Annotated in this window: 55 protein-coding genes (2 of these 55 cut by a window edge); 23 read left to right on the top strand and 32 right to left on the bottom strand. The window is 54.3% G+C overall.

Features of this window, described 5'->3' with window-relative positions; translation table 11 throughout:
- Nucleotides 1-29: the end of a cysteine synthase A gene (cysK, locus tag Q8W32_RS12075; protein ID WP_303433309.1), read on the top strand. The gene continues 919 nt to the left of window position 1, outside the view; 29 of the gene's 948 nt are visible here — the last part of the coding sequence; its start codon lies beyond the left edge, outside the window; its stop codon occupies nucleotides 27-29.
- A gap of 157 nt (nucleotides 30-186) precedes the next feature.
- On the top strand, nucleotides 187-714 hold the full coding sequence (locus Q8W32_RS12070; RefSeq protein ID WP_305415113.1) for a hypothetical protein: 528 nt from the start codon (nucleotides 187-189) through the stop codon (nucleotides 712-714).
- 12 nt (nucleotides 715-726) lie between these two features.
- Here Q8W32_RS12070 and Q8W32_RS12065 read toward each other — a convergent pair whose 3' ends face one another.
- The 12 genes from Q8W32_RS12065 to Q8W32_RS12010 form a co-directional block, all read right to left on the bottom strand.
- A complete protein-coding gene (locus Q8W32_RS12065; RefSeq protein WP_305415112.1) occupies nucleotides 727-1,752 on the bottom strand; it encodes a hypothetical protein in 1,026 nt (341 codons plus the stop codon).
- Nucleotides 1,739-2,605 (bottom strand): cation diffusion facilitator family transporter, encoded by an 867-nt coding sequence (locus Q8W32_RS12060; protein ID WP_303433306.1) that lies wholly within the window; start codon nucleotides 2,603-2,605, stop codon nucleotides 1,739-1,741. Before Q8W32_RS12060 ends, Q8W32_RS12065 begins: the two co-directional genes overlap by 14 nt.
- Before the next feature lie 94 nt (nucleotides 2,606-2,699).
- Nucleotides 2,700-4,040, bottom strand: a complete 1,341-nt coding sequence (locus Q8W32_RS12055; protein WP_305415110.1) for a HAMP domain-containing sensor histidine kinase — start codon at nucleotides 4,038-4,040, stop codon at nucleotides 2,700-2,702.
- Nucleotides 4,040-4,732 carry a response regulator transcription factor gene (locus Q8W32_RS12050; protein WP_303433304.1) on the bottom strand — a complete coding sequence of 231 codons (693 nt, stop codon included), beginning with the start codon at nucleotides 4,730-4,732 and terminating at the stop codon, nucleotides 4,040-4,042. Before Q8W32_RS12050 ends, Q8W32_RS12055 begins: the two co-directional genes overlap by 1 nt.
- Nucleotides 4,726-7,896: an efflux RND transporter permease subunit gene (locus tag Q8W32_RS12045; RefSeq protein ID WP_305415109.1), complete on the bottom strand. Its 3,171-nt coding sequence runs from the start codon at nucleotides 7,894-7,896 to the stop codon at nucleotides 4,726-4,728. The genes Q8W32_RS12050 and Q8W32_RS12045 overlap by 7 nt, the downstream gene beginning before the upstream one ends.
- Nucleotides 7,889-9,190 carry an efflux RND transporter periplasmic adaptor subunit gene (locus Q8W32_RS12040; RefSeq protein ID WP_305415108.1) on the bottom strand — a complete coding sequence of 434 codons (1,302 nt, stop codon included), beginning with the start codon at nucleotides 9,188-9,190 and terminating at the stop codon, nucleotides 7,889-7,891. Before Q8W32_RS12040 ends, Q8W32_RS12045 begins: the two co-directional genes overlap by 8 nt.
- A gap of 1 nt (nucleotide 9,191) precedes the next feature.
- Entirely contained in the window at nucleotides 9,192-10,694 is a 1,503-nt protein-coding gene (locus tag Q8W32_RS12035; protein ID WP_305415106.1) for a TolC family protein, read from the bottom strand.
- A 216-nt stretch (nucleotides 10,695-10,910) separates the two neighbouring features.
- Entirely contained in the window at nucleotides 10,911-11,075 is a 165-nt protein-coding gene (locus Q8W32_RS12030) for a type II toxin-antitoxin system RelE/ParE family toxin (protein WP_305415105.1), read from the bottom strand.
- The gene (locus Q8W32_RS12025; protein ID WP_305415140.1) at nucleotides 11,030-11,203 is read right to left on the bottom strand and encodes a type II toxin-antitoxin system RelE/ParE family toxin; all 174 of its coding nucleotides are present in this window, start codon (nucleotides 11,201-11,203) and stop codon (nucleotides 11,030-11,032) included. The genes Q8W32_RS12030 and Q8W32_RS12025 overlap by 46 nt, the downstream gene beginning before the upstream one ends.
- Nucleotides 11,204-11,473 carry a type II toxin-antitoxin system Phd/YefM family antitoxin gene (locus Q8W32_RS12020; RefSeq protein WP_305415104.1) on the bottom strand — a complete coding sequence of 90 codons (270 nt, stop codon included), beginning with the start codon at nucleotides 11,471-11,473 and terminating at the stop codon, nucleotides 11,204-11,206.
- 137 nt (nucleotides 11,474-11,610) lie between these two features.
- Complete coding sequence (locus Q8W32_RS12015) at nucleotides 11,611-11,913, bottom strand: type II toxin-antitoxin system RelE/ParE family toxin (RefSeq protein ID WP_305415103.1); 303 nt, start codon at nucleotides 11,911-11,913, stop codon at nucleotides 11,611-11,613.
- Nucleotides 11,901-12,158, bottom strand: a complete 258-nt coding sequence (locus tag Q8W32_RS12010) for a type II toxin-antitoxin system Phd/YefM family antitoxin (protein WP_022990189.1) — start codon at nucleotides 12,156-12,158, stop codon at nucleotides 11,901-11,903. The genes Q8W32_RS12015 and Q8W32_RS12010 overlap by 13 nt, the downstream gene beginning before the upstream one ends.
- Nucleotides 12,159-12,375: 217 nt before the next feature.
- Here Q8W32_RS12010 and Q8W32_RS12005 point away from each other — a divergent pair, with 217 nt between their 5' ends.
- Nucleotides 12,376-12,618 carry a hypothetical protein gene (locus Q8W32_RS12005; RefSeq protein WP_305415100.1) on the top strand — a complete coding sequence of 81 codons (243 nt, stop codon included), beginning with the start codon at nucleotides 12,376-12,378 and terminating at the stop codon, nucleotides 12,616-12,618.
- Nucleotides 12,619-12,744: 126 nt separating this feature from the next.
- On the opposite strand, the gene Q8W32_RS12000 is transcribed toward Q8W32_RS12005, so the two are convergent.
- The 6 genes from Q8W32_RS12000 to Q8W32_RS11975 form a co-directional block, all read right to left on the bottom strand.
- Nucleotides 12,745-13,683: a reverse transcriptase family protein gene (locus Q8W32_RS12000; protein WP_305415099.1), complete on the bottom strand. Its 939-nt coding sequence runs from the start codon at nucleotides 13,681-13,683 to the stop codon at nucleotides 12,745-12,747.
- Nucleotides 13,664-13,969, bottom strand: a complete 306-nt coding sequence (locus Q8W32_RS11995) for a helix-turn-helix domain-containing protein (protein WP_305415098.1) — start codon at nucleotides 13,967-13,969, stop codon at nucleotides 13,664-13,666. The genes Q8W32_RS12000 and Q8W32_RS11995 overlap by 20 nt, the downstream gene beginning before the upstream one ends.
- Before the next feature lie 31 nt (nucleotides 13,970-14,000).
- Nucleotides 14,001-14,162 (bottom strand): hypothetical protein, encoded by a 162-nt coding sequence (locus Q8W32_RS11990; protein WP_305415097.1) that lies wholly within the window; start codon nucleotides 14,160-14,162, stop codon nucleotides 14,001-14,003.
- Between the two features lie 588 nt (nucleotides 14,163-14,750).
- A complete protein-coding gene (locus Q8W32_RS11985; protein WP_303433300.1) occupies nucleotides 14,751-14,942 on the bottom strand; it encodes a 4-oxalocrotonate tautomerase in 192 nt (63 codons plus the stop codon).
- A gap of 71 nt (nucleotides 14,943-15,013) precedes the next feature.
- Nucleotides 15,014-16,474 carry a 2-hydroxymuconic semialdehyde dehydrogenase gene (locus Q8W32_RS11980; RefSeq protein WP_305415096.1) on the bottom strand — a complete coding sequence of 487 codons (1,461 nt, stop codon included), beginning with the start codon at nucleotides 16,472-16,474 and terminating at the stop codon, nucleotides 15,014-15,016.
- Nucleotides 16,475-16,844: 370 nt separating this feature from the next.
- Nucleotides 16,845-17,747: a LysR family transcriptional regulator gene (locus tag Q8W32_RS11975; RefSeq protein ID WP_303433298.1), complete on the bottom strand. Its 903-nt coding sequence runs from the start codon at nucleotides 17,745-17,747 to the stop codon at nucleotides 16,845-16,847.
- Between the two features lie 108 nt (nucleotides 17,748-17,855).
- Here Q8W32_RS11975 and Q8W32_RS11970 point away from each other — a divergent pair, with 108 nt between their 5' ends.
- Entirely contained in the window at nucleotides 17,856-18,434 is a 579-nt protein-coding gene (locus Q8W32_RS11970; RefSeq protein WP_305415095.1) for an antibiotic biosynthesis monooxygenase, read from the top strand.
- A 115-nt stretch (nucleotides 18,435-18,549) separates the two neighbouring features.
- Here Q8W32_RS11970 and Q8W32_RS11965 read toward each other — a convergent pair whose 3' ends face one another.
- Nucleotides 18,550-19,479, bottom strand: coding sequence for a catechol 2,3-dioxygenase (locus Q8W32_RS11965; protein ID WP_303433296.1), 930 nt, complete (start codon nucleotides 19,477-19,479; stop codon nucleotides 18,550-18,552).
- Nucleotides 19,480-19,870: 391 nt separating this feature from the next.
- Between Q8W32_RS11965 and Q8W32_RS11960 the strand changes: the two genes are divergently transcribed.
- Nucleotides 19,871-21,598 (top strand): sigma-54-dependent Fis family transcriptional regulator, encoded by a 1,728-nt coding sequence (locus Q8W32_RS11960; RefSeq protein WP_303433295.1) that lies wholly within the window; start codon nucleotides 19,871-19,873, stop codon nucleotides 21,596-21,598.
- A 93-nt stretch (nucleotides 21,599-21,691) separates the two neighbouring features.
- On the opposite strand, the gene Q8W32_RS11955 is transcribed toward Q8W32_RS11960, so the two are convergent.
- From Q8W32_RS11955 to Q8W32_RS11935, 5 genes are all read right to left on the bottom strand, one after another.
- Nucleotides 21,692-22,648 (bottom strand): glycine betaine ABC transporter substrate-binding protein, encoded by a 957-nt coding sequence (locus Q8W32_RS11955; protein WP_303433294.1) that lies wholly within the window; start codon nucleotides 22,646-22,648, stop codon nucleotides 21,692-21,694.
- Nucleotides 22,649-23,088: 440 nt separating this feature from the next.
- Complete coding sequence (locus Q8W32_RS11950; RefSeq protein ID WP_303433293.1) at nucleotides 23,089-24,021, bottom strand: AEC family transporter; 933 nt, start codon at nucleotides 24,019-24,021, stop codon at nucleotides 23,089-23,091.
- A 106-nt stretch (nucleotides 24,022-24,127) separates the two neighbouring features.
- On the bottom strand, nucleotides 24,128-26,116 hold the full coding sequence (locus tag Q8W32_RS11945; RefSeq protein ID WP_305415094.1) for a DNA topoisomerase III: 1,989 nt from the start codon (nucleotides 26,114-26,116) through the stop codon (nucleotides 24,128-24,130).
- Nucleotides 26,117-26,294: 178 nt separating this feature from the next.
- Nucleotides 26,295-27,377, bottom strand: coding sequence for a hypothetical protein (locus Q8W32_RS11940; RefSeq protein ID WP_305415093.1), 1,083 nt, complete (start codon nucleotides 27,375-27,377; stop codon nucleotides 26,295-26,297).
- Between the two features lie 125 nt (nucleotides 27,378-27,502).
- Nucleotides 27,503-28,651, bottom strand: coding sequence for a 1-acyl-sn-glycerol-3-phosphate acyltransferase (locus Q8W32_RS11935; protein ID WP_305415092.1), 1,149 nt, complete (start codon nucleotides 28,649-28,651; stop codon nucleotides 27,503-27,505).
- A gap of 147 nt (nucleotides 28,652-28,798) precedes the next feature.
- On the opposite strand from Q8W32_RS11935, the gene Q8W32_RS11930 reads away from it, so the two are divergent.
- On the top strand, nucleotides 28,799-29,203 hold the full coding sequence (locus tag Q8W32_RS11930) for a hypothetical protein (protein WP_305415091.1): 405 nt from the start codon (nucleotides 28,799-28,801) through the stop codon (nucleotides 29,201-29,203).
- Nucleotides 29,204-29,255: 52 nt separating this feature from the next.
- Here the strand turns inward: Q8W32_RS11930 and Q8W32_RS11925 are convergent, their stop codons facing one another.
- A complete protein-coding gene (locus Q8W32_RS11925; RefSeq protein WP_305415090.1) occupies nucleotides 29,256-31,355 on the bottom strand; it encodes an ATP-binding protein in 2,100 nt (699 codons plus the stop codon).
- Nucleotides 31,356-31,422: 67 nt separating this feature from the next.
- The gene (locus tag Q8W32_RS11920) at nucleotides 31,423-31,968 is read right to left on the bottom strand and encodes a helix-turn-helix domain-containing protein (protein WP_303433287.1); all 546 of its coding nucleotides are present in this window, start codon (nucleotides 31,966-31,968) and stop codon (nucleotides 31,423-31,425) included.
- 147 nt (nucleotides 31,969-32,115) lie between these two features.
- On the opposite strand from Q8W32_RS11920, the gene Q8W32_RS11915 reads away from it, so the two are divergent.
- The 5 genes from Q8W32_RS11915 to Q8W32_RS11895 all read left to right on the top strand — a co-directional run bounded on the left by Q8W32_RS11915 (nucleotide 32,116) and on the right by Q8W32_RS11895 (nucleotide 39,520).
- On the top strand, nucleotides 32,116-33,990 hold the full coding sequence (locus Q8W32_RS11915) for a response regulator (protein WP_305415089.1): 1,875 nt from the start codon (nucleotides 32,116-32,118) through the stop codon (nucleotides 33,988-33,990).
- Between the two features lie 39 nt (nucleotides 33,991-34,029).
- On the top strand, nucleotides 34,030-34,287 hold the full coding sequence (locus tag Q8W32_RS11910) for a hypothetical protein (RefSeq protein ID WP_303433285.1): 258 nt from the start codon (nucleotides 34,030-34,032) through the stop codon (nucleotides 34,285-34,287).
- Nucleotides 34,288-34,354: 67 nt separating this feature from the next.
- Nucleotides 34,355-37,240, top strand: coding sequence for an insulinase family protein (locus tag Q8W32_RS11905; RefSeq protein ID WP_305415088.1), 2,886 nt, complete (start codon nucleotides 34,355-34,357; stop codon nucleotides 37,238-37,240).
- 54 nt (nucleotides 37,241-37,294) lie between these two features.
- Complete coding sequence (locus tag Q8W32_RS11900; protein ID WP_305415087.1) at nucleotides 37,295-38,767, top strand: YdiU family protein; 1,473 nt, start codon at nucleotides 37,295-37,297, stop codon at nucleotides 38,765-38,767.
- A gap of 222 nt (nucleotides 38,768-38,989) precedes the next feature.
- Nucleotides 38,990-39,520 (top strand): DUF2796 domain-containing protein, encoded by a 531-nt coding sequence (locus tag Q8W32_RS11895; protein ID WP_305415086.1) that lies wholly within the window; start codon nucleotides 38,990-38,992, stop codon nucleotides 39,518-39,520.
- A 55-nt stretch (nucleotides 39,521-39,575) separates the two neighbouring features.
- On the opposite strand, the gene Q8W32_RS11890 is transcribed toward Q8W32_RS11895, so the two are convergent.
- Nucleotides 39,576-40,028: a MarR family winged helix-turn-helix transcriptional regulator gene (locus Q8W32_RS11890; protein WP_305415085.1), complete on the bottom strand. Its 453-nt coding sequence runs from the start codon at nucleotides 40,026-40,028 to the stop codon at nucleotides 39,576-39,578.
- Nucleotides 40,029-40,137: 109 nt separating this feature from the next.
- On the opposite strand from Q8W32_RS11890, the gene Q8W32_RS11885 reads away from it, so the two are divergent.
- Both Q8W32_RS11885 and Q8W32_RS11880 read left to right on the top strand, forming a co-directional pair.
- On the top strand, nucleotides 40,138-40,626 hold the full coding sequence (locus tag Q8W32_RS11885; protein WP_305415084.1) for a DUF2798 domain-containing protein: 489 nt from the start codon (nucleotides 40,138-40,140) through the stop codon (nucleotides 40,624-40,626).
- Between the two features lie 101 nt (nucleotides 40,627-40,727).
- Entirely contained in the window at nucleotides 40,728-41,018 is a 291-nt protein-coding gene (locus Q8W32_RS11880) for a DUF3861 domain-containing protein (RefSeq protein ID WP_303433279.1), read from the top strand.
- Here the strand turns inward: Q8W32_RS11880 and Q8W32_RS11875 are convergent.
- Complete coding sequence (locus tag Q8W32_RS11875) at nucleotides 41,015-41,632, bottom strand: DUF3299 domain-containing protein (protein WP_305415083.1); 618 nt, start codon at nucleotides 41,630-41,632, stop codon at nucleotides 41,015-41,017. The genes Q8W32_RS11880 and Q8W32_RS11875 overlap by 4 nt on opposite strands.
- 78 nt (nucleotides 41,633-41,710) lie before the next feature.
- Between Q8W32_RS11875 and Q8W32_RS11870 the strand changes: the two genes are divergently transcribed.
- The 3 genes from Q8W32_RS11870 to Q8W32_RS11860 all read left to right on the top strand — a co-directional run bounded on the left by Q8W32_RS11870 (nucleotide 41,711) and on the right by Q8W32_RS11860 (nucleotide 44,794).
- Complete coding sequence (locus tag Q8W32_RS11870; RefSeq protein ID WP_303433277.1) at nucleotides 41,711-42,388, top strand: ABC transporter ATP-binding protein; 678 nt, start codon at nucleotides 41,711-41,713, stop codon at nucleotides 42,386-42,388.
- A 1-nt stretch (nucleotide 42,389) separates the two neighbouring features.
- Nucleotides 42,390-43,595, top strand: a complete 1,206-nt coding sequence (locus tag Q8W32_RS11865) for an ABC transporter permease (protein ID WP_305415082.1) — start codon at nucleotides 42,390-42,392, stop codon at nucleotides 43,593-43,595.
- A gap of 254 nt (nucleotides 43,596-43,849) precedes the next feature.
- Nucleotides 43,850-44,794, top strand: coding sequence for a hypothetical protein (locus Q8W32_RS11860; RefSeq protein ID WP_305415081.1), 945 nt, complete (start codon nucleotides 43,850-43,852; stop codon nucleotides 44,792-44,794).
- A gap of 66 nt (nucleotides 44,795-44,860) precedes the next feature.
- Here the strand turns inward: Q8W32_RS11860 and Q8W32_RS11855 are convergent, their stop codons facing one another.
- Together Q8W32_RS11855 and zigA are read right to left on the bottom strand one after the other, a co-directional pair.
- Nucleotides 44,861-45,532 (bottom strand): DUF1826 domain-containing protein, encoded by a 672-nt coding sequence (locus Q8W32_RS11855; RefSeq protein WP_305415079.1) that lies wholly within the window; start codon nucleotides 45,530-45,532, stop codon nucleotides 44,861-44,863.
- Between the two features lie 2 nt (nucleotides 45,533-45,534).
- Nucleotides 45,535-46,755: a zinc metallochaperone GTPase ZigA gene (gene zigA, locus Q8W32_RS11850; protein WP_305415077.1), complete on the bottom strand. Its 1,221-nt coding sequence runs from the start codon at nucleotides 46,753-46,755 to the stop codon at nucleotides 45,535-45,537.
- A 127-nt stretch (nucleotides 46,756-46,882) separates the two neighbouring features.
- Between zigA and Q8W32_RS11845 the strand changes: the two genes are divergently transcribed.
- Nucleotides 46,883-48,118: a hypothetical protein gene (locus Q8W32_RS11845; protein WP_305415076.1), complete on the top strand. Its 1,236-nt coding sequence runs from the start codon at nucleotides 46,883-46,885 to the stop codon at nucleotides 48,116-48,118.
- A complete protein-coding gene (locus tag Q8W32_RS11840) occupies nucleotides 48,075-50,348 on the top strand; it encodes a TonB-dependent receptor (protein WP_305415075.1) in 2,274 nt (757 codons plus the stop codon). Before Q8W32_RS11845 ends, Q8W32_RS11840 begins: the two co-directional genes overlap by 44 nt.
- A 117-nt stretch (nucleotides 50,349-50,465) precedes the next feature.
- Here the strand turns inward: Q8W32_RS11840 and Q8W32_RS11835 are convergent, their stop codons facing one another.
- Together Q8W32_RS11835 and Q8W32_RS11830 are read right to left on the bottom strand one after the other, a co-directional pair.
- Complete coding sequence (locus Q8W32_RS11835) at nucleotides 50,466-50,885, bottom strand: YbaN family protein (RefSeq protein WP_305415074.1); 420 nt, start codon at nucleotides 50,883-50,885, stop codon at nucleotides 50,466-50,468.
- Nucleotides 50,869-51,465 (bottom strand): biliverdin-producing heme oxygenase, encoded by a 597-nt coding sequence (locus tag Q8W32_RS11830; protein ID WP_305415073.1) that lies wholly within the window; start codon nucleotides 51,463-51,465, stop codon nucleotides 50,869-50,871. Before Q8W32_RS11830 ends, Q8W32_RS11835 begins: the two co-directional genes overlap by 17 nt.
- Nucleotides 51,466-51,806: 341 nt before the next feature.
- Between Q8W32_RS11830 and Q8W32_RS11825 the strand changes: the two genes are divergently transcribed.
- From Q8W32_RS11825 to Q8W32_RS11805, 5 genes are all read left to right on the top strand, one after another.
- Entirely contained in the window at nucleotides 51,807-52,322 is a 516-nt protein-coding gene (locus Q8W32_RS11825; protein ID WP_303433268.1) for a sigma-70 family RNA polymerase sigma factor, read from the top strand.
- A gap of 10 nt (nucleotides 52,323-52,332) precedes the next feature.
- Nucleotides 52,333-53,298, top strand: a complete 966-nt coding sequence (locus Q8W32_RS11820; RefSeq protein WP_305415071.1) for a FecR family protein — start codon at nucleotides 52,333-52,335, stop codon at nucleotides 53,296-53,298.
- A 229-nt stretch (nucleotides 53,299-53,527) separates the two neighbouring features.
- Entirely contained in the window at nucleotides 53,528-56,287 is a 2,760-nt protein-coding gene (locus Q8W32_RS11815) for a TonB-dependent receptor (RefSeq protein ID WP_305415070.1), read from the top strand.
- A gap of 229 nt (nucleotides 56,288-56,516) precedes the next feature.
- On the top strand, nucleotides 56,517-57,404 hold the full coding sequence (locus tag Q8W32_RS11810; protein WP_305415069.1) for a hypothetical protein: 888 nt from the start codon (nucleotides 56,517-56,519) through the stop codon (nucleotides 57,402-57,404).
- Nucleotides 57,405-57,461: 57 nt separating this feature from the next.
- Nucleotides 57,462-57,671: the 5' portion of a choice-of-anchor tandem repeat GloVer-containing protein gene (locus Q8W32_RS11805; RefSeq protein WP_305415068.1), read on the top strand. Its footprint extends 1,740 nt past the window's final position; the window shows 210 of its 1,950 coding nt (coding positions 1-210); it begins with the start codon at nucleotides 57,462-57,464; its stop codon lies beyond the right edge, outside the window.

Raw genomic sequence — 57,671 nt, 5'->3', positions numbered from 1 at the left:
CCCTGTTTGATGGCTTCTTCGACAAGTAAGCCGTCGTAGCAAGAGGAGCACAGCCATGGTTGCCATGGCAGCTCCTCTACTCCCGCCACACCAGCGACACCACCGACAGCGACAGCCAGTTGTTTTTCTTTGGGCCTTACAACAGACTATGGATTCCGCCATTCCGTCTTTTCAAGGATCTGAATTGTGACACCTGTTTCTTCTCCAACTCTACTGATCGCCATCGCGGCTCTGACTGCGACTCCTGCCGTGCTCGCCGATGACCTGTCCTTCGGTCTCGGGTTGGGAACCCCATACGGAGGCAGTCTGGGAACAAATCTCTCCTATCAGCTCCACGACCATATCGATACATTGGCGGCTCTGGGTCTTAACCAGGATGGAGCAGGATGGGAAGTCGGGGCACGCGTCTATCCTTCCACGGCTTTTTCGAATCATCGTGACTGGCGTCTGACTGTGCTCTACGGTACCAATACGGTGCTGGAGATCAGTACCTGCAATGGCTACTACTGCAAAAGCGATTATGAATCCTTTAATGGCCTGACGCTGGGTATCGGCTGGGGTACCCGCGCCGGTTATCAGGGCTGGGGCATAGACTTGTTGTATATCACCAGCAGCGCCGCTGATGACCGGATTGATGAACTGCAGAATAGAGGGTATTACCTCGACGATACGCCTCGCATCGACCTGTCTTCGGGCTATCAGTGGGATTTTTGATTACTGGCTGCGTTATTTGGAAATCACGCTCTCGATCCGGAACATGATCACCGGCGTGGTTTCGTAATCCTTGTCCCGCTCCCACACCAGTTCCGGAGCCAGTTCGGCAAAGACCCAGTCCTGATAAATCTGGCGGCGATACCGGACACTGACGCTGTAATTATAGAAACTGGCGCTGGCTTCTGTATCACCACTGGCACCGGCAACGTAACCCAGCGCGGCACGCTGGCTGAGTTCGTGATACAAGCCACCACTGTAAGACAGCTTGAAGTAATCATCGTTAAGCAAATAACTGGCTTTGGCATTCACCCGAAACAATTTTTCGATATTGAGTGGGTAGTTCATCTGTACGCTGGTGTATTCGCCCCAGCCTTCGCTGGCAAAATACGAAAAGTTCTGGGTCGCTTTCATTTCCCATTCAGCAAAGTAGCTGTAACGCCTGGCCCGGAGACGGACAAACGGGTCCGGGGGTAATCCCCAGCGGATACCGGCATCAATATTGGTTTTCCAGCGCTCGCTCTCCTGCAGAATAAACCGCAAGGCGGCCGAATAATTATTGTTTTCGATACTTTCCAGCGGGTCCGCTTCCCGCGCTTCTTCTTCTTCCGATTCCAGCAACAGGTTCAGCCGTTCACTGATGTGTGGCAGCTCCAGATTGACACTGATACCAAATTTGTAATCCACCGGATCGCCCAGCTCCCGGCGAGTATAAAGCGACAGTTTGGCCCGGCTGCCCTTGACGTCATCGTCAAAAATATCTTCACTGAAAAAGGTATCAACAAAAAAGCTGTCCAGACCGCCCGACAAATTGTCCAGATGGTTGGCCAGCCATTCCCGTGAGCGCTCCACCATCTCCCCTGAAATCAGGGTTTCTGACTCATAAGAGGGCTCGACGGTATCCGTTTCTTCCACCTGCAAGGTTTCCTGGCCAGCGTGGAGATAAGGTTCCGTTGTAAGTGCCTGCGCCGGTACAAGCTGCAGGCTGAGAGCGGCAATGGTAATACTCCCGGCCCAGCTGGCCCGGTCAGACCGGGTCATGATGAATAAGCACCTCGGCACGGGGGAAACGCGCCAGAATCGCCGCCTCGACCTGATCACCAATGGCATGGGCACGGTTCAGTGTCTGGTCGCCATCCATATCCAGATGAAATTGGATAAACTGCACGGCACCGGCCTGACGGGTTTTCATATCATGAAAACCACGCACGCCATCAACGCCCTTGATCAACTGATGCAACTCCGTCTCTTCTGCTTCTGGCATGGCCTGATCCATCAGCACCACCAGCGCCTCCTGGATGATTTCATACACACTGCGCACCAGTACCAGCGCAATCACCAGCGCAATCACCGGGTCGAGCCAATACTGGCCAAACCAGGCCCCAAGCAGCGCAACCACGACCGCCAGACTGGTGAGAATATCGCCGTAATAATGAGCGGAATCCGCTTTTACTGCGAGCGAGCCGGTCTTGCGGACGACCCAGCGTTGATACAGCACCAGCGCCGTGGTCAGTGCGGTCGAAAACAACATCACGCCGATGCTTTCACCCAACGCCTTGAGCGGCTGAGGGTCCAGCAGACGATCGGTGACGTGCAGCAATAACGCGACCACCGACCCCAGAATAAAGGCCGACTGCACCAGTGCTGCCAGACCTTCGGCCTTGCTGTGACCAAAGGGATGCTCATCATCCGCAGGCATCAGGGCATAACGGATGGCAAAAAAATTCACCACAGAAGCGGCGATATCCATCAGGGAGTCCAGCAGCGACGACAGCACACTGGTCGAGTCACTGACGCTCCAGGCACCGAGTTTGGCCACCAGCAGTATCACCGCTGTGGCAATGGAGGCCATGGCCGCACGTCGGATCAGTATGGCATCGGGTTGTAGAGACATAAGTACCAGCCTTTAACATGATCGGCTGATTATGCCAGAGAAGCAGGCCCGGTCGAGGCCTGCTCGCAAATTAGCCACTCAGGCACATGGCCGGTCAGCTGGGCTGTGACGGTCCATCGCCGGCGCCAATATCCAGAATAACCCGATGACCATCCGCTTCGGCATGGTTGTGATAGTCCCAGTTCAATCGCTTCGTCAATTGCCGGGTCAGCTGCAATCCCAGCCCGAAGCCCTGGTCATATTGACCGCTGTCAGCGGCATTCTGGCTGGCGAGCAAGGTATTTTCGCCCGGCATTGTGCTGTCGTAGTTATTCACCACAATCCGGCTGCCTTGCTGATAAATTTCCACGCGGCCTTCCCAGGTGTGCTGGAAGGCATTGCGAATAATATTCCCCAGCACAATCCGCAGCGGAGTTTCCGGCAGACGGGTCTGCCAGTCGGTATCGGTTTCCACCACCAGTTCGATCGTTTTGTTGTTCAGCAAAAAGGTCAGCTCATCCACCAGTTGCAGCAACAGGTCGCTAGGCGCAATCTGTCGCACCGGCAAACTGGCGATATCATCCCGGCTCAGCCACAACAGGGTTTCGGTCAACTGGGCCATGGTGATACCCGCCCGTTCCAGCCGCGCCACCGTGGCCAGCACCCGCGTGTCGTCCAGCGGCGTGTGGCGTTCCGTCAGTCGTCGCAACAGCTCGGTGTTATTACGCACCACGGCAATCGGTGTGCGTAATTCATGGCTGGCATGGCGTAAAAACGCCTGTTCGCGATTCAGCGTCTGCTGCACGCTGGTCAAACTGCCATGCATCAGGCTGGCCAGTTCATTCAGCTCCGAATAACCAAAATCCGGCACCGGTTGTGCCAGCTCGCTGGCATCCAGCTCTCGTGTCCAGTCCAGCAAACGCCCTGCCGGACGCGATAAAAAACGGAACAATAACACTGCGATCGTCACGATCAGCACCAGGGTTGACCCCAGAATCCAATGCAGACGCCGACGGCTGCTGTCAATCTGGGTGCTGACCAGTTCCGACCGGGTGGAGTGTTCCAGGGTTCGGCTGATGTACCAGTCCCGCCCGTCATTTTCCCGGCCCAGCCGATAACGCATCACAAAGTGCATATTGGGGTGCTCGTCACCCTGTTCGGCAATACGGCGCTTGTACAGTACACCCGCCGTCTTGGGTGCCTGTTCAAATACCCGCTGTATCACCGCGGGCTGTTGTGCCCAGTCCGGCGCAATATAAAAATCGGCGTATTCGCCAGCATCAGGAGGATGGGTAGCAGAGGTCAGTTTCTTTAGCGTGTGTTCCATATCCTGCACCATCACCACATCCATGCCGCGGATCATATACTGCACACTGAGCATCGAATAACCCACCGTCAGCAGTAGCCCCAGTAGCAGGAAGGCCAGAATCAACAACCACTTCAGACTGATACGCATCAGGACGATGGCTCGTTACTGACATCCGGCACGCGCAGCGCAATCCCCTGCCCCGCCAGGGTATGCATCAGGTTCACGTCGGCCTGACCATCCACAGACTTGCGCAGATTAAACAGATGTACTTTAAGACTGTTGCTGTCCGGGGCTTCGTCGCCCCAGACCGCTTGTGCCAGTTGACGCCGGCTGACCACCGCAGGAGAGGCCCGCAACAGGGTTTCCAGCAAGATCCAGCCAGTGGGCGACAGATGAATTTCGCGTTCTCCCCGTGTCACCACACGACTGCTCAGATCCATCACCAAATCACCACAATCCAGCCGCATCACCTGGCCACTACGACGGCGAGCCAATGCCTTTACCCGCATCACCAGCTCGCTCATTTCAAACGGCTTGACCAGATAGTCGTCGGTGCCAGCCTGAAAGCCATCCCGCTTATCGGTGAGCTGGTCACGGGCCGTCAACATTAGGATCGGCGTATCGTTGCCCAACTGCCGTAATCGCTGGCAAATACTGATGCCATCCAGCCGGGGCAGGTTCAGATCCAGCAGCAGCACGCGATACTCATTGTCTGCCATCAGCGTCAGCCCGGCCACACCATTGCTGGCGTGATCGCACTGGATATCTTCCAGCAACAGGTAATCAACCAGAGTGGCCGCCAGGTCGAGATCATCCTCGACCAGTAACACGCTCAGCACGGCTTGTCTCCTGTGGTAGGGGCAGCATCCTTATCGTCAGACGGCCATCCGAGCCGTTGCCGCAAGGCCGCCAGCAGATCAATCACATCATGCTGCACCGCCAACAAGGCTGGAATCAGAATCAGCGTAATCACGGTAGCAAACAAAATACCGTAACCCAACGACACCGCCGCCGGAATCAAGAACTGCGCCTGACGGTCGGTTTCCCCTAACAACGGCGCCAGACCCGCAAAGGTCGTCACCGAGGTGAGCAATACCGCCCGCAAACGATCCCGGCAGGCCAGACTGATCGCGCTGTTGAAATGCGCCGCATCCGGCTTCAGCTCATTAAAGCGGGACACCAGCAACAGGCTGTCATTCACCACGACCCCACTCAGGGCGATAATGCCAAAAAACGACTGAATGGTGAGCGACAGGCCGGTCATCCAGTGCCCCAGAATCGCTCCCATAATGCCAAATGGAATCGCCACCATAATAATCAGCGGCTGAAAATACGACTGCAGCGGCACGGCCAGCAAAATGTAAATCACCAGCATGGCCACAATAAACAGCGCCGTCATGCTCGACTGGGTGGTGGCCTGCTCTTCTGCCTCACCGGCAAAATGTATATCCAGCCCCGGATACTGTTTTTCCAGCTGTGGGGCAACATCACGCTTCAGCAAGCTGACCAGCTCCGTCGCCGACAGAATATCCTTGTCGACATCAGCGGTCAGGTAGACCGCCCGCTTGCCATCAATACGCGTAATGGTATCGCGGGAATAGCCATAGCTAATGGTCGCCACAGCCGCCAGCGGTACCACGGTGCCATCGTCCGTCCGTACCCGGGCACTCAGTACATCGGCTGGATTCTGACGATCCGTCAACGGATAACGTACCGTCACTTCAATTTCATCACTGCCACGCTGGTAACGTTGCACCACCTGGCCACTGAAAGCCTGCAGTATCTGCTGCGCCAGCATCGAGGTGGTCAGGCCCAGAGCCTCACCCTGGGCATTCAGCGACAGGCTGACTTGTGGCTGGGTCGGGTCCAGATTGTCTTCGACGCCACTGACACCGGGAATCGCCGCCAGACTGGTACGAAACGCAACACCGGCCCCTTCCAGCACATCATCGGCACTGGCGCGCAATTCCACCCGCAATGCGGATATCGACTCGCGACGGCTTTGGATACGCAGGGTTTTGACCCCTTCCGGCATCCCGGCCAAGGCCTTCCATTGACGAGTAAACTCGGTGATCCGGTACGGCGCATCGGCAGCCAGTTCAATCGTCAGGGAGCCGGACTGGTCAGCACTGGACATCACTTGCAGATTGGCAATCCCGCCGCCCCCCAGCCGCTGGTCAATCTCATAAGCCTGCTGCTCCAGCGTCAGCAAATGGCTGTGGGTCAGGCCGTAGCTGGCATCCTGCTCCATCGACAGCGAGGCCCGCACGGTATCGCCTTCCACATCCGGGAAAAAGCTGACCCGCACCGCTCCGGTAAACGGCATCCCCACCACCAGCACAAACAAGGCCGCAAATACCACCAGTACGGCATAACGCTGCGCCAGCGCGGTATCAATCAATGGGCGATACAGGCGCTCGCTAAACCACTGCAACCCGGAGTCACAGCCGTGCTGAACCCGGCCCCAGGCGCGAGCCAACAGATGACGGCGTGGCCGTTTGTGGGTATTCAGATGCGCCAAATGCGCTGGCAAGATCAGCTTCGACTCCACCAGCGACAGCAACAGACAGATGGTGACGACGCCGGCAAACTGGCTGTACACCTGCCCCAGGCGACCTTCGATATGGGATAACGAATAAAATGCCGCCACCGTGGTAAATACCCCGAACATGGTCGGAATAGCCACTCGCATGGTACCGGCGATGGTATTTTTCATGGTATCGCCGTGCCGACTTCGCTCGGTATAGACACTTTCCCCCACCACCACCGCATCATCGACCACGATCCCCAGTGCCATGATAAAACCGAAGGTGGTAAACGAATTCAGCGACATCCCGGCCCAGCCATCACCCATAAAGTACATGGTGCCGAAGAAAATAAACGGCAGCCCCATGGCAACCCAAAAGGCAACACTGACGTTCAAAAACAGCGCCAGCAGTACAAACACCATCAACACACCAGTCACGGCGTTTTTGACCAGCAAGGCCAACCGGCTGTTGATCGATTCACTGCGGTCATACCAGGTTTCCAACTGCACCGAGTCTGGAATGCGGCCACTTTGCTGCCACTCTTCCACCACCGCACGGGCGGCGATCACCGAGTCGGAAATATCATCCTGACCCGTCGTAATCACCTGCAAGGCAATACTGTTCTGCCCCTGAAAGCGCGATAACACCACCGTGTCTTCATCATAGGTATCCCGTACCCGAGCCACATCGCCCAATAACAGCTGACGACCACTGTCGAGGCTGATCAGCGGCAATTGCTCAAAATCGGTAACATCGTAAGCCTGCTCCGAGGCTTGTAATTGCAAATACAGGTTCTTGCTTTTTAATACGGCGGTCATGCTGGTGGCCGAGCCGGAATTGACCGCATCTTCCACATCCGACAAGCTCAAGCCATAGGCTTGCAAGCGCCCCTCATCGATTTCGATCACCATTTGCGGATCACGCCAACCCGACTTCGACACACTGCTGATCTCAGTACGCGCCAACAAATCGGATTTCAGTTCGGTACCCAGTTGCTGCAAGGTGTGGCGATCCACATCCCCATAAAATTGCAGCCAGAGCGCATGTTCTTCCCGCTGCGCCTTGGCAATCACCGGATTTTTGGCATCGGCCGGAAAAGTCGAAATACTGTCGACCTCGGCACGCACATCCCGCAACAGGGTATCCAGGTCGTAATCGGATTTACGCTCAACGGTCACGCTGACGCTGCTGCCGGTGGACGTTGAGGTAACGCTATCGATACCGATCACGCCTTCCAGTGCTTCTTCGATCTTGATCGCAACCCCTTCCTCAGACTGTACCGCCGAACCACTGCTGTAGCTCACGGACACAGTGACTTCATTCGGTTCCAGACTGGGGAACGCCTCCTTGCGCAGCTCAGTGACCTGCAACACCCCGAGAATAATCACCAACCCCAGCAACAAGTTGGCCGCCACCGGATTACAGGCAAACCAGCCGATAATCCCTCCTGACGATGGCTTGCTGAGGTTACTCATACGTTGTTTCCTCGGTCTGGGCGTCGACAATTCCGGTCTTGCCCAGCGTCAACACAACCGGCTTGACCAGGCTTTTTTCGACATAACTCGACAGGGGTTGCACCACCACCTTATGCGTTCCACTCAACCCTTCCGGCACAGAGGTATAAATAAAGTTGGCATCGCTGAACAGGGTATCCGCGACGTATTTTTCCAACAGATCGCGGTCATTCACCAGCCAGATTTCGCCACGCTGGCTCAAGGCCGAAGCCGGTAATTTCCATAACTGATCAACCGATTTACCCAGTAGCGAGACCTTCACAAACAATCCGGGTTGTAACATCGGTTGTTGATCCAGAGGCTTTTCTACTGCCACAATCAAGGCGCGCTGACGCGTCTCTTCGTCCATATGCTGCTCGGCCCGCAGCACCACTCCTTGCCACTGCCCATCGGACTCCACCGACGTCAGCGTTACCGGCCATTGGCCATCCAGCAACGTCTCTATACCAGGCAGCATGGCCCATTCCTGTTCCGACAAGGCCACCGACACCTCAACCCGGTCGGTACTGTACAAGGTCGCAATATCACCACCGGCACTGACGTATTCTCCCGGGCTGACCAGACGCTCAACAACCAGGGCATCAAACGGGGCTGTGATTCGAGTCCAGGACAGTTGTTTGCGCGCTGAGCGTAATGCCGCCTCGGCGTTTTTTAACGCAGCTTCCGCGGCGGCCAGTTGTGGCTCACGCAGCAACAAGGGTGAGTCCGGTTCACCAGACAGGCCAGCAGCTTGCCATTCATCCAGTGCCTGCTCGACTTCGCGCTGCTCTTCCAGCAACGCCAGCCGGGCATCGGCAACGTCCTGTTCTGCTTCCGCCACCTCAGCCTGATAGCTGCTGTTTTCCAGAGTCGCCAACACCGCCCCCTGAGCGACCCGGCGGCCACTGTCGAACAGATCCGTTATACGCTCAATATTACCGGCGACCCGGGCAGTCAGGCTTAACTGAAAATGTGCCTCGGCAGATCCATAACCCGATAACTCCGCCTGATACGCAGCGGCAGTCACCTCCACCACTCGAACAGACGCGGCCACCACGGCTTCTTCAGCAGGCCGACCACCCGCCCCGCCTTGCTGGCCGCCAGCTGCCGGAGCACCCCCTTTCCCGGCAGCCTGTCCGGGCATTGGGCGGCTATTTTGCTGCGCCATCTGGTATTGGTTCCAGGCCACAACAGCAGCTAAAAAGACGACAGCAAGGCCGAGCCAGATCAGTTTGCGCCAGCCAGTGTGAGTCGAAATGGACGGGTTAGCGCTCATATCAGAGGGTCTCCGCAGATAAGTCAGATGAAGATGCAGGTAAGGATTCGGATACCGCTTGGGCAGGTGATGCGGTGAGGTTCTCCAGGGTTACGGTACCCGGTAATCCCAGTGCCAAACCCAGCGTAATGCGGTTGCTCAAGCGTTGATAAGTCAATGTATTCAGAGTGTCTTCCAGGCTGTAACGGGACTGTTGTACCGATAACAGATCGAGCATATCCACCAGGCCGGAGCGATAGCGCCGCACGTAACGTGTTTCATTGGTGCGGGCGCTCTCTAACGCACGTTGAATCGCCTCTTGCTGCCGCGCCAGGGTAGCCTCCTGATCGAGAGCATTCTCGACCTCTACGACCGCTGTCAGTAGCGTTTCACGGTAGGACTGGGCCGCCACCGCAGCATTCAATTCAGCGGTACGAGCCGCCGCTTTTAACTCCCCACCCCGAAACAAAGGCGCGGTAAGCTGTCCCAGCAGACTCCAGACCGGATCTGTCAACAAAGAAGAGGACGGCGACGTCGCGGTATCCGACAGAGCCGCAGAAATGCTCAGGGAAGGCAACATATCCTTATAGGCAACCTGGGTACGCAAATCGGCGGCTTGCAGCGCCTGCCAGGCAGCCTGCAAATCCGGCCGACGCGCCAGCGTCTGCTCCGGCAGCTCCACCAGTGGCAATAACACCGCAGGATAATCTGCCGGAATCGGTACTTCCGCGTCATCCTCGGCGGTATCCGTTACACGTCCCAGCAAGGTGCGCAGACTGCGTTTGGCCGCCGCTAACTGGTAGTAGTTATCCGCCTGGGTCGACTCGGCACTGGCCAATGAGGAACGGGCACTGTCGAGGTCATCCAGATCGCCCACCCCCCGACGATAACGCTGGATAATGGCGTCTTCATTTTTGCGCAGCGAATCCAGCAATAACGCCTGCACCTGAATGGCGTTGTTCAGCTGGATCAGTTGCAACCAGGACGACATCACCTCCGCCACCTGTGTGTCTCGGGCCGACTGGTATAACGCCAGCTGCTCGGCCACATCCGCCGCCGCCGCCGAGCTGCTATCGGCAAGCCTGGCCCATAAATCCAGCTCCCAGCTGACCGATAGCTCAGTGGTAAAGCTGTTGCCATCGTCTTCGCTACGACTGCCAGACAAGGACAGATCGGCTTCCGGTAACTGATTGGCTTCCACACCAAGCTGGCTGCTACGCAAAACCTGCAACGTCAGCCAGGTTTGCTGCAATCCGGGATTGGCGGCCAGGCTTTGTTTGACCAGTTGGGTTAACTGCTCATCTGGCAGTAGCGCCAGCAGACTGTTGGACTCGACCGCTTCCTCCCCTGCCACAGAAGTCACGGGAGTGGCTTGCCACTGCTGAACGCTGGCCTGTTCATCCATCAAGGTTTGCTGTACCGCTTGCTGCTCGCCAGACAAACTGGCACACCCCGCCAGTAACATGACAGGTAGCAGCCGGGCTGTTCGTGGAATCAGGGGCAACGGGAATGCCGGAAAAGGCATAAAAGATACTCCGCGGGAATCTGGTCGGCCATGCTAGAGCAGCCAAGGTTAAGGTGGGGTTAAGAGAAGGTTAAGAGCAAATCCAGCGCGATTCAATCAGCGGCGGACTGGAGGTAAGCTGTGGAGGTGAGAGTCGCCTTATCAAGTGTCCGGGGTTATTGAACTACTACATTTGGGGCGCAGCGTAGGCGTGTCCGACAACAGCCGCTTGTTATATCAGCTCTCTGGTAGCTCAAGTTGTCTCTCACTTCTCCAAACTCGAATGAGCACAACGTCGGTTTCTTGTCTCAGGTAGACAACTCGAAATGGCGAATGGATTAACTCTCGAATATGGTTCAAACCAAACTCGGGGACAATCCGGCCAGCATCAGGGTGTCGCACAGCATTTCAGCTTGCTCCAGAATGGCGGTCACATACCCATCACCGATATGCGGCACGCTCTCTTCGATGTAGTGTTCTTGAATAGCTTGCAAATCCTCAAGAGCAGACTGTGCGACGCGCAGTTCCATTTAGTTAATGCCTAGGGTTTTCTTCGCATCAGCTAGAGAAACAGTATTGCCCTCGCGAACATCCATGAGACCCTGTGCCACCGCTTTAACGAATCGGAGTTCCTCAGCAGTTTTCTCAAACTCCTCAAGCCCTTGAACAACAGCTACTCCACGACCTCGGCTCGTAAGCAAGATTGGGCGGTGTGTACTCTGAGCTCGGCTAACCACCTTTCCAGGGTTAATCTTTAGGTCTGAGAGAGGGACAACGTCTTCTGAAAACTTTACTTGCATGATGCATACTCCAAAGTGGCACAGCCGTCATTAATAGCACCAGTTAACCGGTGCGGTAAAGAAAATGTAACGCCGAAGCGCACCGGTGACTTTGATGTCGCGATGCGGAGACAAAGGCACTCGAGTGACGCGCCTGGTTAGCTGTTTCCAAGCATGTAAGCCCGGAGCTGCCGCTCCTCTCGCATGACATAGAGGATGAGAACACGCTTCCCATCCTCACGATAGAAAATGCGACACGGTTGAACCACTAACTCCCTGTATACCGAATTAGGTAGCTCGGGAGGAATCCGCCCGGATTGGGGATAATTCTCCAAACGCTCGGTCTTGTCGAAAATTTTTTGGACCAGATGACTTGCTGCAGCATGATTATCCAGAGCGATGTACTCAGCAATGGCATCCAATTCTTGAAGGGCGGGCTCTGTCCAGATTACTTCAGCCATTTACTCATTTTCTCCCTGGCCTCACTTTGGCTGTACGTTCTTCCCTCAAGTACCGCACGCTCTCCCCGCGAGAGCCCCTCAAGCAGCTCAAGTCGGCGCTGCATAAACTCGTAATCTTGCACATCAACAAGGTATGCGGATGGCTGACCGTGCTCAGTGATCAGTACCGGCTCTTTGGACAAGTGCAAATCTGCCAGAATCTTTGTGGCTTGGCGCTTGAGGTTCGTAACAAGTTCAACCTTCATGGACTCACCCTGAATCAGACCAATAGTGACACTATAGTATCACTATTCGGCGGCGCAATAACAGCCAACGCCTAGCTCAGCGGTGAGTTAAAGTGGCGTGACTTTTGGAACAAAAGGCATGACACTTTGACGAGTCCGAGGCAGCTGCTTGTTGCAACTTGCCTCACTTGTAGTGCATTACTACAATTAGATTTATTTTGCACAAACAGGTGGCCCCATGGGTACAGCCAGCATTAAACTAGACCAAGAACTTATTGAAAAAGCTACAATTATGGCCAAAGCCTTACACCGTACTACGCCCAAGCAAATTGAGCACTGGGCTAAAATCGGTAAAATGATGGAAGACAACCCAGACTTACCTTATGAATTTGTAAGACAGGCAATTATTTCTAAAGCTGAAAAAGACGCAGGAAAATTAGAGAACTACCCTCCCCCAAAGTGGAACAGCTATCACGAATAGCGCCAGTTAACAGGTGTGGTCAAGAAAATGTAACGTCTCAAACACCAGCGGAGCGCAGCGATGTCCGAGTGCTTTGACTTGTTATACGCATTTGATATTCGTGCATGCTAATCCAGAATATTTCAATTATTTGAATGCATCTTTTCTAAATGTCCTAGCTTTATCTTTATAACGTGGGTCAATGCTACCCATAAACGTCATTCTACCTAAAACACGATTTGTTAGTTTTTTATCTTTTACGGAACTCTCCAGCCATTCTGAAAGCTCACCTCGCAGCTGTTTCAGGTGCTTATTTCTTGGAGTAATTTCATTTCCCTTAACAGCTGCGCCTGTAATCAGCTTGACTTTATTGGCACAGTAAAAGCGAGTCTTTGATGGGTGTATTTTATGGCCATATATTTTAGCTATTGCTTCAAGTCGCCCAATAAAGCTCTTCTGTAACATCGCGCCAGAAAAAGTTAAATCGTCAACATAGATTGTCATTTTCGCGCCACATTCATCTGCAGTAGACTCGATCTCGTCAAACATTTTCTTGTTGGCGAAGTAAGCGAGCGGCATACTTATTCTGCTGCCCGTAGGAACGTGGTCATCATAGGTCAGAATTTTAGATAAGAGATCTGCAACATCAGGAGAACACTGCATAGTGTTAAAAAAGAAATCGAATACACTTTGCCGCGTAGTTGAAGGGAAAAAGCTTTTAATATCGGCTGTAATTACCCTCTTACCCAGACCGAGGTGCGAACGAGCATTAGTAATATTTGACTTGCCTTTTTTTCCTGAATGCAATCCATCAATGGTCTCTATCCGGCACAGCAAGCTAGCAACTCTAGAGTGAATTCTATCCAATTTGGGTAAAGGCTCTTGGATAAGCCGATGCTTGCCGTTTTTGGTTTGAGTAAAGCAGTGATAATTATCACTCCCTACAAGAGACTTAAGCTCTTGGGGAGTGGAAGATAATAGATTGGCTAGACGTTTTTTGCTGGATAGCTTGTAGAAAACTGAATCTTGAATGGGGTAGGACTTTTTCTTTGTGATGATTCTTGGCTTACGCCGTTTTTGCTTCATTTTTTAATACAACCCATTCCATGATATTTAAAATCTTATCAGCTACGACACTTCTATATTTTTCTGGAATGGTATCTGCCTTTTCAAGATTTTCAGAGAAAAAAACCAATGACGATACAGGCACATCGAAGAGTTCTGAATATTTTTCAAGCAGATCATACCCAACAGATTTCTTTCCAGATTCAATTTCACTAAGATAAGACTTGGACATATCCAGCTTTAAAGCCAATTCTGCTTGCGTTAAACCATGAAACTGGCGAATCGTTTTTAATGCTCGATTAATCATAACAACCTCTGATAAAAAATCAGGGGACCGCCTAAGCAGAGTCACCCTCATCGAAGAAAAACTTCAGTATCTTCCAAACCATGACACCAATCTTCATTAACAACTTGATCAGCGCCCAAGTTTTGCTGCGGATTTTCTCCTCCGGTTTCCGCTCCTTAAGCGATTGCCAGACAACGTTAAAAATTACTTTCATAAAGCTTATGCTCCTTTAGCACCCAACACCCGGAACTGGGTGCTGGATCACCATTGCCAAAGGAACTTGGGAGTGACCGGCAATAAACCCCTGTTTTCACGTCGAGGTATCACCACACGACGTAGACGCGCACTTGGGCTAGATGAATCGATGTAGCTTGACCCATGCAGCATGAGCGGCGCAAAAGGTAGAGACAACGTCTCCGCGAGTGGTAGCCCACTCAAGTAACTGGTGATTGGCTCCCTTATTTAACGCTAGGGAAGGATAACAATGAGTTCGCTATTAGTCAACAAAAAATCGCTATTTGCGAACAATACCGCTATTGGAGGGTTTACTCATCCGGTGGGCTGAAGGAGATAAAGGGTTGGTTTTGGGGGAATTGCCGCATCGAGAGGCGGATAACGAGTCTGTAGAAAAACCTTGTAGTGGTCTACGAATCCCGGACACGGTGTTAAGTTTTTCTTCTGCTGCGAGAGAGCTGATACCACTATTCGCCGTATATGGCCGCTGCAGGTTGTAATAGCCCATAAAAAAGCCCGCATAGTATGCGGGCAAGCAAGTGGTTGATCGCCGAGCAACCAGTGAACGTCAGCGTCCCAGTTTTTTTACCGAGACACCGCCAATACCAAAATGCTGTTTGGGCATTTCGCTAATCAATACCCGCACACTCTCTCGCGGTGCATCCAACGCCCGAACCGCCGCTTCGGTCAGTTCAACAATCAATTGTTCTTTCATCTCATCCGGGCGACCTTCGATAATACTGACTTGAATAATCGGCATAATGATTCCTTCGTTGTGGCGGTATTGTCGGCATCAACAAGTACGTTGTCTTGTTGGTGCCGTTTTGGGTTTTACAGTTTGATGCAGATGTTTTTCAGTTCGGTATAAAACTCCAGACCGTGAACGCCGCCTTCCCGTCCAATACCTGACTGTTTGGCACCACCAAAGGCGGTACGCAAGTCACGCAGGAACCAGGAGTTGACCCAGACGATACCGGCTTCCATCTGTTCTGCTACCCGGATGGCTTGCGAGGTATTTTCAGTCCAGATCGCGGCGGCCAGGCCGTATACGGTATCGTTAGCCAGTTCGATCACTTCTTCTTCGGTATCGAAGGGGCGGATATGGCAGCAAGGGCCAAAAATTTCTTCACGTACCACTCGGGCATCGTCTGGCAAGCCAGTCCAGATGGTCGGTTCAATCCAGGCACCGTCGTTCATTGCTGCGCCCATATCCGGGATACCGCCACCAATTTCTACGGTCGCGCCTTCTTCCTTGGCCAGGTTGTAGTAGTAAGCAACCTTGTCGCGGTGTTCCAGGCTAACCAGCGGGCCGAAGTTGGCTTGCTTGTCTTCCGGGCGACCCAGCTTGAGTTTGGCGACTTCTTCTTTCATACGGGTCAGGAACTGGTCATACACTGACCGTTCGACGTACACCCGTTCGGTGCCCAGGCACACCTGACCGCAGTTGACGAAGGCGGAACGCATGGTGCCTTCGACGGCTTTTTCGATATCACAATCGGCAAAAACGATACCGGCATTTTTGCCGCCACATTCCAGCGAGATATTACGCAGGCCACAGGCGGCGGCTTTCATAATGATTTCGCCGGTGCGGGTTTCGCCGGTAAAGGTAATGGCATCAACCAGCGGATGGGTGGTGAGGAATTCACCCGCGGAGTTTGGCCCCAGGCCATGAACCACGTTAAAGACACCGGCAGGAACGCCACATTCGTTCATGACTTCACCCAGCAAGGTGGTGGTGGCCGGGGTTTCTTCTGATGGTTTGACCACCACGGTATTACCGCACGCCAGTGCCGGGCCTACTTTCCAGGTCATCAGCAATAAGGGCAGGTTCCAGGGGGAGATAACGGCAATCACGCCCTTGGGGGTACGGTGGCCCATATTGATGGCGCCTTTGCCATCAGGGGTATCCAGATGAAAATTTTCGGTCGGATGGTTGGCCAGGGTTTCGGAGAAGGCCTTGAAGTTGGCGGCTCCTCGCGGAATGTCGATATGGCTGGCAATGCTGTGGGGCTTGCCAGTATCCAGACATTCGGCTTGCAGGAATTCATCAAAGCGTTCGTTGATGCGATCGGCTACCTTGTTCAGCATCTCGATACGTTGTGCCTGGGTGTATTTGCCCCATGGCCCCTTGAGTGCTTTTTTGGCCGCTTTAACGGCGGCGTCTACTTCTTCTTTTCCGGCTTCGTGCACCAGGCCAATCAGGCTGTTATCAACCGGATTACGATTTTCAAATGTCCGGTTGCTCAGAGATGCAACATATTCACCATTAATAAAGTGTCGAAACTCTTTCATATATCACCTGTTTGATCATGTATTTGCGCAGCAAGCAGCGTCATTACGCCGTTCAGAATCACGGTTTATTGTTATTGGGTTGCTGTGCCAGCCGTGGATTTCCATAGCTTCAGTATATGGCTGGCCCATGGGGTTAAAACCGGTATTTTCGAGAGTTGATCATCCCGATTACGGGATTCAGTGCGGATGGCAGCATGCTGTTAGCCCGGCCTGCAGGCCCTTTCCTTCTCTTTCCTTTCCTTCAATCACCTCTCTGACCGGCGCTTTCCCAGCCATGAGAACCAGAAACCGGCACCATCCGTGAAAACCAGCAGCACCGGCCAGGGAGCCGGTCGGCGAGGGATAACACAATTACCTTCGCCCCGGGGGATTACCCTGCAGGGCGTAGATTGACGGCATGCTGGGCTGCCTTGGCGATAATAAAATCAATAAAGGCGCGGGTTTTGACCGGCATGTTCTGACGATGAGGAAAGACGATATTCACTTCGCGGTCTTCCATGCGCCAGTCTGGCAATAACTGGATCAGGTCGCCGTTTTCCAGCCCTTCGCGGGCGATATAACAAGGCAAACAGGCCGCTCCGACGCCTTCCAGCACCGCATCCAGGGCAAACTGGATTTCATCGGTACGCAGGGTGGGTTTCGGGACAAAGGTTTCGGCTTCACCAGCGGCATTAAAGAAGCGCCAGACCGGGTTACGCTTGAGCGCTACCAGTGGCATCCGTGACAATGCCTGTGGCCGTTGCGGGCTGTCGAATTGCGCCATAAAGGCGGGCGTTGCGCAGATCAGGTTGCTGGAACGGAACAGCGACCGGGATACCCATTCGTTCAGTGTCACATTGCCCATGCGGAAGGCGATATCAATGCTGTTTTTAACCAGGTCGACATTCTCGTTACTGAGGAACATTTCCACGGTAATACGGGGGTTTTCTTTCATAAAATCGAATACCCACTGTTTGACGTAATAATGTCCGAGACTGACTGGTGCGGTGATTTTGATATCACCCGACATCGAGGACAGTTCGCTATTAACGTTTTCCAGTCGGGTTTCCAGGTCTTGTACGGTATCCACAACACTCTGATAAAAACGCTGGCCGGATTCTGTCAGACCAAAGGTTTTGGCGCTGCGATGGATCAGTTTGTAACCCAGTTCGGCTTCAAACGACTGGATACGACGACTCAGTGTGGAGGTAGGAACATTCAAATAACGCGACGCGGCCACGATACTGCCTTTATCGACCACCTTCACAAAGAAATACAAATCCTGATAATTCATTGAGCACCCATATATGACATTCTGAATTCCCGAGCATAATAAAAAACAACACCTGACCTCGTTTTCTATTCGCGCTAGCATTTTGATATTCTTATTATTGGAGTAGTTATGGAACCCCATAGCGATACAGACGGCCCGGTTACAGTTGTTATTTCCCGCCGTGTTATTCCCGGCAAGGAATCCGAGTTCGAACAACTCAGCGCCGATATGACCCTCGCCGCTTCACGCTTCGAAGGCTATCTCGGTACCAACCTGTTCCGACCAGCCAGTAGCGACGACCCAGAGTACCGGATCATCTTCCGCTTTACCTCCCATGCTGCACTGAATGTCTGGGAAGCATCCACCCAGCGGGCGCAACTACTCGGCTCGATTGAGGCTCTGCTGTCATCTCCGACCCAGCGGGAGATCACCTACGGCATCGCCAACTGGTTTGATTTGCCAGGGCAACCTGCCGCCAATCCACAGACACCACCGGCCAAATACAAGATGACGATTGTCAGCTGGATGGCTCTGTATCCGATTGTCACGCTGGTGTTCTTTTTGTTTGGTGAACCCCTCGCCCAGATCCCGCTGATATTCCGCACCTTGCTGGTGACGGCGGTGGTCATGGTCCTGATGTCTTATGTGGCCATGCCCCGGATGACACGCTGGTTCGGATTCTGGTTATTCCCCAAACGTCGGCCATAACCGACGCTGACACACTGGCTGATGCACTGTCAGGATATCGCCTTGTTTCCCTGGTACCGATCAACAAAACAGACGTAACACCACAACAGCGTGTGGTGCCACGTTTTACTGCTGATCAGGTAGTAACGGTCAAGAAGCGTTCGTTCAGAACACGATCATGATAGAAAATCGCCTTGCCCAGTTGATCCGCAGTCCAGGTAACCGGCTCGTGGTCCGGATAGTGGTAGTTACCGTTGGCAAACACTTCGGTGCGATTGCCGGAAGGGTCAAAGAAATAGATCGTACGACCGTTAGTCAGCCCGTGGCGGGTTGGGCCAATATCGATCGGGGTATCGGTCATGGAGATCAGGTCTGCAGCACGCAGCACGTCTTCCCAGGTTTCCAGATAATAAGACGAGTGATGGAACTGGCCTGGCTCGGGGTTTTCAATAAAGGCTATATCATGCGCCTTCATGCCACAGCTCAGAAACGCAGCGATCAGGGTTTTGTCTTCATCCGGTGCCACGACCTGCTCAGCCATACCAAAGCCCAGCACTTCCTCGAACAGTTTTGCCGTGGCTGGAACATCCGGGCCATACAGCAGGCAATGGTCAAACCGCACCACGCCCATACCACTCAGACCACGAGGCCAGGCTTCCGGGTTGATATTGGAAATGCCCCATTTGCCGGTTTGTTCCTTGGTAGCAAACAATTCGAAGGAATGACCGGTTGGCACCACAAAACGTACCCTGCGGCCACAGTCTTGCAGGTCGTCAGCGGCAATATCTTCAACTTCCACGCCATACTCGACCAGTCGTCCGCGCAGCAGATCGAGCATTGCTTCAGACACTACCTTGAAACCAAAAAAATCCATCCCCGCTTCGTCTGCTTCCCGCAGCACCACTGAATACTTGTCTACTTCTGACCAGGCTTTCAGATAAACACGTCCCTGATCATCACGGCCGGTTTCAATCAATCCCATCAAGTCACAATAGTGCTTCAGGGCATCTGCCATATCGAGAACCCGAATCTGGACATGTCCAGGACGCATTACACCGTATTTCATAGCTATTTCCTGTTTTATTGTTATTTGTTTTCGATCAAACAGCGGATTCCACCGGTATTGAATTTGGTGGCACCAGCAAGAAATGTGTTAAGCCTGTTCATCCGGTTGGTGCATATGAAGAACAAACACATAACCGACCTGACTGTTATCTCATCACATAACAGGTAAGAGCAATGGCCATGCCAGCGCATCAAACTGGACTTTGCGTCTGCACTGAAAATTCAAGCCATTGTTTTTAAACGATTTTTTAGAGAAAGACTGTTCGTTAAACCACGTTTCAGCCCAACAGCGGGACGACCAGATCCCGTTTGTAGTTAATGATATGGTGATTGTGATCTATGCAATTGACTATATGATCAAGCAGATTACTGCTTACAAAAAGATAATAACAATGAGCCAAGCCGCCATGAGCCATCGCACACCGTTACCCACTCCCAGCGATGATGACCTGATTCATCAACTGCGCTTCGACCCGGATAGTGGCCATATCTGGCTGCACGAAAATCGCATGCTGCTGACCCATGCCGCAGTGTTTGGCCAGTTACGCAAGGATCTGATTGATATTCTTGGCTGGGAGCGGGCCAAGGGGGTGCTGATGCGTTTTGGTTATGCCTCTGGCCGCCTTGATGCCGAGCTGGCCAAACGCTTGCGCCCCGATCTCAGTACCCAGGATTCTTTTGTTGTCGGGCCACAGCTGCACAAGCTGGAAGGCAAGGTCAAAGTGACGCCGATCCGGCTGGAATTTGATATGGCCAGCGGTGCCTATTACGGCGAATTTGACTGGCATCACTCCTGGGAAGCAGAGCAGCACCTGCAGGAGATTGGCCCCAGCAAAGAAGCCGTGTGCTGGACTCTGCTCGGCTATGCCAGTGGCTACACCAGTTACTATATGGGACGACAGATTCTGTTCAAGGAAACCCAGTGCTGCGCCTGTGGTGACAGTCATTGCGTTAATATCGGCCGCCCGGCCCATGAATGGCCCGACCGCGAAGCACTGGAGAAATACCTCCGCCCCAGTCCATTAATCGACGAACTGGAGCTGCTGCAGCACGAATACACCGAATTAAAAAGCCGCTACGAAGCCCAGGCTCAGGCTGACTGGACACCCTTTTCCGCTGTCGGCAACTCCCCGGCCTTCAAACAGGCCTGCGATATGATCAGCCGGGCGGCAGCCAGCAAGGTAAGCGTGCTGTTGCTGGGTGAAACCGGTGTCGGCAAGGAAGTCCAGGCGCGTAATATCCATCGCCTCAGTGACCGGGCCGAGCAACCTTTTGTCGCCGTCAACTGCGCCTGCATCCCACCAGACCTGATTGAGTCCGAGTTATTCGGGGTTGAAAAAGGAGCCTTCACCGGAGCGCACCAGTCACGCAAAGGCAAGTTTGAACGGGCGGACTATGGCACCATTTTTCTTGATGAGGTGGCTGAACTGACGCCCCGCGCACAAGCCACGCTGCTGCGAGTCCTGCAAGAAGGTGAACTGGAACGGGTGGGCGATACCATGACCCGTAAAATAGACGTACGTGTCGTAGCCGCCACCAACGAAGATTTACAACAGGCCGTCCAAGACGGACGCTTTCGGGCAGATCTGTTCTTCCGTCTGAATGTGCTGCCGATCCGTATCCCACCCTTGCGTGAGCGCAGGGAGGATATTCCGCTGCTGGTCGAGCATTTTCTCGACCGCTACCAGCGCGAATACAACAAGAAAATCATCGGCCTGACTGACCGCGCCATGTCGATGCTGGCCGACTACAGCTGGCCAGGTAACGTCCGCGAACTGGAAAACATGATCGAACGCGGTGTTATCCTGACGGACAACCACCGAGTAATCGAGCTGGAGCATCTGTTTCCATCACTGACGGAGCCGACACACCCGCTTAATATCATTAATCACCAGGGTAAAATTACCTCCCCGGAAGGTGACGCGAGCAACCTGATACCGGGATTATCGACCGACCAGCTGGCTGACATTCTTATCTCATCCGGTACCAGTCTGGATGAGCTGGAAACCCTGATGATCGACAAGGCGCTGAAAAACAGCGAGGGCGTCGTTACTGAAGCAGCAAAACAGCTGGGGCTGACACGCCCGGCACTGGCCTACCGCATGAAAAAACGCCAATAAAGTTCGAGAGCCAGCCGGGCTGGCATCTCGGCCCGGTCGCTATCAGCCCAACTGCTAGAACTGCTAGCGACCCAACTGCTACCAATCCGGCCACTAGCGACCGAAGGTCAATTCCATATCTTCGGCAATGGCACGAGGATCAACCGACTGGCCATCCAGGGTTTTGACCCCTTGCAACCAGGCGCTGACCTGACCTGGGTTGCTGTGCATCCACATCCGCACGGCACGATCCACCGGTACAAATTCATTGCTGGTTTTTTGCATGATTTCTTCTTCCAGCGCGGCCTTGAACTTCAGATTGCTGAAGAATTGGGCCAGGTTAGGACATTCTTGCTCCAACCCTTTGCGGATACTGGTGTTTACCGTGGCCTTGCCGTAATCCGGGCCAAAGTAGTCGTCCCCGCCGCTGAGATAGCGAATGGCAAACTGCTGGTTCATTGGATGCGGCTTCCAGCCCATAAAGACAATCCACTCGCCCTTGCGGACGCGGCCATTCACCTGGGCCATCATCAGTCGTTCTGACGTTTCGATCAGATCAAAATCTTTCAGGCCAAAGGCATCGGCATTAATCATGTCGTGAATGGCTTCGTTACCACTGCTGCCTTTTTCCAGACCGTAAATACGCCCTCCAAATTTGTCGTGAAAACGGGCGATATCGGCAAAGTCACGCACACCCTGGTTATATACGTATTCAGGGACAGCCAGGGTCCAGAGGGCTTCATCCAGATTGGCGGTCAGGGTGCTGACCTCTTGCTGACCATAATAGGGAGCGGCCACTTCGACCATGGCCGGTGTCCAATACCCCATGAATACATCGATATTACGCTGCTTCATCTGGTTAAAGACTTCCGGGGTCGCAGGCTGCATGCTCAGCTCTACCCGATAACCCAGTTTTTCCAGCAGTGACTGGGCAATGCCGTTCACCACATGCAAGTCAGTCCAGTCCACCACACCAATTCGTACGGTTTCGCACTGTTTTTCGGTCGCCGCTTCTACATGGCCAGTCAATGCCAGCAGCCATACCAACGCACAACGGGAAATAACTTTCATCCATTACCTCTTAATCAAACAATTCAAACCATGAAAATCAAACAGCACCTGAGCTTCAGCACATCCTGTATCAATATCGCCACTACACTCATTGGTTCGTGGCAGAAAGCTTATTGACAAGTTTGCAATTAACCGTCAGCAAATCATCATCAGTCTACAAACAACCATAGATATCGACATTGCCCCGTTAGAGTCACCTCTAAAGGGGTATTTCATGACAATCAGGGGTGACAAATGCGTGGTTATCGGCTAGCCAGGCACGTTTTGAGGATAGTTCATAAAAAACAAGGAGAGAGATTTATGCAGATATTGTGAATTGGTTCACACGGAACGAAGCCTGATGACACGCCGAGGAAGACCGTTCACGCTATTTACCAGGGTCAGACGAATCAGGAAAACCGGACAAACCGGCAAAGAGTCTCAACTGGGCATCCGCTCGCCTAGAGACCGGAGCTGAGCACCCAGCTGATGGTGAAGAGCGACACCATCGAGGTCCAGATAATGGTGGTCGAGGTTTCCTGCACAAAAATATTGTACTTTTGTGCCAATACAAAACTGCCCGCCCCTGTTGGGGTGCTGGCCATCAGGATTGCCACACTGGTCCAGAGCGGCGACAACGAAAAGACATAACTGGCCAAAAACCAGGTCAGCAAGGGTTGCCCCAACAGTTTCAGTAATGCCGTCGTTGAAATGGCAGAAATATCCCCGAACAGGGGTTTGCCAACCAGAAACAACCCCAGCGAAAACAACGCACACGGCCCCGCGGCATCCCCCAACATATCGCAGAAGTTAAACACCATGGAAGGCAATTCCACTGGCAACATGGCATACAGAATGCCCGCCAGTGGCGACAGTAACATCGGGTTTTTACACACGGCTTTACCAATATCCATGGTAATTTGCGCCGGGCTGGCCGCCACCTTGTTATCCAGCTCAATCATGATGATGGCAATGGTCACGGTTAACAGTGACCCGACCACCACATACAGGATCACCGGCACACTGGCGGCATCTCCAAAACTCGCAAACGCCAGCGGAATTCCGAGGTAACCGGTGTTGCCATAGGCAGCATTCAGCCCCAGCAAGGCGCTGCTATCCAGCCGTTTACCCAGCAGATATTTCGCCATCAAGACCCCAACCGCCATGGTCAGAATGGCGCTGATCGCAATCAGGATCAGGTAGTCCAGATTCAGCAGCTCGGCCGGATCAACCACCACCATGGCCTTGAACAGCAGGCATGGCATGGCAAACCAGAAGACAAAATCATTCAGGACCTTGGCCGCATCGCCACCACAGATTCTGAATTTTCCGGCCAGAAAACCAACCAGAATAATCAGAAAGATCGGAAAAACCGTGTCGATCAAAATGGACATACCACCCCCAAAGTCCCTCCTTTATGGAGGGCCTGCAGTATAAGTAGAAACGATTGTCGGATACCAGACGGCTATTGGTAGCACTCGGTATCAGGGCACGATCCGTTCAGTCTGTTTGACGGCGGCGACCTGTCGAGCTGCTCTTGCGAGACTTGCCAGTGCCTGCCCGACGCTGCTGGGGACGACGGGATTTACCCTTGACCGGGCTATGGCTTGGTAGCCCACTGAACGCCTGGGTATTCAGCTGGCAAGCCTGGCCGACCAGGTTGTGCAGCTGCTCCAGCAAGGGCTGCATAAAACCGTCATATTTCAGCGCTCGTTCGCTGATATCGTTAAGCTGACGCTCCCAGTGCGCGGTCATATCCGGCACTGTGGTGCTTTCTGGCAAGGTATTGATCAGCGCACACCCTAGTGGCGTCGCCTGGATACTTTTGCCTTCGCGGTGTAAAAAACCGCGTTTGAACAGCAGTTCGATAATGCTGGCCCGGGTGGCTTCGGTGCCGAGGCCGTCGGTGTCCTTGAGGATTTTTCTCAGCTGCCGGTCTTTGACAAAACGGTTGATGCCCGTCATCGCCGCCAACAAGCTGGCATCGGAAAAATGCGCCGGAGGCTGGGTGTGTTTTTCATCAACCCTTGGCTCGCCACTCCAGACCAGCTGACCCGGAGATAACGCCGGTAATGGCTGCGATTGTGAATCTGGCCCGTCTGCAGCTGGCCGCTGTTTGCCAGGTGGCATGGCGGCTTTCCAGCCAGGTTCCAGGTTCTCGCGTTCGTTGGCGACAAACCGGCCACCGGCAATTTCCAGCTCGATCCGGCGATCCGCGTAGCGATATGGGGGATAAAACTGCAGCAGATACTGCCGTGCAATCAGGCTGTAGAGCTGTTTTTCCGTCAGCGTCAGACGATCTGCTCCGGTGGTTTTTTCGGTCGGAATAATGGCGTGGTGGGCTTCGACCTTGCGGTCGTTCCAGGCTTTCGAACGTAGCCCCAGATTGGCTCCCTGCACCACGCTGGCCAGCTCGGGCTGATGTTGCCCAATCGCCTGAATCACCGCTTCCCGGCGACTGTAGTGATCCATCGGCAAGTAACGGCAATCGGAACGGGGATAGGTGATCAGCTGATATTTTTCGTACAACGACTGGCAGCCGTCGAGCACGTGTTTGGCGCTCAGGCCAAAGGCTTTGGCAGCATCGATCTGCAGCGCCGACAAGTTGTAAGGCAAGGGCGCGGCTTGCTGTTTTTCCTTGCGATCCGTCGCAGTAACCCGCGCTTCCTGTTGCCGGATACGGGTGGCGACGTTGTTGGCCAGCCGGGGATTCAGTACCCGGCCTTCTTCGTCCTGATGACTGGCACAGGCATCACTGGGTTGCCAGCTGGCATAAAAGCACAGTGGCTGGTCGGCCTGCAGATGAATCGCCGCACAGACTTCATAAAAGGGCCGGGAGACAAATTGCCGGATTTCTTCATCCCGTCGTACCACCAGACCAAGAATCGGGGTTTGCACCCGACCGACCGACAGTACTTGTTTTAACCCTCCTTGCTGCCCCTTGAGGGTACAGGCCCGCGTCAGGTTGATGCCATACAGCCAGTCCGCCCGGCTGCGCGCCAGGGCCGAGGTCGACAGCGGTATAAACTCCTGATTGGAACGCAGTTGCGTCAGCGCCCGGCTTACGGCCTTGGGGTTGAGGTCACTGACCAGCAAACGTTGCATGTTCTGGCGCTTGGCGCCCGGAACATTCAGATAGCTGATCACTTCATCCACCAGCAGTTGTCCTTCGCGGTCCGGGTCACCGGCGTGCACCAGCTGACTGGCTTCTTTTACCAGTTTGCGTAGCACCGTCAGTTGTTTGCGGGTCTGGCTTTTGGGTTGCAGTTGCCAGCTGTCAGGTACAATTGGCAAGACATCCAGCCGCCACTGTTTGAAGGCCGGGTTGTAGGCTTCAGGCTCGGCCTGTTCGAGCAAATGGCCGATACACCAGCTGACCACATCGCCATTGGCAGCGCGCACAAAGCCTTCACCTTTTTGGTGAGGCTTGGGCAGTACCGCCGCAATGGCGCGACCAAGGGAAGGTTTTTCAGCAATAAACAGGCGCATGGAATGTCTGTATAACTGGGATTTTGTACAGTATATCCAGACTAGGAACAAAAGAAACCGTCAGTACCAGGCGCTATCGCTGAACTGGCGGTATCTATGAATTGGCAAAGAATGGCGCAACCAGCAACCAGCAGCGTTCCGGGCCTGTGCCCTGACTAGCCACAGGCCCACCGGGCAATCAGATACCCCAGTTCACATCATCGTCGTCATCGGTACAGTTACTACGGAAAGACGACAGGCTTGATCGGCTGCATTCCAGATCGGTCACCACAATATCAATACCATCGTAATAGCCTTCGATCAGCATCCAGTCATCATCGTCAATGGCATCGTTCAGATCACTACACTGACTGAAACTGCTGCAATCCAGATCCGGGGCGCTGTCGTACAGGTCGATGGAACCGCCACTGCTTTCGGACAGTTCACTGCCACGCACAATCATCTTGAAATCGTAGCTACTGCCGATGCGGTCATCCGGGCTGCTGTCGTCCTCATCCAGTTCAACAGCGGTAATGCTGCCGCCATCACTGGTGGTCACCACCACATCAATATAAGGACGCTCACCCCATACCGGAGTAAAACCGTCGATATCGTCTTCCAGTTGCAGCAGCTCGTATTCATCAGAGCTGTTTACCTTGTACAGCAGACACATGGCGGCATCGGCCAGACCACAGTCACTCTGGAACCAACCGATATACCAGGAGGCATCGCTGTCACCTTCGCACGTGCTGTCAAAGTCGTCTTCGGCGGCAGAGCACAGCACGTATTCCAGCGCAATGGTGCCTTCATCGTCGACACTGAACTCCAGCTGGGTTACATAGCTGTTGGCCACCGCAGCGGTCAGGTCATCACAGGCTTCGTTACAGGCAAAGTCGATCTCGCTGGCCAGCTCCCAGGTGGCGTCATCCAGTTCATACAGAATGCCAACGTCGGTGTATAACGATATGGAGAAGGTATCTTCGCTGTCATCAACCGCTTCGGTAGAAATAATGCTGTTGAAAACATAACTGCTGGGGTCGCCATCATCATCAAACGAGACGGTGACGTAGACTTCATAACGGTTGCCCCAGACGAAGTCATCAAAGCCGCTGAACGATTCCTCGACAACTTCCCAGCTGTCGCTGCTGTCTTCCCGAATGCGGAAGCAAAGCGAGGTGCTATCGGAGTCGCATTGCTCTTTGTAATAATCAACCAGCCGGGTTTCTACCTGGTCATCCCAGGTTCGCCCCAGCTCCAGGCAGCCTGACAGTGCCAGGGCCATAAGCGGCAATATCAACCGTATTATCCAACGCATAGGTTCAAATTCTCTGTCATCGGGTCAGTAACCAACGGAACAACCCGTTCAGTCAGGTTAGAGCGACCCCCGTTACGCCGGGGTCTTAACCATCAACCATCGGCCATATTTTGTTGCAGCAGAATCGGCATGGCGTAACCAGTCAGAACCTGCTTTTGTACGTCTTGTGCTTCGCCTTCAATCCGTTGCCACAAGGTATCCTGGATCTGGCGACTGCTGTCACCGGCCCGGGCCTGCAGATAGCAGGAAAAACGCTGCTGTAACAGGCGCACGGCGGCATGATGCACGGGCAGGATTTCGGTCATATCCCGGATCTGGCGATCAATCGCGGCCGCCATGGTTTCGGCACTGGCAAGATCGTCGTCACTCAGCGGTTGGCCAAAATCCACATGGATCGTGCCTTTCTGGCCCACGATACCGGTCAACAAACTACGGGTATCTTCCCCTTCTTCCTTGCTGTAACTGCCGTATTTCGCCCGAGCCACCAGCTCTCTGGCTTTCATCAGATCACAGGGGTCCCACTCGTATTGAATACACACAGGCACCGGACGCAAGGCCGACAGGGTCTCGGCAAAGGTTTCTTTATGTTCCCGGCCGTTTAATGCCAGCATTTTCAGTACCGCTTTGTCGGTCAGGTCGACGCCGTTTTTGGCGCGGCCTTCCCGCTGGGCAATCCAGACCGATTCACGCTGTGCCAGCGAATAGCGAATATAGCCCGACAATTGCTGCAGTGCCGTCAGCTTTTCGCGTTTATTGGTAATGTTTCGTCGAACAATGAAGGATTTATTAAGCCGCATCACGTCGGCAATATCCGGATGGCTGAGCAAGTTATCACCAATCGCAATGCGACTGGTTGGCCAGCCGGCCTGATACAACGAGTAGTTGATCAGCGTTGGGTCCATGGCAATATCGCGATGATTGGAAATCCAGAGATGCCCCTGATCCGGAGGCATGCTATCCAGCCCCCGTACCACAACGTCGGTGGTGGTTTTGGCCAGTAACCGCTCGACCCAGCCTTCCATCCACATCTGGAAGTCGTGCACGGTATTCACATTCGCCAACTGGCGATCAAGCAGGTAGCGCGCCACTGGCAGCAGCCACTCCCGCAACCAGTGCGGCAACATGGGCAGGCGGTATTTCAACAGCGCCCGGTGCAAGGTGTCGGATTGACTCACTCGCTCAAGTACAGCGGCAACTTCATCATCCTGGTAGGGGCGGATATCAGCGTAACGATCAGGCATTGGCTTATCTGGATTCAACAATGAAAGGCGCGGGGATGATGCCTGAACAAAGTGTTTCTGTTAAGGCACATTGCCGGATGTGGTACCGTTAAGCCCATAAAATTTCAGCTCAGTACACCGTACTGACGATTTTTGAGGAGATACCCGATGATTGAGCAGTGGCAACCGGCTTCCAGCCAAACCGGCACACCGGATTCCGACACGCTGCAGCAATTGCTTGCGGCTCTACCCACAGCCCAGGAAGCCACGGTCATTAACAGCGATCAACTGGACGCCGGGGCGCTGAAAACCGTGCAATCCTGGATCAAGCTGGATGAGGCGGCCTGGCAAGCGGCCCTGACGGCAATGGACACCGATCAGTTACTGCCACTGGCGGCTTTTTTTGCCAGCGCTGAACAACAATTGGAAGGCTGGCACTGCGGCAGCAGCAACCCGGCGATCTGGATCTTCCGTTATCTGAAAAAACAGGGTACCCCCGCCAGCAAGGAACAGGTCCGGGCGATCAAGGCTCTGACGGATAACCGCTATATCCCTCACGGCAGCGCACTCTGATACCAGGTCAGCCAACGCGGCCGGAGCAATCTCCCGGAAGTACAAACCGGCGTTACGAATCCGGCGTTACCGCTGCCGGCCCCAGGTCGTTGTTCGACAGTGCCAGGAACATGGGCAACTCCCGGCGCAGATCTTCCAGCCGGACGGGCTTGGCCAGATAACCATTCATACCGGCGGCTTCGCACTCTTCTTTCCGGTCAACCATCACATCAGCAGACAATGCCACAATCAGTACCGCCGGAAGCTGCTGTTGCTGCTCACGCTGGCGAATTTCGCGACAGGCGGCGAGGCCGTCCAATACCGGCATATGACAGTCCATCAGGATCAGATCGAACTCTCCGCTGGCGCTTTTTTCCACGGCTTCGCGGCCATTGTTGGCCAATGTGACAACGCAGCCGAGGTGTATCAGCATCTGGGAGGCGACCTTTTGGTTGACACCATTGTCTTCTGCCAACAGTACCCGACAGTTTTTCAGCAGGGTGTTTTCTTCAGCAATCGCGATCCCCGTTCCCTGATAACGATTGGTGCGGGTAATCATCAATTGTGGTCGGGCGGGCTGCTGTAACAAACGTCCCAACAAATCACGCAGGTTGCTCTGACTGATTGGCCAGTCCCAGTGTGCACCCACACCTTGCGCCAGCAGTTCATCACGCCCCGTGGTCAGTACATCCATGGAGGACAGGGCCAGTCGTATCGGTGTGTCGGCCAGCAGTTGACGCAGATAATCGTCACCTTCTTGCCAGGTGCGGTAGGCCATCACCAGAATGGTGGGTTGTGTTTCCTCCAAGGCAAGCAGCAAATCCGAGACCCGGTCAAACTCCCGGTACACCATGCCCAGTTGACGAGCAATGGACATCAGCAAGGTACGGTTCACTTGCAGCTCATCACAGACCCACAGGGTTTGTTCGCCCAACAGCGGAATCGCACCGTCGTTTTCCATCGCGGTTACAGCGACCGGCAAGGTCACGTCGAACCAGAAATTGGAACCGACACCAGGGGTGCTGACGACCCCGACATGCCCCCCCATCAGCTGGGCCAGCCGCCGACAGATGCTTAACCCCAGCCCGGTACCACCGGCTTCAACTGAAATCCGGCCATGCACAAAGCTGTATTCCTCAAACAGAGCCACCACTTTGCTGGCGCTAATACCAATACCGGAATCCTCAACCGAAAATCTCAACTGCACTTCACTCACCATGTTGCGGACTTTGACCACCCGCAGCAATACATGGCCGGACTCGGTGAATTTGATGGCGTTATTAAGATAATTCATCAGTACCTGACGAATCCGTACCGGATCGCCGATCAACTGCGAGGGCAGTTTTTCATCCACAAACGATTGCATCACCAGCTGTTTTTCCTGTGCCCGGCAAGACACCATCTCCAACAGGCTTTGTACCAATTCCGGCAGGTCGAATACTTCAGCTTCAATGCTGAGCTTGCCCGCATCGATTTTCGAAATATCGAGAATATCATTGATAATGGCCAGCAAATGCTCGGATGAGCTTTGGATAACCCGTTGAAATCCGCGCTGTTCTTCGTCGAGGTGGGTCTGTTCCATCAACGACACCATCCCCAGCAGGCCGGTCATCGGGGTGCGGATCTCGTGGCTCATATTGGCGAGGAAACGGCTCTTGGCCAGGTTGGAACGGTCGGCATAATCGCGGCTTTTCTCCAGCGACTGCCGTTGCCGGACCAGGTCTGATATATCATGAAAATACACCAGGGCTTCATCATCGTTTTGTGGATCGGCGGCTGTCTGTAGCTGCCAGCAATAAACCGGCCCCGAGGCTGATAGCACTTCCATCGTCATCTCTGCGCCGCTGGCATGTTTGTCCAGCACCTTGCGCAGAATCGCCAGCCAGGCTTCCCGATCGGACAAGGGAAGCCAGTTGGTCAGTTTTTTACCGCGACTCAAGGTTTGTCCAGCCAGAGTCCGGTTGGCCTCCAGCACGACGCCATCGGCATCGACGCGCACCAGCACATTGGGGGATTGCACCCACCACTGTTGCAGTTGTTGATTACACTGGGTCAGGTCATCCAGCTGTTGGTGCATACGGCTTTTTGCTCGCAGCAGCAACACCACCGCCAGTACCAACAGAACCAGGATGACCCATAATGCGATGTTGTTTTCTGAAAAAATATCTGCCATAGCCACCTTATTGAGCTATTGAGCCCTCCTTGCAAGCAGAACCAGCCCTTATCCGGTACACCCTGGGCTAGCATGAAGAGTCATTCATATTCAGCAACTCAACGAAACGCTTCTGCTCTGTTGGCCAACACAGTCGGTGCCAGCCGTCATGGCTGTCATTCTCTGTGATATTGGCCCCTGCCACTATACACAATACTGCTTGCGACACGTTTTCGCGGCGAATCCTATCGACAGCAGCTATCCATACTTCACTGGAAAGCACCATAGCAGCCGGTATCTGCTCTGCATAGCAATAGCCAAACTGCATCGCATCAACAGCCACCTGTGGATCCCATCCCGCCCGCCGGGCGGCTGAAGCCAGTTCCGCCGCCATCACTTCCGATTCTGCCAGGATCAGCAAGCCGCGGCTTTGATCCTGCAACTCATTCGGCACAGGCATCTCGTTACTCTGCAAAAACCGGACAAACCCGGCCACAGGAACACGATTATCACCTCGTCCCGGCAATTTGTAAGCCTCCAGATGACCGCGCTCGATCCAGCGGATAACCGTTCTGAAGTTGACGCCACAATATTTCGCCACTTCACCGGTCGTCAGTACCTGTTTTCCTCTCACAACATCACCCAACCAATAAATACATTGGTTTCAGTATAGATAGCCTTTGGCCATTGCAAGACTGAAACAGTATGCTGTCGCCAAGGCACCGGAGCGTGATAGTAGAAAGTGCACTCTTACACGATCGGCCCCAGGAAAGGAATAACGATGACGTTCAAGGTATTATTGGTTGGTAACGCAGCCGGTATTTTGCACTCAATTTCCAGATTACTACTCAGTGAACACATCGCAGTACAGACCACAACCGGTACAGCAGAAGCGCTTGATTATCTGGCCAGCTACCCAGTACACGTACTGATTATTGATTCCCAGACACCAGAGCTGGATGAACTGTCACTGTGCCAGCAAGCACGGCAGATCAGCCCTGGCAGCTATCGCATCCTGCTGACCAACCAACTGGATTCAGCGCGGCTGCGACAGGCACGCCAGCAAGGTGCCATCCATAAACTGATTGCCACACCCTGGAATAACCTGGTTCTGATACGTGATATTATCGAGGGTGCGCGACAGGCCAACCTGATGCAGCAGGCTCATTCTCTGCAGTCCGCCCTCAATACCCAGCAGCCCGTATTACTGACAGATCGCAACTGGGTTATTCGCCTTGCCAACCAACCAATCTGTGATGCCCTGCAGGTAAACGAAGAGCAACTGCTCGGCCGCAACCTGTTTACTGGCACGATAAGCCACATGCCGGTCGCTCTGGAAGCAGAGATCACCCGTCAAACCGAAGCCAACCAAACCTGGCTGGGTTACTTTAACCTGATAGTCCAGCAACGTCGTATCCAGCCCACCTGGATGGCGATAACCTCGATCAGTGATGACTTCCGGCTCTGTATCTGCAGCCTGCTCGATAGCGTGACCGAACGACACACCAATCCCGACAGCGACACCCAGCGTTATGCCGGTCTGCACCAGCTGAATCAGATGGAGAGCTATCTGACCCAGTCCGATGGCATCACCTGTATCCTGCTGATCAGTTTCGATCCGGATCAGGTCTTTGATACTGGCTTGAGCCGCCTCTGTTATGAGCGCATTGCCGAAGCCACTACCTCACCGTCACCGATCTTCCAGCCAGCACATCATCTGTTTCTGGTTCCTGTTATCGCCGACCCTGCCAACCCCTGTACCCAGGGCCTGTGCCAAGCCATCGCCCAGGGGTTCCGCCAGCCGCTGTCGCATCAAGGGCAAGCCGTCATGCTCAGCCCCGACATTAATTGCAGCTGGGGACAATCAACACAACACACACCGGACGCAGCAACATCACTCAAACATATCCGCCAGCATCTGGGGCTGGAAGGCCCCGACACCCCATCCCTCGAACAAGTACAACCGTACAAATCGGCTCTGTCCGCCACGACCTTGCCAACGCAACAGCGCCAGCAAAGTGATTTTCACGCTACCCCTATATTCGATTCCCAAGGCGCACTCGCCGGACTGGAGCTGCTGCCCGAATATATGGCCAAGCCCGATCTGTGTCACCGCTGGCTGGAAGATATGCACATCACCTGGCAGCAACATTTCCTCCAGCCTATGTACGTTATTCTCCGTGTCGCCGACCTTACCGATCACTGCAGGCAACACCTGACCAGCTGCCTGGCCGCATGGCCCCAGCAGGCCGGAAAGCCAGCCCCGGTCTGGTGTATTGTTCTGCCATGGACGCCAGAAGAGCCAACCCCCAGGCTGGAGGAGGCATTGCGGCAACTGGATATACGGCTGATATTCGAAATCACGGACCCTCAACATCAACAACGCCTGCCTGGCTATCAGAGCCTATCGGCCATGGATGTGGACGGTTTCAGCCTGCCTCCCTGCATGATCTCCCATGCCCGCCAGGCGTTACATCAAGGCCAGCCCTTACTGCAGCGGCTGCAGCAGGATGGCCTCATTATCTATGCCCATGGCATCGACTCGACCGAAGCACTGGCGGCAGCACATCAAAGCGGTATCGACTGGATGAGTGGTGATGCCCTGTCACGTAAAGTGAACGCCGCCCAACTGTACTGGTTTGCCATCAATGACTGATTTCTCATGTATGATGAGCGGCTAATCGGAGGAACCCCTGTGAACAAAGACCAAGCCTATCACCAGATTGCTCTGGCCTGCCTGAAATCCCTGCGCAACACCAGCGCCAGCAGCTCGGATGCCATCTCCGAGCTATACGGCACCATTGATGCTGCTTTCCAGCAACAATTTGCTCTGGTACTAACGGAACTGGAAGACAGCCGCGCGCGTCTTAACCGCATTAGTGAGCTGGATCCCGGCACCAGCACATTGGGCGATGCCCAGGCGATTGCCCAAAGCCGGGGCACATCACACTGACCACGGGCCTGAAGTCAGACTTCAGGCAACTCACCCAGATTGACCGCGACTTGTAGTAGGAGCAGGTATGTTATCGCCCCGTTACTGGATTTTTATTGTTATTGTTCTGGCCGCCATCGGATATTCCATGCTCAAACCCGCTTCTGCTCCACCGTCTGCCGTCGTCTCTGACTGCAATGACGCCACTCCCTGGAACTGCCGGGAAGACGGGGACACCAGTCCTATTGTCAGCCCGTCAGACCCGTTCAAGTATGAATACGTCCAGCTCGACAATGGCCTGCGTGTCCTGCTGGTATCCACGCCCGGTACCGACAAGGCCGCCGCCGCCATGACCGTCGCCACCGGCAGTGGTGACGACCCTGACGGTCGCGAAGGTCTGGCGCACTTCCTGGAGCACATGCTGTTCCTGGGCACCGAGCCTTACCCGGAAGCGGGTGAATACCAGGCCTTTATCAGCCGCCACGGTGGCAGCCACAATGCCTTCACCGCTCACCAGCAAACCACCTACTTTTTCTCTATCGACAACGACGCCATGAGTGGTGCGCTGGATCGTTTTGCGCCATTTTTTATCTCCCCAAGCTTTGACGAAGCCTATGTCGATCGTGAGAAAAACGCCGTTCATGCCGAATACAGCGCCAAGATAAAAGACGATTTCCGCCGTATTTTCTCGGCTGAAAAACAGGCCATGAACCCGGCCCACCCTTATGCTGGTTTTGCGACCGGCAATCTCGACACCCTGTCAGATCGCCCTGACCGCAAAATTCGTGATGACCTGATCGAGTTTTACCAACAGCATTACAGCGCCGACCAGATGACCCTGGTACTGGCAGGCAACTACCCGCTACAACAGCTGCAGGACTGGGCCAAAAACCACTTCAGCGCCGTCCCCAAGCGCGATATCCAGCTCGCCGACTCACGGCCGCCGATGTTTGTACCGGAACAGTTACCGCTCGACGTCAATATCGAGCCGGTGAAAGAAATCCGCCGATTACAATTTACCTTCCCGATGCCAGAAACCCAGTCGCTGTATCAATACAAACCGCTGCAGCTACTGTCCAACCTGATTGGCCATGAAGGCGAAGGCAGCATCCTCGCCTTATTGAAAGAAAAAGGCTGGGCTGAAGGCCTCAGTGCCGGACGCTCCATCAGCACCCGGTTTGAATCCAACCTGGTCGTCCAGATTGAGCTGACCCGCAGCGGCCTGCTGCATGTCGACAACATCACGCAAATACTCGAACACTACGTTGACCTGCTGAAAGCGCAGCCGATTCCTGCCTACCTGATGACCGAACAGCAGCAACTGAGCGAAATGTCATTCCGCTTCCAGCAACACGGCCGCCTGTCAGACTACGCCGTACGCCTGAGCAGCAATCTGCAGGTTTACCCGCCCGAACAAGTGATCCATGGTGATTATTTATGGCGGCCTATCGCGCAACCCGAACTTGCTCCTTTCCTCGATGCACTGAACATGGATAACGTCTTGCGTACCCTGATTGCCCCTGGCGTTACCACCGAGATGGTCGACCCCTGGTACAACACCCCGATGCGTATTCGTCCATCCAACTATCGCGCAACCGACGTCGCGACCGATGGTCTTGAGCAGCTTCACCTGCCAGCGCCCAACCCCTTTATCCCGCAAGACTTCAGCCTCAACAGCGAGGCAGAACAAACCGTACCCGAAATACTGATCGACCAGCCCGGACAACAGCTCTGGTATTACCCGGAACACGAGTTCCTGCAACCACGCAGCCGCATTACCCTGGAGCTGCAACACGCCGATATCGCCACCCCGCGCGGTATGGTATTGGCCCAGCTGTATACCCGCGCCGTGAATGAAGCCCTGAACACCTACAGTTACCCGGCACATCTGGCCGGACTGAGCTATGGCCTCAGTGCCAACACTCGCGGTCTGCAACTGATGCTGTCCGGCTACCAGGATAAACTGCCCGAGCTGCTCAAACGGGTACTCGAAGGCATGCAACAGGTCAATATCAGCGATGACCAGTTCCAGCGCTATCAAGCCTCGCTGCAGCGTAATCTGGAAAACCAGCTCAAGGCCAAGCCCTACGAACGCGGCATCGCCGAGCTGAAACGCCAGATTTACTCCCCCAGCTTTAACGAACAGCAACTGCTGGCTGAACTGGGCTCCGTCAGTCGCGCCGATGTCGCAGCCTTCGCCAACGCCCTGAAAGGCCAGACCGCCACCCGTATGTACATCCACGGCAGCATGAGCAAGGCCGACGCCGAAGCCGTCGCCCACCAGGTAGCCGAAGTCTACCCGGCCAATCCGGAGCAACAGTCCGAGCTGTCCGTACTCAAGCTCCCGGCGGGTAAATTCCAGCAGTCGCTCGATCTCGATCACAAAGACAAGGTCATGGTGCTGTACCTGCAGGGACAAGACACCAGCGATCACAACCGTGCCCGCATCGCCCTGCTCGGCCAGATGATCAGCGCCCCGTATTACCAGTACATGCGCACCGAACAGCAGCTGGGTTACATCGTCTTTGCCACCGTTTATCCACAGCGCAGCGTGCCCGGACTGGTCTTTATCGTACAATCACCGGAGCACTCCCCCAGCGACCTGCTCAACCACAGCCAGACCTTCTGGAACAGCTATCAAGACTCGCTGGCCAATATGAGTGATGATGAATTTGCCGCCTTCAAAGACGGCCTGATCAACCTGTTGCTGCAACCGGCTCGCAACATGAGCGAAAAAGCCGACCTGTTCTGGCGTGATATTGACCTGCAGCGCACCGGTTTTGATACCAGCCGCGCCATTGCCAGCGAAGTCGAATCCCTGACACTGGCAGAAATCCAGGCGCTGTATCAGCGCCTGATTTTACAGGCTGAGGTTCCTTGGTTACTGTTTACCCAGGGCGACCCTGTGCCAGACTGGCAACCCATCAACCGCCTGCCGCGTGAGCAAATGACACCGTTTGAACTGCCGCGCTAACCGGTACACCACACGAGGCCTGGCCATTCTGGCCAGCGCCTGGGGGAGAACATCATGAAAACCTGGCAAAATCTGGACGAACTGACTCTGACCAACCATTACGCCGACCTGCCGGCATCCTGGTATCACGCCATCGAACCAACTCCCTTGCCGAACCCCCGCATTATCAGCGTTAACTCGATGGTCGCCGAACAACTTCAGATCAACCCCTGCAGCCTCGACCCACAAGCGCTGGCAGACTGGCTCGGTGGCCACACCTTGCCACCAGGCGCCAAACCACTGGCCATGAAATACAGCGGCCACCAGTTTGGCGTCTACAACCCGCAACTGGGTGATGGCCGCGGTCTACTGCTGGGCGAACTGCCCGTCGATGGCGACTACTGGGACCTGCATCTCAAGGGTGCCGGGCAAACCCGCTACTCCCGCATGGGCGATGGCCGGGCGGTCTTACGCTCCAGCCTGCGGGAATACCTGATTGGCGAAGCACTTACACACCTCGGCATCCCCTCTACCCGGGCCTTGGCGGTCTGTGTCAGCAGCCAGAAGATCCAGCGCGAACGGGTCGAACTGGCGGCAACAATCTTACGGGTCAGCCGTTGCCATATCCGTTTTGGTCACTTCGAACACCTGTATTACACCCGCCAGTTTGATGGCCTGAAACAACTGGCCGACTATTGCCTCGCCCGGTATTACCCCGACTGCCAATCGGCCGAAAAACCTTACCTGGCCATGTTTCTGCAAATCAGCCAACGCAGCGCCGAGATGGTCGCCGGTTGGCAAGCCTATGGTTTTTTGCACGGCGTAATGAATACCGACAACATGTCGATTCTGGGCGAAACCTTTGATCACGGCCCTTTTGCGTTTATCGATCGCTGGCAAGAAAACGCCGTCTATAACCACACCGACCAGGAAGGCCGTTACGCCTTCGACCAGCAGCCCGGTATTATCCAATGGAACCTGTCTGCACTGGGGCAGGCACTGACACCACTGGTGCCAATCGACGACCTGAAAGACGCACTGGAACAGTTCACTGGTTATTATGAAACAGCCTATCGGCAACGCATGTCTGCCCGCCTCGGACTGGCGACTCCCCAGCCAGGGGATGACGAGCTGATTCAACGCTGGCGCAACCTGCTGGCCCAGCATCAGGCTGATTACAACCCGCTCTACCGGGCCTTGTCAGAAGCCCAGCAAGATGACGAAGGCCAACCCGGTCTGAACCATCTCGACCTCGCCCCCTGGCAAATCATGCTCAACGACTGGCTGCCGCAATACCGCCAACGGCTGCAACAGGAAAGCCGTCATGCCGCCGACCGGCGCAGCGCCATGCTGGCCGTTAACCCGGCCTATACCCTGCGTACCCATGTTGCCCAGCACCTGATCGATCGTGCTGAAGAAGGGGATTACCAGCCGCTCAATGACTGGCTCGCCATTTTGCAGAACCCGTTTGATGAACACCCTGGTTTTGAGCAATGGCGTCGTGCCCCGGACACCAAAGGACTGGTGATGTTGAGCTGCTCGTCGTAAAGCGCAACCAGTGGTGAGTGGTAATAGCCGCTAGGCCGTGATGCTGCTGGGCCGTGCTGACCCAGCCAATCAGACGACGATCACCTTAAAAACCGGCGCATTAAAAAACGTGTAAAAGAACCTATAAAAAGACGAATAAAAGGACAGCGGGATTTAAAGGATTAGGAGTTATCCACCCTGTGGTTTTGTTATACCATAACAAAACCACAGGAGAGCCAACCCATGAAACCACACCTACATTATGCCGCCGGGATACTGCTGACCACCGCCTGGCTGACGCACGCAGCCCCCGCCCACCAACATGGCGTCGCGACCCTGCAAGTCGCCCTGTCCGACACCAGGCTGCAAGTTGAATTACATTCACCCTTGATGAACCTCGCCGGATTTGAAGGTCGCGCCAATACCGAAGAGCAGCGCCAGGCTCTGGCTAACGTCAAGCAGCGTTTTACTTCGGAAATGATTCAGGCTCCTCAGTGCCAGTTGCAACAGGCGTCGTTTGATTGGCCAGACCATGACGGGCATGACCACGATGAGCATGACCATGATGAACATGACCACGACGAACACGGCCATAGCGATCTGACCGTCGTCTGGGACTTCCAATGCCCCTCAACCGGAGCCATCACCCTGGACTCCCAACTGATCACCACTTTCCCCGGTATCGAAACACTGCAGCTGCTGTGGATAACCGAACAGCAACAAGGCGCAGACAGCTTCGATAGCGACCAACCCATCCTGCTGCCACGGCCCTGAATCCGGCTACCCGCCTGATCATCAGCTGACGCCATCGTCCTCGGTGGCTCTGGTGTCAGCTTTGCTCCTCACCCTGAAAATTACCAGCCATCAAGCGAGCAAGCCGCTGGAATTCAGCCCTCTCTGAGGGCTGAAGACCTTTGGTCATGCGCTGCACAATGCATTCATCCATACGATTGAGCTCCTCCACAACCGCAACCCCTCTCTCGGTCGTCAGCAGGTACTGACTGCGTTTGTCATTGGGGTTGGGCGCTTTACTGATCAGCTCTTGATCTATCAGAGCATTAATCAGCCGCGTTACCTGAGCCTTGTCCCGCCCCAGAAAGCTGGCAATATCAATCGCCGTGCAAGGCTGTTTTCTGTCAATAATCTTGATCACCCGGAGGTGCATCGGTGTGACTTCCAGATCGAGTTGTTCTGCCTGCTGGTGCAGCTGGCGTTTTACGGCGAGCATCAGATGGAAAAGACTCTCCAATAAATATTCTTCCGACAAATGTTCTTCTGACACCAGAAAACTCCTGACAAGCAGCTAAAAAGTAGTTGACAAAATCAACCAAAAACCAATATGGTTGCTATTATCAACTACATTAAAACCGGCTTCAAGCCAGGAGACCACCATGAATACACGAACGGCACCCGACTCTCTGGCAGCAGTACCTGAAAAAACGCTCCTGCTGTACAAGATACTGACAGTCCTGGCCATCATGAGTGTGATTGGCGGCTCACTGACAGCGGTCATGACCTATATGAACGTCGGTTATTCCGATGACTTTCTGGCCGCCTGGCGAGGGGCTTTTCTCTCAGCGCTGGTCATTATGCCAGTAGGTATTCTGCTGATGGGCTTGGTCAGCAAGCTGATTGGGCTATGGCTGCCCAACAAGACGGAATTAACACGCAACCTGCTCGCCGGAAGCATCATGGCCTGCCTGATGGAATCCATCCTGGCCTTCAGTACTGCTGTCAATACGACTGGTTTTGCGGATAACGAAGCATTGCTGCATGGCTGGCTCGACGGTTTTCTCGCCGCCCTGCCTTTGGGGCTGGTATTGATGTTGATGATGTCGCTGACGATCAAACCCAAACTTGAACGCTTTCTGAAAAGCTAGATCTGGCATCCGACCCGGCCACAAGCCCTGAACCATCAGGGCTGCCATCGACAACCACAATTCAACTCGTGTTTATTCATCTGTTCATCGGAATCATGACCATGAAAGCAGCGCACCAGTACCGTATACGCATTGATCACATCAGCCCGGACGGTTCAGACACCGCCGGACAAGCGTTCGAATTTACCTTTGCCAGCCATGATGAGTTGTTGACGATTATCGACACACTGCAGCACCGATCCGATATCAGCCCGCAACAAGCAGCGCCTTTGGGGCTGGGCATCAAGCTGTTTGGCAGCGTCATGATGAAACATCGCTCCGAGCCACTGTTTGCCGACCTTTGGCCGCACTTTTCAGGCTTTATGAAAAATCTGAAAAAGCAACCACGCTAGTCATAATACAACTCGCGCTTTTCCAACTGGAGAGAATAGGCCGACTGGCCCAGACCATTGACGTTTTGCTCCAGGAACAGAACACCTTCCAGCCAGACCGGGTCGTAAATCGATTCCAGCACAAATCCATCTTCCACCTCGACATGGACAATCTGGTTCGGTGGTGGGGGTGGGACATGAATACAGGCACCAAAAAACGGTACCAGGAAAAATTCGATCACCCGTTGTTGGTCATCAAAATTGATCGGCACAATAAAACCCGGTATCCGTACCCTGACACCATTCAACTCTGCACGCGTGCGGGTCGACTCCAGTGCTGCCTGATAACGCTGCATCTGGGCGGCGTCTTCCAGTGAGGTGTCGCTGGTAATCTGGCTGGCCAGTCCGCTTGCCATATCATCTGCCGCCGATCCTTCCACAATACCGTCGAGTATCGCCGGGCGATCCATCAAGGCTGCCAAATCATCCTCGGGCAGCAGATCGATCCACTCCACTTCGCGGAGCTCCTGGCTAACGGCTTGCACCACGGGTGTTGCAGAAGCGGGAGATGAATCAGAGCACCCAGCCATAAAGAGCAGTAATAGCAAACTGCCGGATAACAAACCTGTATTCATAGTCAGTACTCAGTACTCTGAAGAATTAATGCTCTTTGCTTGTTACTATATAACAAACCACAAACCCCAGAGAAACCTATGCTGGCAATTGAGTTACGGGACGTTGAATTCCACTACCCATCCGCCCCGCCAGAGCATGCTTTACACATTCCCCATTGGCAGGTTGATCATGGCCAACGACTGTTTTTGCACGGTCGTTCTGGCAGCGGTAAAACCACGCTATTGCGTCTGTTAACCGGCATGATGTTACCGCAACAAGGCCAGATACGCATCCTGGGAGAAGACATCCAGACCATGTCGGCTTCGCAGCGGGACAGTTTCCGGGCACGCCATATTGGCCAGATTTCGCAGCAGTTTTATCTGCTGCCGTATTTGTCCGTTGCTGACAATATTCGCCTGGCGGCGGTACTGGCCAAAAAATCCAGCGCCGCGCTGGATAACAACATTTACCAGTTGCTAGAAAAACTGGACATGCCCGCCAACCTGTTCCATCAGACCGCAGGCCGTCTCAGTCAAGGCCAACAACAACGGGTAGCCATAGCCCGCGCCTTGATCAACCAGCCACCGCTGCTGTTTGCCGATGAACCCACCTCGGCGCTGGATGAAGATTCTGCCGCTGCTTTTATTCGCTTGTTACTGCAAAACCTGACCCCCGACACCACCCTGATCATGATCAGCCACGACCACCGACAGGCCGACTGGTTTGATCAATCGGTTGCCTTGCAGGATCTTACTGTCGTTAGAGAGGATATTTGAGATGTTATGGCGTATTGCTCGCTTGAGCCTCTGGCATCGGCGCATCACCATCGGCCTGATTGTGTTGGCACTGACCCTGGCGTTTGCCGTCTTGCTGGCGGTAGAACATATTCGCCACGAGGTGCGCGATACCTTTACCGGCACCGTCTCCGGGGTGGATCTGATCGTGGGTGCCCGTACCGGCTCCAGCAACCTGCTGCTGTACTCCCTGTTTGGTATCGGCAGCCCGACCCGCAACATGAGCTGGGACAGTGTTGAAACAATCCGGCAACAGCCTGCGGTTGATTGGGTCGTGCCCTTGTCAATGGGAGATTCTCATCGAGGCTTTCGCGTACTGGCCACCAGCAGTGACTTTTTCACACACTTTCATTATGGCCAGAAACATCCGCTACAGTGGCAGCACGGGCAAGGCTTTGCCACGGCCAGCGATGTGGTCATTGGCTCATCGGTGGCGCAACAACTGGGCTATGACCTCGGCGACAGTCTGGTGCTGGCTCATGGCCAGGGGCGAACCAGTTTCAGCCGCCATACCGACCATCCGTTTACCATTACCGGGGTGCTGCAACCCACCGGCACTCCCATTGACCAGACCTTGCTGATTGGCCTTGATGCCATGGACCTGATTCATGGTGGCAAACCGGGCGCACACCCTGAGTCCATCAGCGCCCTGCTGGTTGGCCTCAACAGCCGCATCCAGACCTTTACCTTGCAACGCCAGATCAACGAATTTGACGACGAAGCCCTGCTGGCTATTTTGCCTGGCGTCGAATTGTCCTTGCTGTGGGAAAACCTGGGCTGGATCGAAACCAGCTTGAGGTCGATTGCCGCGCTGGTGTTGCTGTCGTCCATGCTGGGCATGATTACCCTGCTGCTGGTGTCAATCCAGCAACGGCAACAGGAGCTTGGCACGCTACGTTCACTGGGGGCTGGCCCCTGGTTCGTATTTGCGCTGATTGAAATCGAAGTATTGCTGATTACCGCCAGCGCCTTGCTGTTGGCATTGCTGACAACCCAGCTGGGCCTGCTGGCCGCTGGTCAATGGCTGGCTCATATCACAGGTATCCAGCTGACCTTGCTGAAAATCAATGCCCGGTTACTGGGCTGGCTGGGATTGTTGCTGCTGATTTCCCTGCTCGCGGCGGTGATACCGGCCTGGCTTGCCAGTCGTCGTTCCTTGCTGCAGCAGTTACACAGTGAGTCGCATTAACAGAGGAAACGGATAATTCTCCGGGCGGTTGGTGGCAAGCCATCACCGCCCGTGCCCATCGAACAACCGGACCACCGGTATCCACAAACTGCCACCCACAAACCGGTATTCGCAAACCACTATTCATGCCAGCCAAGTACTTGCCAGAACACAATACAATGCTGGTATCTTCGTCTTGCGTGGCTATTTCTGGCACCTATCTATCTATCGAACCAAGCCGCGGCGTTATTACAAACCATATCATGGACATCAAAATGCACATCAAACACCCGTTAGTTATTATTTTTTCATTGGCCAGTCTGAGTGGCTGCGCTACCGCAGACACCTATTCCGGCTCCGGCACTGTCATTCAGGGCGCAGCCACGGTCGAGCAGAACAACCTGTTTAGCTGCGAACGAGGCCATTCACGCCTGTCTCCGGTTGGTATCAAGTCCAGCGGTCAAAAACAGTTCGTTGTGCCCGCCGAAGTCCAGTATGACGAGCGCTACTTTGCTGCCGATCTTTATAATGAATGTTCCGGCGTCACACCGCGTTCATTGGCCGAGCTGTCCGTTGAGGATGTGGCCGTTGTCAGCATTGATCCGGACGGCGAGGTCGTGACCGGTTATATTTTTGCCGACAACTATTTTGAACTCTATGTGAATGGCCAACTGGTGGCGGTTGATCCGGTGCCCTTTACCCCCTTTAACGCCAATATCGTTCGCTTCAAGGTCAGCAAACCCTATGAGCTTGCGATCAAGCTGGTCGATTGGGAAGAACATGCCGGACTCGGCAGTGAGAGCAATCGTGGCAAACCCTTTCATCCCGGGGATGGCGGATTTATTGCCAGCTTTTCCGATGGTACCCTCACCGGCCCCGACTGGTATGCCCAGACTTACTACACAGCACCGGTTTTTGATCTGAGCTGCCTTGAAGAGATCGGCTCCCGCCGTGTATCAGAACGCTGCAGCACCGCTAGCAGGGATAACGCCCGTGGCGCCTATTCTGTCCACTGGGATATCCCAACCGATTGGCAAACCAGCCAGGAATATCGGACATGGCCCGCGGCAACCACCTATTCCGAAGACGAAATAGGGGTAAACAACAAAAAAGCCTATATGAATTTCCGCGAGATATTTGGCGCAGCGGGAGCCAGCTTTATCTGGTCTGACAATGTCGTGCTGGATAACCTGGTGCTGTTGCGGCATCGCGTCGAGTAAGCACCCGGTTGCCCCTACATTGCCACCAGGCCCCCAATCAACCCCTGCTTCCGCAGGGGTTAACGCTCAGGCAGCGGCAAAATCGATACTGAAAAACAACCGGCTATCGCCTTCGCTCACCACGGGAGAGCGGTGGATCAGACCTCGTCCTTCGTTACCTTCCCAGCCTTCACCCTTGAGCAGCGCCATATCGCCGCACGACAACTGCTGGATCGCTTCGGGTATCTGGCATGGGTCGCGGGGATTACCTCCCAATGCCTGCCGGTCAGCGCCGTATTCGGCCAGCCATTCCGTACCCGGGCCATACAAGCTGGCTACCAAGCGCGCTGGCACATGGTCGACATGGAAGCGGGGGCACATGGCCTGCTGCAACGACACCAGACGAATATACATCGCCGGAGGCTCAAACAGCGCCGCAAAAATGCCAATATGCTGGCTCAACCAGCGGGCCAGTACATCGGCGTGCTGCAAGGTGGTCGGCAAGCTGCTGTTCAGCCCTTGCACCAGCTCCGCTTCGGTACCCGATAACGCCAGCCGGAAACCCGGCTGGGTCAGTGCCAGATACTGACAATCCGCTCGTAACTGTTGTCGCTCCAGCTCAGAAAAGCCTTCATGTGCCGACTCAGGCAGAATGGCGATATTGATGTCCGCTTCATACAGACGCTGCAGTTCGACAATATGGTCCACGGTCAGGCTGCGCAGCAGCGGTGTTTCGGTTTCCGGGGTTCTGTCTGCCACTATCATCCGCCAAACTCCCACTCAGGAAAGGGATCATCCATCAGGCTCCACAGCTGTCGACCGGCGGCCAGCTCCTCATCGTTCAACAAACAGGCATCCAGCTCGGCTCGTACTGTTTCTTCTGCCATTCCCTGACCAATAAACACCAGCTCCTGACGCATATCACCAAACGGTTCAACCCAGTATTCACTGATAAAATCCAGAAACTCATCATCCTCTGGCCAGTCTTGCTGCGGGATTGATTTCCAGAAACGCCCGGCACCGCCGTGATGGGCAATGCCCCCGGCCTGGCTCCACTGACCGGCAAACTCAGGCCGGCTGGCCAACCAGAAATATCCTTTTGAACGCACCAGCCGGCCCTGTCGAGCAGTCCAGTCCTGATGCAAAAAATCATAAAACTTGCGCGGGTGAAACGGCCGTCTGGCCCGATAGGCAAACGAGGCGATGCCGTATTCTTCGGTTTCCGGCACATGTTCGCCACGTAACTCCTTGAGCCAGCCCGGAGCCTGACTGGCCTGGTCAAAATCAAAAGCGCCGGTACCCAATACCGCTTCCAGAGGCACCTGGCCATGCTGGATCGGAATCTTGTCCGCCTCTGGATTCAGTGCGTCCAGAATGCCAAGCAGACGCTGTAATTGCTCGCCATCAACCAGATCGGTTTTGCTGATCAGGATACGGTTACAGAATTCGACCTGATCCACTAACAGATCGGCCACGTTACGCTCATCGTCTTCACCGAGCGATTCGCCACTTTCCTGCAAACCTTTGGCAGCATCGTAGTCTTGCAGGAAGTTCACCGCATCGACCACCGTTACCAGAGTATCGAGACGCGCCACATCAGCCAGCGAACGGCCGTCTTCATCGGCAAAGGTAAAGGTCTCAGCCACCGGTAACGGCTCGGAAATACCCGTGGATTCAATCAGCAGATAATCAAAGCGGCCTTCTTCCGCCAGCTTGCGAATTTCAATCAACAGGTCTTCGCGCAGCGTGCAGCAAATGCAGCCATTACTCATTTCGACCAGCTTTTCTTCAGCGCGATTCAGGCTCACTTGCTGGCCTACCGCCATGGCATCGATATTGATTTCACTCATATCATTGACGATCACGGCAACGCGTAAATTATCGCGATTATTCAAAATATGATTCAGCACCGTCGTTTTACCGGCCCCCAGAAAACCGGACAACAAGGTGACCGGTAACGGCTCAAAGTGCTTTGCAGACATAGTGGTGTTCCTCTTCATCAGGCAAGAGAACGCCCGCCGACCGCTAAATTTGCTGTCAGTTCTTGACGCTTCCCGCCGTTGTTATGTTATAACAACGCAAAATTTAAACAACCAAGGACTTCAATCCATGTTTGCTCAGCGGAATCGCAAGATACTTTTTCTGGCTATCACCAGTGCGCTGCTCAGTGCCTGTGGCAGCTCGGATGACAGCTCATCCAGTTCAGATGACCACGACCACAGCGATGAATACGGCCAGCGTCTGGTCATGGCTGAACAGACCAGCCAGGATATTTCCGTATATGATCGGGATGAAGCCAGCGTCAGTTTGGTTGGTCAGGCAGCGGCCACAGCCGGACAACTGTTAAAATCCGATGATGGCCTGAGCGCTGCTCTGGTTACGGCTTCTGGCGTGCAATTTATCAGCAGTGGTCTGGACACTGAGCCAGAAACTGACCCCGTCTTTCTGGATGCCCTGACCGTCACGCAAGATGACCCACAAATGGTCATGACAGAAAACCACTTTGCCCTGCTGCAAAACGGCGTTACCGAATTCTACCCGGCTGAAGACCTGACAAGCGCCAGCGGCCCGGAAGAAGACTTTACTCTGGTTGATATTACCCAGACCTTTCCGGCACTGATTCTGGATGAAGGCGAAAGCCTGTATGCCGCCTTCTATAACAATCAGGTGCACCTTTACAGCGACGGCGAGATACTGAGCAGCCATACCTGTACATCACCTTCTGCCGCCATGCAGAACGACGAACTGGTATTGATCCAGTGTGATGAAGCCTTGCGTTACGTGGTCGTGGACGAAGACGACAGCGACGTCCATACCGCCTACAGCGGCACTACCTTCACCGGCGAAACCGTCAGCGGCTGGAACAGCGGTGGTGACTATATCTTGCTGTACAGCACCGATAGCAACACCGTTTCGATGGTTTATCCTCACGGCGACCACACCCACAGCAGCGATCCCGGGTTCAGCCTGGAAGAAGGCCAGAACATTTGTGCTGCTGCCCTCAACGACGAAGCAACTGCCGTTATCGCGGTATATGACGACGCCACTGCCGAAGTGCTTGACCTGAGTGATAGCGGTCTGGACCCAGCCAGTATCAGCCTCAGCGAAGTCGATAGCGCCAGCTTCAGCTGCGATGATATACAATTGGCTGCTGGCAGCTCGGCCTTCATGATCACCGATAACAGCGGCGGTCATCTGTACACGGTTGACTCCCATGACGGTGGTGCCTGGCATTTACATGGCAGTGCACTGGCACTCTCCAGCGGCATTGCAATCCAGTCTACCGTGATGCTGGAAGCGGATGACGACGACGAAGATGATGACGACGACGACCATGACCATTAACAGGCGAGGCACCACCGGAAACGGTGGCGCCTCGGCAGATACCTCTGCCAACCCTCCCCGGACCCGCAAGCGGTCGGGGGGTGTATTACCACGGCCAATGGCAACCGCTATTGGCTTGCCATTACTAATACTCGCCACCCTGTCCCACGCAGAGACGACAAGCGCCGATACAGGCGCTTCAGACAACACAGAAAGCAACCAGGAAGACTGGCTCGACCTCGAAGAAATTCGCGTCACTGCCCCGGAACAAACCCCATCCGAAGCCGCCACCCAGGTTCTCGATCAACAGTCGATTCAGGGTAACCGCAGCCAGTCACTGGGGGCCTTGCTGGAGTCCATGCCCGGCGTCAGCAACGCCTCGTTTGGCCAGGGCGTTGCCCGTCCGGTCGTACGCGGATTATCCGGCAACCGGGTACAAATCCTGACCAATGGCGCAGACAGCGCGGATCTCTCCGCCATGAGTTCCGACCATGCCCCAATGGCCGACCTCGCCGCTGCAAACCAGGTTGAGCTGGTGCGAGGTCCGGCTGCTTTTCGCTTCGGCAGCGGTATCCTTGGCGGCATTGTTAACGTCCAGGACCAGCGTATTCACGACACCGAACTGGATGGCATCAACGGTGAAGTCACTCTGGGATATTCCAGCAATGATCAGGGCTGGACTCGTATTGCCCGGCTTGATGCCGGTAATGGCCAAACCATTGTGCATATCGATGGCTTTGACCGTGAAGGCAATAATTATCATGCAGGTGCGAATGGTGCACAGAGCGGCGACCGCACTGGCGAAATTCTCAACAGCGACACCAGCAGCCAGGGCATGGCACTGGGCCTGAGCCGGATCTTCGACAATTACGGCTACATTGGTCTCAGTATCAGCAACCTCAGCAGCGACTACGCCGTCCCTAACGAAGACAACGATGACACCCGGGTCGCTCCCGACCAGACGCGCTACGACCTGCGCGCAGAACTCCCCCTCAATAGCAGTTGGGCCGAGGCCTGGCGATTACAACTGGGCTGGAGTGATTACGAACACGATGAATTGACAGACGACCTGGTGGTCGGCTTGTTTATTCAGGAATTCCGGGAATGGCGCACCGAACTGGACTACCAGACCGAGTCAGGCTGGGTCGGCACCCTGGGTATCGGCAGCAACCAGCGTAATTTTGAACTGTGCCATGACCATTCCGGTTGCGAACAGATTGCCGACCACAGTGATGAAGATTGGGATGGCACCCAAGGGTCTGACTTCACTCTCTACGAAGGCTATGAATTTGCCCACGACACGCCCATGCCGGCGACCGTCAATCGCGATATCATCGGTTTCTGGCATGCCGACCAACAGCTGATCTTTGGCCAACTGTCTCTCGGTGGCCGTATTGAACAACGCCAGATTGAGGCAGATGAAACCGTTATCAGTGCCAGCTTCCGCCAGGATGAGTCGTATTACAAAACCCGTCAGTACACACCCGTGTCACTGTCCGCCAGCCTCACTTACGACCTGAACGACGTCAGCCAGATGATCGCCACGCTCTCACGCCTGCAGCGGGCACCCACCACCGACGAGCTGTACTGGAATGGTGACCATCATGCCACTTTCTCCTTTCAGCTGGATAACCCCGACCTCAAGCTGGAAACCGCCCGGGCGCTGGATATCAGCTGGCAAAGTTACCCCGATGCCGACGCCAGCCAATGGCGTATCAGTGGTTACTTTTACGACTATCAGGACTACATCTATAACGACCTGAAAGAGTTTACCGACCCTTACCACGGCAACCGGGTGTACCGTCATGAACAGACCGATGCCCGCCTGGCCGGTGTCGATGCCACCTGGGTACACCCGATCAACGAGCAATGGGGGCTGGATATGGGAGCTTCCCTGACCCGCGGCTGGCTGGTGCAATCTGGCGACGACCTGCCACGTATGCCAGCAGACAACCTGATGCTGGCCATCAATCACCAGCACAACACCACCCGGCTACGAGCTGAAGTGTTCTACCACGCTCGTCAGACACGCGTCACCGCGGCAGAAACCATCAGCCCGGACTGGTATCAGCTAAATCTCTCCGCACGGACAGAAATCCGGTTTGCCAACCAAACGTTGCGACTGGATGCCCAACTGCGCAACCTCACCGACCAATACGGCGAACAGCACACCTCCTATCTCAAGGAGTACGCTCCCGTCATGGGACGTAACCTGTTGCTGGAACTGCAATGGCCCTTTGGTAATGGCTAACATGAGAGAGGGTAAATACGAGAGTGGATGATTAAAACAGGGCGTGGAGACACGCCCTGCCAACTGCCCGGCTGTTGGACTGTTGAATGCTGGCATCGAAACCCTGGATCCTGTTGGCTAATCGGTCTTGACCGCCGACAACGGCTCCGGCCGACGCCATAACCAGATCAGCACCAGCGCCATACTGGTATCTGCCAGAACAATAATCCAGATCGGCAGATGCAGCAGACACATCACCAACGCCGATAAGAACATACTGACCGTCGCTGCATACTTGGCAGAACGAGGCATAGAGCCACCATCCCGCCAGTTACGTATCAATGGCCCGGTCAGATGATGCGACTCCAGCCAGACTGAAAACCGGGCAGAACTGCGCGCGGCCGCCCAGGCCGCGATCAGAACAAATACCGTAGTCGGCAACCCCGGTACAAACACCCCGATAACGCCCAGCGCCAGACTGGCAGCAGCCAGCATCATCAACAGCAAACGCAATGGCGCTGTTACCATGGTGTGTTTCGGGTCAGGCCGAGATGCCATACGCGTTACGCAATTCAACGGCAAAACAGGTAAACGCTGCCTGAGCCGCTTCCCCTAACTGACGTTCTTCTTCTTCGCTCATCGGTAGCTCATTCACCAGTGCAGTAAAGGCTTTCCAATGCCTGGCGCGGCCTTCTGGTGATGCCGCCAGATGGCGAGCACCAAACTCATCCGATAACCCCAAAGACTCCGATGCCTTCTTGCGCAACACCGCCGCCCCCAACGTCGACCCCTCCGACACAAACAACCAGCCCAACACCTGAGCCGTCGTCAGATCATCGGCATTCATCACATCGGCCTGTGGGACTTCCTGCCCCAGATCCTTCAAGTCCGCCGCTGCGGCTGGCAGACGGCTGCGGTCTTCCAAATCAGGGAGCAGTGATTTCAGCGTCGGATTACGGTACAAATCCGCAATCTTCTGCTGAAACTGATACTGAACACAGACCCAGATAGCAAAGTTTTCGCGGGTAGCAAATGGATTGCCCTCAGCCACCAACCGGTGCAGCTGCTGATGCTGGGCATCGGTAAGTACTTCAAGTTGCTTGGTGCGGCTACGTTCCGCCGTACTGGTGTTTGTCATGCTGTTCTCCTTACGCTGTTTGAGGGCCTTGGCTTGTCTGATCTCATCTGATTTGTCGGCCAATAGAATGGCCACTGGTAGCCCAGAGTGAGCACCGGATTAAATAGATGTCCCCAAGTATTTATGCTGCATGGCAACATTTTTGCCACGCTGTACTTACCAAGACGTACAAGTCTGGGGAGAGGGCAAAAAAAACGCTGACAATGTGACGCAGACAGACAGGGAGTTCTCGCCGCCAAGCCATTCATTCTGCCCAAACTCAGAATCATGCTTGAAATAATCAGTCCCTTATAGATAATGAGAACAATTATCATCAAGTGTTTTCTGATGCGAGGCCGGGAATGCAGAGTACGACAAGCGAACGCGAAGCACTGAGCCTGCTATACACCAACCATCACCATTGGCTGCGCAACTGGCTAAACCAGAGAATGGGCAGCTCCGAACGGGCTGCCGACCTCGCTCACGACACCTTTATCCGGGTACTGCTGAACCACTCACAGCTCCACTCCTTGCGCGAGCCCAGAGCGTACCTGAAAACCATCGCCAGCCGATTGCTGATCGATGACAGTCGTAAACGCCGGGTAGAACAAGCCTGGATCGAAGCCTGGACAGAATTCAATCAGGAAGATGCCTGCAGTTGCTCCGCCGAAACCCAGGCCGAAGTGACCGAACTACTCACCGCCCTGGTCCGCATGCTGGAAGGGTTGCCAGAAAAAGTACGTAATGCGTTTATCTGGAGCCGCCTGGAAGGGCTGACGTACGCCGATATAGCACAACGCCTGAACGTCTCCCACAGTAGCGTCAAACAGTACATCGCCAGTGCCATGCTGCACTGTTACGACCTGCTGGAAAACTGAGCCAACCCATATGGCAAGATCAGAACCCGCGTCAATCAATCGCAAGATTCTTCATCAGGCGGCACTGTGGCATGCCACTCTGGGCGATGAACAGGTCACCTCCAAACAACGCCAGGATTTTGAACGCTGGCGTCAACAAAGCATACGCCACGAACAGGCTTTCGATCGGATGGCCAGCGTCTGGCAACAGCTGGACCATATTGAAGAAGACTTGCGTCTGCCCGCCGCCAAAGCATTACAACAAGCAACCCGGACAAAGCGTTCCACATTGCCTCTGGTCGCCATGGTGACGCTATCAGCCTGCTGGATCAGTCTCAGCAGCGAACTATCCGGGCTATTCTCGGATTATCACACCAGCCACGGCCAGCGACAGCAAATCACACTCAACGATGGCAGCGAGATCATCCTTAACACCGACTCGGCCATTGACGTCGACTTTACGAACCAGCAACGCCTCATTCATCTGAAACAGGGCGAGCTGTATATCACCGTTGCTGCCGATGTCAGCCGCCCGTTTGTGATCCAGACCGAGCACGCCACAGCCACTGCACTCGGCACCCAATACGCCGTTCGGGTACGCCGTCAGACAACCGAGGTGGTCGTGACCGAATCCAAGGTCAACGTCTGCCCGGAACAGACGTCCCCCTGTGTAGTGACCCATCAAAACGAAGCCACCAGCGCGGATAACCAACAGGTCGCCACACCTCATACGGTCGATGCAGACCTCCACACCGCCTGGACCAGCGGCAAGCTGGTGGTCGACAACTGGCCTCTCTCCAGACTGCTGGCAGAAATATCGCGTTATTACCCCGGCCCCTTGCTGTATAGCGACACGGCGCTGCAATCCATCCAGGTCTCCGGCGTCTTTATCCTTGATGCCCCCGAACAAATCCTCACCCATCTGGAGCACAGCTTGCCAATCCGGGTTAACCGGGCTGGCAAATTCTTTGCCATGGTACGGCCACGTAATCACTGACCAACCGGCGGGCACTGCCGTACCGGCCTTATCCTCGTATCGCCATTCTGCGTCATTGAGTTGTTCAATCCCTCTGTGCCAGCCCTGATAGGCCGCCCTGGCTGAACACCTATAAAACACCCGTTAGTCACTCGAAATTTACCGACCGCAAAAACATTCAATTTTTTCTGCCCGATTTTTATGGTGGTGCGTCTTATAGTACAAATGCAAACAAGAATACTTCGCACCTATGAAAAACAACCTTACCAACAGCAACGCCACAACCTTGCTGGCCATCTGTCTGTTACTGCCTGCAGTAGCCCCGGTACAGGCAGAAAGCCAGATCACAGGCCAGACACAAGAACAGACAGGTCAGAACTACCAGATCCCGGCTGGCTCCCTGACCTCCGTCCTGAATCGCTTTGCGCTCGAAGCCGGGGTGTCGGTACTGTTTGATCCCGCTATCACGAAAAACCGAACCAGTGCCGGCCTGCAAGGGGAATACCGCATCGGAGAAGGTTTTTCCTTGTTACTGCGCGGCACCGGCCTGTCTTTCCGGATAGAAAACAACGGCCAACAAGTAACCGTCTATGATCCGGCCGCCTCTCTTATCGAAGCACCTGTCGGCACCCTGATGCTGGACACCATGCAGGTGGTTGCCCAGTCGGGTTCCCGCTCCCAGATTTATGAACGCGCCGACGGCACCAGCATCATCGGCCGCACCGAGATGGACCGCACCGGCCCGCGCCATGCCAGTGAAATTTTGCAGTCCACCGCCGGGGTCTACACCGCCACCAATGAACAGAACCCCAGCGTTTCAGTGAATATTCGAGGCCTGAAAGACTTTGGCCGCGTCAATATGAACATCGACGGCATGCGCCAAAACTTCCAACGCAGCGGCCATGGCCAGCGTAACGGCGAAATGTTTTTTGATACCGAATTCCTGAGCGAAGTAGAAGTGCAAAAAGGCGCTTACGCCGGAGCCGGTGGCGCCGGCGCCAGCGGTGGGGTTGCCACCTTCAAAACCCTGGAAGCCGACGACATTATTGCCGCAGATAAAACCTCTGGCGGCCGCTTGCGGCTGGCCAGTGGCGTTGGTAAATGGGCCAATGGCCAGAACCCGTCCGGCTCTTTGGTATTGGCATTCCGGCCCACAGATCGTACTGATGTGCTGATTGGCTACAGCCGCAAAGACTCCGATCAATACGAACCGGGTACACAAGGGGATGCGGTTTATTGGGGACAAAACGACTATTACATTAATACTGGCATTGTGAATGGCACCGGCCAGGAAATGGAATCCTGGATTGCCAAAGCGAACTGGCACATTACCGATGATCTGATACTGAAAGCCAGTGCGATCAGTACCACCACCCGCTACGGCGAAAGCTCAGCCATTGATACCGATCAGGCCAGCACCTACAAGGAATACCAGAAATACTGCGATACCGACTCCGACTACTACGGCCAATATCCGGATTTTTGTGCCTCCTACAGCTACGACAGCGAAGGCATTTACCCTATCACCAGCACCAATGATACCGACACCCAGAGTTATGCGCTTGATCTCTACTACAACCCTGACTCCCACTGGATCAATGCCCAGGCCAAGCTGTATCAGGTATCCACTCATAATATCAGTCAAGACAGCGACGACAGCTACAGCGTTACCACACACACCGACACGCTGGGCGGGTTGCTGAGCAACCGCTCTGAATGGTCATCGGGCCATACCCATCTGATGCTGGACTACGGCATTGAGGTTTTTCAGGATCGCAACCGGCCGGATGCCGACTCCGAAGTACTGAGTGATAACGACGTGGATTTACTCGCCGGCAGCACACCGGAGGGCAAACGTCAGCTCACCGGCCTTTGGCTCAGCAGCAACTGGCAATACCGACGTCTGACTCTAACACCCGCCATTCGCTGGGAAACCTATCGACTGTGGGGTAACACCGGTTTTTATGACTCCGATGCACGCGCTGATTCAGAAACCTATGGTGAGCAGTTATGGCAGTACGCCGATATAGATGTTGATCGCAGTGATAACCGCTGGTTACCCAGTCTGGGACTGGCCTACGACCTGATACAAGACCCATCCAATCAATTACAACTGTTTGCCAGTGGCGGTCTTTCATGGCGGCCACCACAAATCACCGAAACCCTGACCGCGAGCACCCAGCCCAGCCATGTGACCGCGGTGAATACCTACCCCAACTGGATGCTGGAACCAGAAGAAACCCGCAGCTGGGAGTTAGGCTTTAACTGGCAGCTAACCAGCCAGAAAAACCCGCAAAACACCCTGAGCGTCAAGCTGCTGCACTATTACAACCGCACAGAAAATTACATTATTTATGGGACAGGGACAGCAACACCAGGCTTTGTGGGCACGCCTTTTTATGCCTATAGCTCGATGTACGTCAATGCACTCAATGACCTGATTTACGAAGGCGAAGAGTTACAGCTGGATTTTACTTTTTATAATTTTTACGGCGGCCTCAACCTCACACGTACCGAACGTGGCTACACCCGTTTCAATGATCATGAAGATTGGGGATTACTCTATAACGCCTGGGCTCTGGGCGGCCCGGATGGCGAAGACCCGTCAAGTTATTGCCCTGATTATGTCAACGAAGACTGCATCGCTGCCGGCACTCTGTATTTCCCACCAGAACCGGAATGGACCGGCAAGATAACGCTCGGTGCTCGTTTGCTTGATAACACACTGGATATCGGTATGACTCTGACAGGGGCTACCCAGACCGGGCAATACGGCTCCCTCTGGGGAACTCTGGATGGAACAGAAGACGTTGCCGGAGAAAAAATCGGCTTGCGCCCTTACACCGTTCTGGATGCCTACGGCAGCTATCAGCTCAGCGAAGCACTGCAACTGGGCTTTAATCTGAAAAACATCACCGACCGGGAATATATCCAGGCCATGGGCGACGGCATGGTACTCACCTATGCACCGGGCCGAACCCTTACCGCCAACTTACAGTGGGGCTTCTGATGATCCGGCATGCATTGGATATCACCCCAACACTTAACGCTATTGCCATCAGGGTGGCGCGGCAACGCCACCCTGAAGCAACCACGGCCTTGATCCCGTCAAGGCCACCCTCTGGTCATCTCGTACAACACCGGAAAGCAGCGTTTACCTATCACATACAGGCTCTGATTCTACCGGATTTTACGGATACGACCACTTGTAAACTCAACCTGATCATGGAGATTTCAATATGAGTTTAACCATTACTTACGACAGTAACTTTTCCAGCTACGACGGCCTGCAGGACTACTTTACTTATTACGAAACCACCTACAGCGAGACCACACACGCCGCCAATATGACCTTTGCTGACGGCCCAGGCAGCGACCTGGATATTGGTGACGAAACTTACAGTGAGTCTTACTACTACACCCAAGTGATCGGTAGTGACCTGGCCAACACCATGACTTCTGAAAGTGATGTCAGTTTTCTGATTGCAGGTGAAACCGTCACTCTGGAAGACAGCAGCGGTACCACTTACTCTTCCGATGACATGATTTACACCGGTGGCACCTCACCATCCCACACTCTGGCCGGTGCAATCGATACTCTGACCTTCGGTGATGGTGCTTACAGTAGCGGTAGTCTGGCCTCTGATTTGTTCGCCATTGATGGCCTGTACGAAGCCATTGGCAACGGCATGTTGGATAACGACAGTGATGGTGCTTACGACGAAATTATTGATCGTAACTCTGCTACTGACGACAACGATGTGCACGATCTGATTAATGGTCTGATGAGCGGTGATACCAGTACGCTGGAAACCATCCTTAACGCCAATGACATTACTCACAACGGAACCAGCGTTGCCGATACGTTTGATGCCTTTAGCGGTCAAGATGAGTTTGTCCTGAGCGGGGGTGATGACCTTGTTAATGCCGGTTTCCAAGTCGGTTCCGGCGGTGATGTCATCAATATTGATGGAATCAACAGCTTTGCAGATGCGGCCGCTGCTGTTACCGCGGTTGATTACAGCACGGGTAATGCCGTGCTCACCTACTATGAAGGGTTTATTGCACATACAGTTGAAATCACAGGTGTTTCATCTGGCCTAACTACGGACAACTTTGTTGTTTAATTAACCTTTGGGGCTGCCTTTTTAAGGCAGCCCTTTTTTATTTTCTGGAGAAGAAATATGTTTTCCAAACGTATAATCAGCACTCTGTTACTAACGGGAATCAGTTTCAGTTTGCAGGCCGCTCCGTCGGTTGAGAGAATTTATTCCACCGATCAAACGGATATTGTACTCACCAAGTTTATTTACGGTTCTGACGGTCGTCTTTACGGCAAATATATCGATGGATCTTCATCTCCATCTGTTCTCTCTATTTTATCGATGGAACCC

The sequence above is a fragment of the Oceanobacter sp. 3_MG-2023 genome, assembly GCF_030688925.1.
Classification (GTDB): domain Bacteria; phylum Pseudomonadota; class Gammaproteobacteria; order Pseudomonadales; family Oceanobacteraceae; genus Oceanobacter.
The sequence above is the reverse complement of the archived record's forward strand: the minus strand, read 5'-3'. Positions and strand labels throughout refer to the sequence as shown.

Bases quoted from the DNA above. Each gene is read 5' to 3' on its own strand.
- Q8W32_RS12025 (WP_305415140.1), bottom strand. From the start codon at position 11,203: ATGGAACTGCGCGTCGCACAGTCTGCTCTTGAGGATTTGCAAGCTATT.
- Q8W32_RS11995 (WP_305415098.1), bottom strand. From the start codon at position 13,969: ATGATTAATCGAGCATTAAAAACGATTCGCCAGTTTCATGGTTTAACG.
- Q8W32_RS11840 (WP_305415075.1), top strand. From the start codon at position 48,075: ATGACGACGACGAAGATGATGACGACGACGACCATGACCATTAACAGG.
- Q8W32_RS12060 (WP_303433306.1), bottom strand. From the start codon at position 2,605: ATGTCTCTACAACCCGATGCCATACTGATCCGACGTGCGGCCATGGCC.
- Q8W32_RS11900 (WP_305415087.1), top strand. From the start codon at position 37,295: ATGAAAACCTGGCAAAATCTGGACGAACTGACTCTGACCAACCATTAC.
- Q8W32_RS11955 (WP_303433294.1), bottom strand. From the start codon at position 22,648: ATGAAAGTTATTTCCCGTTGTGCGTTGGTATGGCTGCTGGCATTGACT.
- Q8W32_RS12045 (WP_305415109.1), bottom strand. From the start codon at position 7,896: ATGAGTAACCTCAGCAAGCCATCGTCAGGAGGGATTATCGGCTGGTTT.
- Q8W32_RS11825 (WP_303433268.1), top strand. From the start codon at position 51,807: ATGCAGAGTACGACAAGCGAACGCGAAGCACTGAGCCTGCTATACACC.
- Q8W32_RS12065 (WP_305415112.1), bottom strand. From the start codon at position 1,752: ATGACCCGGTCTGACCGGGCCAGCTGGGCCGGGAGTATTACCATTGCC.
- Q8W32_RS11970 (WP_305415095.1), top strand. From the start codon at position 17,856: ATGGAACCCCATAGCGATACAGACGGCCCGGTTACAGTTGTTATTTCC.
- Q8W32_RS12055 (WP_305415110.1), bottom strand. From the start codon at position 4,040: ATGCGTATCAGTCTGAAGTGGTTGTTGATTCTGGCCTTCCTGCTACTG.
- Q8W32_RS11880 (WP_303433279.1), top strand. From the start codon at position 40,728: ATGAAAGCAGCGCACCAGTACCGTATACGCATTGATCACATCAGCCCG.
- Q8W32_RS11975 (WP_303433298.1), bottom strand. From the start codon at position 17,747: ATGAATTATCAGGATTTGTATTTCTTTGTGAAGGTGGTCGATAAAGGC.
- Q8W32_RS11815 (WP_305415070.1), top strand. From the start codon at position 53,528: ATGAAAAACAACCTTACCAACAGCAACGCCACAACCTTGCTGGCCATC.
- Q8W32_RS12010 (WP_022990189.1), bottom strand. From the start codon at position 12,158: ATGAAGGTTGAACTTGTTACGAACCTCAAGCGCCAAGCCACAAAGATT.
- Q8W32_RS11875 (WP_305415083.1), bottom strand. From the start codon at position 41,632: ATGAATACAGGTTTGTTATCCGGCAGTTTGCTATTACTGCTCTTTATG.
- Q8W32_RS11925 (WP_305415090.1), bottom strand. From the start codon at position 31,355: ATGGCAGATATTTTTTCAGAAAACAACATCGCATTATGGGTCATCCTG.
- Q8W32_RS12035 (WP_305415106.1), bottom strand. From the start codon at position 10,694: ATGCCTTTTCCGGCATTCCCGTTGCCCCTGATTCCACGAACAGCCCGG.
- Q8W32_RS11820 (WP_305415071.1), top strand. From the start codon at position 52,333: ATGGCAAGATCAGAACCCGCGTCAATCAATCGCAAGATTCTTCATCAG.
- Q8W32_RS11860 (WP_305415081.1), top strand. From the start codon at position 43,850: ATGCACATCAAACACCCGTTAGTTATTATTTTTTCATTGGCCAGTCTG.
- Q8W32_RS12005 (WP_305415100.1), top strand. From the start codon at position 12,376: ATGGGTACAGCCAGCATTAAACTAGACCAAGAACTTATTGAAAAAGCT.
- Q8W32_RS11950 (WP_303433293.1), bottom strand. From the start codon at position 24,021: ATGTCCATTTTGATCGACACGGTTTTTCCGATCTTTCTGATTATTCTG.
- Q8W32_RS11930 (WP_305415091.1), top strand. From the start codon at position 28,799: ATGATTGAGCAGTGGCAACCGGCTTCCAGCCAAACCGGCACACCGGAT.
- Q8W32_RS11870 (WP_303433277.1), top strand. From the start codon at position 41,711: ATGCTGGCAATTGAGTTACGGGACGTTGAATTCCACTACCCATCCGCC.
- Q8W32_RS11915 (WP_305415089.1), top strand. From the start codon at position 32,116: ATGACGTTCAAGGTATTATTGGTTGGTAACGCAGCCGGTATTTTGCAC.
- Q8W32_RS11845 (WP_305415076.1), top strand. From the start codon at position 46,883: ATGTTTGCTCAGCGGAATCGCAAGATACTTTTTCTGGCTATCACCAGT.
- Q8W32_RS12040 (WP_305415108.1), bottom strand. From the start codon at position 9,190: ATGAGCGCTAACCCGTCCATTTCGACTCACACTGGCTGGCGCAAACTG.
- Q8W32_RS11895 (WP_305415086.1), top strand. From the start codon at position 38,990: ATGAAACCACACCTACATTATGCCGCCGGGATACTGCTGACCACCGCC.
- Q8W32_RS12020 (WP_305415104.1), bottom strand. From the start codon at position 11,473: ATGCAAGTAAAGTTTTCAGAAGACGTTGTCCCTCTCTCAGACCTAAAG.
- Q8W32_RS11965 (WP_303433296.1), bottom strand. From the start codon at position 19,479: ATGAAATACGGTGTAATGCGTCCTGGACATGTCCAGATTCGGGTTCTC.
- Q8W32_RS11865 (WP_305415082.1), top strand. From the start codon at position 42,390: ATGTTATGGCGTATTGCTCGCTTGAGCCTCTGGCATCGGCGCATCACC.
- Q8W32_RS11960 (WP_303433295.1), top strand. From the start codon at position 19,871: ATGAGCCAAGCCGCCATGAGCCATCGCACACCGTTACCCACTCCCAGC.
- Q8W32_RS11985 (WP_303433300.1), bottom strand. From the start codon at position 14,942: ATGCCGATTATTCAAGTCAGTATTATCGAAGGTCGCCCGGATGAGATG.
- Q8W32_RS11945 (WP_305415094.1), bottom strand. From the start codon at position 26,116: ATGCGCCTGTTTATTGCTGAAAAACCTTCCCTTGGTCGCGCCATTGCG.
- Q8W32_RS11980 (WP_305415096.1), bottom strand. From the start codon at position 16,474: ATGAAAGAGTTTCGACACTTTATTAATGGTGAATATGTTGCATCTCTG.
- Q8W32_RS11935 (WP_305415092.1), bottom strand. From the start codon at position 28,651: ATGCCTGATCGTTACGCTGATATCCGCCCCTACCAGGATGATGAAGTT.
- Q8W32_RS11885 (WP_305415084.1), top strand. From the start codon at position 40,138: ATGAATACACGAACGGCACCCGACTCTCTGGCAGCAGTACCTGAAAAA.
- zigA (WP_305415077.1), bottom strand. From the start codon at position 46,755: ATGTCTGCAAAGCACTTTGAGCCGTTACCGGTCACCTTGTTGTCCGGT.
- Q8W32_RS11905 (WP_305415088.1), top strand. From the start codon at position 34,355: ATGTTATCGCCCCGTTACTGGATTTTTATTGTTATTGTTCTGGCCGCC.
- Q8W32_RS12015 (WP_305415103.1), bottom strand. From the start codon at position 11,913: ATGGCTGAAGTAATCTGGACAGAGCCCGCCCTTCAAGAATTGGATGCC.
- Q8W32_RS11835 (WP_305415074.1), bottom strand. From the start codon at position 50,885: ATGGCATCTCGGCCTGACCCGAAACACACCATGGTAACAGCGCCATTG.
- Q8W32_RS11810 (WP_305415069.1), top strand. From the start codon at position 56,517: ATGAGTTTAACCATTACTTACGACAGTAACTTTTCCAGCTACGACGGC.
- Q8W32_RS11830 (WP_305415073.1), bottom strand. From the start codon at position 51,465: ATGACAAACACCAGTACGGCGGAACGTAGCCGCACCAAGCAACTTGAA.
- Q8W32_RS11940 (WP_305415093.1), bottom strand. From the start codon at position 27,377: ATGGCCCTGGCACTGTCAGGCTGCCTGGAGCTGGGGCGAACCTGGGAT.
- Q8W32_RS12000 (WP_305415099.1), bottom strand. From the start codon at position 13,683: ATGAAGCAAAAACGGCGTAAGCCAAGAATCATCACAAAGAAAAAGTCC.
- Q8W32_RS11990 (WP_305415097.1), bottom strand. From the start codon at position 14,162: ATGAAAGTAATTTTTAACGTTGTCTGGCAATCGCTTAAGGAGCGGAAA.